Here is a 57,671-nt window from a genome sequence, read left to right as displayed (position 1 = left end):
AAGTTTTTCAGTTCCTTGTTTTGTGAATCCATTATGTAATTTTTTTACAAAAATAGCGGGATATTGGCTTACATTTGTATGCCAATTAATATAAAACATACAGCCCAGATGTTACCCTACAAATCCTTAATTCAAATTGACAGAGCCTCTTCTATACCTCTATACATTCAAATATGTAATTACTTTATATCCTTAATTACTGATGGTACTTTGCAGCCCTCTGAAATGTTACCCAGCACCCGTAATCTTGCTCTTTTGATTGGTGTGGACCGTAATACCATCAAATTAGCATATGAGGAATTAATCAGTCAGGGCTGGACAGAATCTGTAGAGCGGAAAGGAGTATATGTCTTATCCAGTCTGCCTGTTCTTACCCAAAAGAAGACTGATCATGTAAAAAATAAAGAAATAAAGCATGATGCATTTATATGGACCAATAAGTTCAGTCATTCAATTCTTAGCAAGAATTTTCAAAAACCCCAATTAGCAATAGATGATGGATTTCCTGATGTCCGGCTTGCTCCTATAGATGAATTAATGCGTGAGTACAGAAGTATTTCCAGGAAATTTTACGGCCGTAATTTCTTAAAATACGGGAATGCAAAAGGCTCAGAACATTTAAGAGAATCATTATGTAAGTATCTTTCTACTACCAGAGGATTAAATGTTGAAGTTGATGATATGTTGATTACTAAAGGCAGTCAGATGGGAATTTATTTGTCAGCCCAGTTACTTCTTGAACAAGGGGATCTAATAGCAGTAGGTGTATCAAACTACTCTACTGCGGATGAAATTTTTAAACAAACCGGAGCTAAGCTTCTCAGAATTCCAGTCGATGAGTATGGGATGGATCCAGATTATCTGGAACAAATACTTAAGAAAAAAAAGATAAAAGCAGTCTATTTAGTTCCCCATCATCACAGCCCAACTACAGTTACACTAAGTATGGAGCGCAGATTAAAATTTCTGAAGCTTGCTAAGGAAAATAAATTTGCAATTATTGAAGATGATTATGACTTTGATTTTCATTATACCAATAAACCGTTTTTACCCCTGGCCAGTATAGACCATAATGAAAATGTAATTTACTTAGGATCCATCACTAAAACCTTTGCCCCTGCTCTAAGAATAGGTTTTATGACAGGACCTTCCAATTTTATTCACTCAGCCACTGCTCTAAGGGAACTTATAGACAGACAGGGAGATACCATCTTAGAAGAAGCTTTTGCCTTGTTATTTAATCAGGGAGAGATGAATCGGTATTATAGAAAAGCGCTAAAGATTTACAAACAGCGCAGAGATATGTTTTGCGAATTGTTAAAGATCCATTTTTCCAACGAAATAGAATTTAAAGTTCCTGAAGGAGGGCTCGCAGTATGGTCTGTTTTTGATCATAATATCGATCTCATAAAACTGGCAGAAAATACCTTAAAAAAAGGACTTTATATTGACAACGGTTTGTTTTATAAGAATGAATTATTTTCTACCAATGGACTTAGACTGGGGTTTGCATCACTAGATGAAAAAGAGATGTCTGAAGCAGTTTCTATCTTAAAAAAAACGATCCGGTGATTGAATCTGGGCTGTATAGTATTATGAATCTGGTATGCTTAGTTGTTTCCGATGTGTTTTAATTTTACCAAAAAATAAGACATGCAAAATACTTATGAAATTAAACCTATTGAGTCAAATTCAGAAATTCAACAGTGTTTAGAAGTTGCTCTGGTCCTAAGACCTCATTTAAATAAAGACAGATGGTCTGATATTATAGCTGAAATGGTTTCGAATGAAAAATATACTTTAATGGGCATTTTTGATCATGAGAAAGTGATTGCTTTTATTGGATATCGTATCATGACTACCCTGCACAGTGGAAACATGATTTACATTGATGATTTATGTACCTTGGAAAGTTATAGAGGCAAAGGGCTTGCCAGCCAGTTATTATCACACGTCAGAACAGTAGCAGAGTATAAAAACATGGATTCCATCACTTTAGACACGGGTTTTGATAATCATACCGCCCAAAAATTATACTTTAAAAATGGCTTTAAACTTTCAGCGGTGCATTTACATTCCTATTTAAAATAATTTCTGCCCGCCATACATTGTGGCTGTTATTAAGACAGTAATACATTATACGAACTAAAAATTTGAAATATGAAAAAAAGAATTGATTTATCCAGTGTATCTTCTGCTGTTTATAAAAGAATTATGGCATTAGATAATTCCATCCAAAATTCGGAATTAGACAAAACTCATCTTGAGCTAATAAAGATCAGAGCTTCCCAAATAAATGGATGTGCTTACTGCCTCAATTTACATACTCGTGATGCCATTAATCAGGGAGAAACGGCCCAACGTATTTTCCTGTTAAATGCATGGAGAGAAACAGATTTATTCTCAGAAGAAGAACGTACTATTTTAGCAATGACGGAAGAAATAACACTGATCAGTAAAAATGGATTATCTCAGGATACTTATGAAAAGGCAGCCCAGTTGTTTCGAGAAGAATACATTGGCCTGATTATGATGGCTATTATTACCATTAATGCATGGAACAGAGTCGCAATCAGTACTCATAAACCTTTAGATTAATTCAGGCAGTAAATTAAATATCCAAAAAATGATAATACACATGTGCTAATTTTCAAAAAACAAAAGTAAACGGAATAATTGGAGGGTATCTTTTGGGAAAAATACGTTTATGTCATACTCCTTTTCTTTTGGGCTTGTTTATAGGTGTAAATGCCATTTTCCACCTGAGAAACTGCCCTTAATATAAAGCCAGGCTGTAGTCTCTTTGTCTTTATTTTTCACTTTTAAATTCTTGATTTTTCATAATAAGTTGATTAACTTTTAACTTATTTCAGGATGGGACATTTATATAAATTTTGAAATCAAAACACCTTATCTCTAGAATCAAAATATTCATATATACTTTCTATTCGCAATAAATCTTCTTTAAAAAAATTCAAAAAATCATCTGTTGGGGCTACCAGACAGGAATAAGCTATCTTCTTATCATTTTCCTTATTATTCACATCACTTAACTTATTGGTTACAAGAAGCATACTACTTAATACAGAATTTACTCTGGTAGTTCGATATTCAATTCCTGTAAATTCAAGATTTTCTGGATTTTTTTGTTTTAGTTTTCCAACTGGTGGAGAGAAAAATACTTTTTTATTAAATAATCTGTATTTTTCGATTTATATCGATTAAAAATACCATCCCTGCAAAGAATCTTTGCAGGGATGGTATTTACTCACCCCAACGATTAAATCCGGGGTTTCCGGTATCTTCCCGGGGACAGGTATCGTTTGTTAACCTTGCTTTCCTGGCCACAACACAGCCACAGGTTTTGCAGGTGCGTTTATCTTCATTTTTCTTTAAGCTGATTTTATACACTAATCGATCTGGGGCTTCTTCTAATTGATCACACGAAGCACAGGCCGCCAGTCGTTTGTTATAAACCTCTTCCGTCACGGTAGAAAAGCCAACCAAACCCCATTTCCACATCGATTTCCCTAACTTTTCAAGCAATTGCAGGTTGGTATAGCCGCTTTGCTTTTCTTCTTGTGGAACAACTGTTTTCGGACTGTATTGGGTCCGTTGGGCGAATAGCATATTCATCAATTCAGGACTTCTACGAGCTAGTAATAAATTCCGTGCATAATCCTCATCCTCAAGTGCAGCATACAACACACCGTCCGGAACAGGTTTCGACGATCCCAAAATTTCGCTAAACCGCACACAAGCCTCGCTAATGTCGGTCATTTCTTTTAGTTCATTCAATTCCATAGATTCAGGTTTTTAGTTAAAATCGCTGCCGGCAAGATTACCGGCAGCGATAGTAATCCTCTCTTTTAGATTTCAAAAGAAATAGATCGTTGTTGTAAATCAATTGTTGATCCGTTAAACGAACGAACATTCGTCGATGCAGTCAACGTATATTTAACACCACGTTTAATTTCGGCAGCAATTTCCACCACAGGAATATTGGTTTTCGCCACAACACTACCGATACGGGCATCCGGATCGAGTGTAAAATCGTGGTAACTGGAAGCCGAAGCCGGATTGACAAGATCGTTAAATTCCAATTGAATAAGTCCCATCGCGTGAATCAGACTACTGCGAACCTGTTCGATCATCATGCTGCGTTGATTTTCATCCGAAACATGAGGGAATAAAAAGTTTAGGTCGGTATTCACTGTAAAGTCCGGAGAAACCTCACCATCAGCAGTCACCACTTTGTTTTGTACCAACAAATGGAATGCGTCTTCCGATGCCGCTTCGTCAATATCCTGATTCACAAAACTAAACGCCCCTACCATTGGCGGAAATGCTTTAACATCTACAACTTTCAATCCACCGGCTGTTGGGCCACCAATTCCATCAGGTGGGAAATCCATTGCTTTACCTGCATCCAGTGCGTCGAAACGCGTATCTACTGTAGGCTGATACGGATCGTTTATATACGCCTGATTTTCGGGCGAAATATATTTAAACAACGAAGTATCCAATTGTTTAATTCCAGGATTGTACATGGTTCCGAAATTGTTCCCGAAATAAACATCCATTAGGAAACCTATACTGTAATAATCGGCCATAGCCACAGAAGTCCAGCCATTAGCCCCAGTCGGGTTCGATTTTTGAAGCGTCGAAATCATATGCGCCAATATAAACGATAATCCTTCCTGTTCCATTCCTTTTAAACGCGTTAAACCACCCGTTAACACCACATATTGCATATCCATCAGCACAAAAGCATATGCATTAGGCATTACGTTTGACTGATCATAATAGAAATTGATTTCCGGGAAAAACCCTTTAAACAAACGCAATACATATTTTATTAGCGAGCTGTTCATTCCAATATCTTCAAAACTCCAACGCGGTGCATTGTTGTACACATCCGCTGCCTGAGCATCGTCCAGATACGCTGCTGCTGTATTCGGAACATTGATCGAACGTTCGCCATGCAGATAGAATTTTTGTGGACGTTGTACTTTTTCTCTTTTTCCGTCGCTTAATGCCGTAATATGCATTACACCATAGTATTCTTTCGATAATTGCGAATACTTTTTCTCGTATTCTTCCGAACCGATTTTAGGCAATTCTTTATGATCTTCCATTGCACCCATATCGATAAGTTGACCCGAATTGGCCTGTAAGGTAAAATCGCCCGAAACAACACCTTCCGACAATAACAAGTGTCCGTCTATAACCCCATCGAAGGCAGCAGCAGTAGAAATATGGTGTACCCCACCTATATATTCTCCGATACTGATTTCGTGAATCGGCACTGCATCGCCCCACTCATTTACCAATTCGTCCACACCCGGAACCAAACGATCACTACGTTTTAATTTTCCGGTACTCATTAAAAACAACTGATCCGGAGTTACAATAATCTGACGATCGTCGTCACCATAGTGCATATATACCATGGCCGACTGATGTCCGTCTGGCCCGGTACCCATACTATACGCCACTTTTCCGGTATTCCATTTCAATGATCCTGTTGCCAGTGATGCCGTTAATACCTCATCTCCCGTTTGAAAATACTCAATCGTTTTGAATCCTGTCGGAACAGCAATTTTGGTACCGTTCGCATAACACGAACAACAACAGAAACACGTTAATGGATAATAATTACTACCTTGATTGGTACAAGCTCGCCCGCGTTTGGTACTATAATCGGATGTATTGTTGATGTTCAAGCAAACACCACTCGGATAAGGATATAGTACATTTTTAGGAACACAATCCGGAATTGGATTTCCGTTCACGTCTTTACAGTTACATAAAGCGTGTGCCTGAGGCGAAAAATCGCCGTAATCCTGACAGTGACGGTCCGGACAAATCAAGGCAAACGGTTTACTAGCGGAAAAACTATCGGATTCCAGATTGTCTTCTGTAACCTGTGCCTTTGGCCCTGTCCAGGTTACCTGATTTACTTCTTTTGCGTTAGGGTCAAGGTTCGCCCTAATTGATGTTACGCATTCTTCCCATGCCATAATTTTTAAGTTTAAAGGTTAATATTTAGTTGATGATAAATTTTATTGTTTTGTAAATACGTTAGACGTATAGTTAATAATAATGAGCAGTCCGCTTAATTTGTTCGGATCCAGTTGTTTCTTATCAGCCGTAAGCAATTCATCCGGCGTATTGGCGATCGTAAATAGAAGTTCTGCTGTTTCTGCCTCAAAAGGCCCGCTAAGAGCAACCGTTCCTACATTATTCGTTATCGGAATGCTCAGATCGCTTTTACCCGTTTGTTTTAAGGTTAAGAAGCTACCTGCCTGTTTATCGGAAACCGTTGTATTATTTTGAGTTTGCACCACCACTGTTACCGATTGTAATGCTACCTTTTTGAGGTTTGGCAGCACAATAGCATCGGTTAAACTAAACGGCATCGATTGCGTTACCGGATTCGGTTGCGGATGCATAAACTGATACCAGTTAGCACTAAAAGCCTGTTGCAATACAATTTGCTTGGCTACCTGATACGGATATGGTGGATTCTGGGATTGCAGCTGATTTTTTACATCGGTGGCAAACTGTCCCATATCTTCGTAAGCCGTATAACTGATTTTTACGATAATGTCGGATATTGAATTAAAATCGAAATGATTGGTTTCCGGCGGCAGGTTTAATTCCCATTCCGAAACAGCACCTGTTCCTTCAAACGGCAGGTACATGCTGTCGTTAAAGTTGAGCACAAACAAACCATTATCGTCCATACCTTTGGAAAGTGCGATTTTCTGGTTTGGAATCCAGTCTACACGTACATTACCCGGATCGGGATTATTAACCGGATCCATAACATATTTAACCGCATTGATTTTAGGTTGCATCACGGTATAATTTTTGGTTTGTCGCAATACCGCATTAATATTTTGGTAAGGTCCTACTACAGCAGGAATTGATACCGAGATAGTTTTGATTTTACGCAGATACTGTCCTGGGAAATCAAAATCGAACAACTGTTCCGAAAGTTTAAAACGAAGTGTTCCTTTTACTCCCGAATGAAGTCCTGTTTTAAATTCCATAAACTGTAACGGATCCAGTTGTAGCAAGGAAATCGTCTTTTCAATTTCGAAAGTACGCGTGTTTTTCAACACATAACTGCGTTCCATTTGTTGTAACGATAATAATAAAGCTTCGCCTGACAATAATCCTTTGTGAAGAGTATCCCAATAATCGAACTGAATAAACTGTTCGGTACTGTTCATCTCATTCTGATAAGCCGATTGTGCTGCCAACGCCATTCCCAGCGTAAGCTGATACGATTGGAAATAAATGGTTGATAATCGGCTGATCATCCACGAATAGAAATCCATATTCGTAAAACGGGTCGTCAGGAATTGTTCATAGGCATTCTCCTGATCAATTGTTTTTTTATGAATCACCAGATTCTGCTGGTTGATCAGTAATTGTGCATTAGCCGAATTAATTTGATCCTGAATTTGAGCCACATCATAGGTCGCCGTTTGCTGTTGCAACTTCCAATCGTCACGTCGTCTGTTATACTGAGCAGTCGTCGCAATAATTCCAGCACTCTGGTTTAAAATAGATGAAGTCGTTTGTGCAATCTGAGCACCCGCACTGATGGCATCTCCAAACTTCATCCCTCCATCGGCAAAACCAAAGATATTCGGCGCTAGATAACCGGCAACCGAAATTCCGTTAATTCCAATCGAAACCGATTCCGGATAAATGGCCGAGCCTTGTAACGAAAGGCTGGCGATTTCAAGAGCACTCAGGTTTTCGTCGTACTGCTGTTGGTAAAACTGTTCACGATTTTGAGCACTTAACAGATTTTGTTGCAAACCGGCAATGTTTTGTTTGGCTTCTTCGATCTCCTGTTCTTTAATCATTGTGTTAAGATTAAGCAGCACATTTTGCTGCGTGGCCTGTAATTTGGCCAGTGCCGAATCGTCTTTACGTTCCAGTGCGTTTAATAAACCGGATCCCAACTGACTTAATGTAGAAGCTATATTTTTTACCCGATCGATAAGATACTCAAAGCGATAAGCCGGAATAGCAGCATTTTGCGTCATAATGCTTAACGGATTACCACCGCTTGCCGCAGCACGTGCCAATAAACCAGGATCAATAGGTGGTTCGAATAATTGCAATGGTTGCGGTATCCCATTAATATTTAAGCTATTATTTATTTTATAAAGTCGGTCGATAACAGTGTCCCAGTATTGTTCGAGCTTGTCATTTTCCGGTACACAGAAATAGGCATCAATATCGTTATACGGTTGGAAACTTAATCCGCTGGAACCACTTCCAACATGATCTTCGAGGGTAATTTTAAACTGCGGTATATTGTCGCCATATTGAGCTACAATGTCGTTAAAATTCGCAGGATCCTCGGCCTGACACGGGCCAAGGTCCTCCGGTTTTGGGCCAAGTAAATTATAAGCGTAGATGTACAACATATTCGCCGTGGTATTACTCTCCCAGGTGTACTGCGAAAAATACCAGTCGCCCCATTTAATCAGGTTATCGATATATTGCATTACAATTGCTTTTTCATAGGCGCCAATACGCAAACGGGCAATAGCATGCGGATCGAACGGATACTGATTGTAAGCTGCAATTTGTTTGGCGTTCGTAATGTTTTCGAGCAACGAAGCTACCGTATGGTTCCGGAAAGGATTAAACTGCCATACGCGGCAAATATCACGCGCTACCTGATGGTTGAGCAATACGTTTTTTACCGATTGAATTTGTACCGGCTGAAGGAAAGAAAGAATCGAATCCAGATTTGTTTTGGCTGTAAATTTACTGCTCACATATCCTTCGCTATCAATCCATTTGTTGTCCAGTAAAACTCGGTAAATACGACTCGAATCGGTAACTCCTATCGTGGCACACACAAAAGAATCTGCCTCTACCAGATACGGAGCCGCCGTTGGGTCGTAAATATATTTGTACCATTTTTCAGCCTGATCAAATACCTGATTTGTCTTTAGTAAATTGGCAATATACATGGGCGCATGGAAAAACAATTCCCAATAATACAATTCATACGCCCCGTTAAAATCGACCTGTCCGCCATCGGGAGCTTCAGGAGCGATAACATATGGCTCTTCAAAACCAAACCTGTTAAAAGGCAATTCCGGATCCACCGGGATCAATTGACTTTCGAGCGACAACAGTTTGTCGACACCACCGGAAAAAATACGGGCACTAAGGTTATGAATAGCTCCCGTGGTAAGACGTATCGCTTTAAAATTATATTCGCACGCATAAGGAGTGGTGTTCAAACTTCGGAAGAATCCGATAGATGACGGATATTCTGCCTGATACAACACCTGTACCACAAAACGTACTTTTTTATCAATATCCGGTTGCCCTTTCAGAATATCGTAAAGCTCACCGGTTAACTCATTAAAATCAATATCCGTCATTAAACGGCCGTTTTTATCAAGATACCCGGCCTGCATAAGCTGATCAAAAATATTTTTAGAACCATTGGTATTAATCCCGGCACTGTCAGAAATAAAATCAGTATTATAAAACAGCGGTTGATTGGTTAATATATCCATAACCAAATCGACCTTATCGGTTTTATTCGGTTGTCCTTGCAGCATCTCATTGAGCGCCTTATTCAGATCGTTAATTGTTGTACCGCGTTCCAGTTGTCCGTCAGCTGTAAAATACCCGTAATCAATCAGATTATTATAAATCTGGCTGGATCCACTGGCATCGATACCGGCGCCCGAGGAAAGGAACGATGTTTCCAAAAACATGGTGTCGGCATTAAACAACAAATCGGAAATAAATACCGGATCTTTATCCGGATCTTCCATTAAAAACGCTTCTTTGTCGCCATAAAAAACAAAGGTTCCTACGGCGTTTTTAATCGTAAACAATCCATAATTTTTATTCCGTACATTTTGGGATAACCAGCGGGAACCACTGGCCCTGTTTACGACTCCCATTACAAACTGTGTCTTTTTAAGCTGACCAGAATCGCCATCAAAAATGCTCATCACATCGGTGCGCATTTCCGCATAATCAGAACGTCCCAGCATACCGTTATTATCGATATAACCATAATCAACCAACGTATTATAAACCGTTTTAGAACCGGCCGCATTAATACCGGCATCGGTCGAAATAAAAGAACTGTCCGTTAAAGAAGTCTGTGGTGTTGGAATGGCCGGAGTAATAATCTGTCCCGCAATATCATTATCGTAAATCGTACGGGAAGTACTAATCAGGTTCATTTGTCCCGATGTCGCGTCGATTTGTGGAGTAAACAGCTTGTTACTCTTATCACTGTCTTTTTCGAAAAACAGGATTTCGTCGGGGTTTACCAAATAACTGCTATCCAGACTATCGTTTAAAACAATTGGCTTAAACAACGGCAACTGCCCTTTATAACCCAGGTTATAGACATAATTATAGTTTTGCCCTGTTTCAAACAATTGATTTTCAAAAACCTGAACTGCCGGATTGGAATCATTCGGTGGATTATTGACCGGTTGCGGATATTGCACCGTAGTATCAATCATTGGGCCGAAGGCAATCACTAATTGTTCAAATCGATTACCGCCATTGGCAATTTCCCAGAAACTATCCTGCTGTATTTTGAGCGGATATACTTTATTCCACCAAAGACTATTGGGATCGAAGAAATTGTCTGGAAAAAGTTTATTATTTGCAGTTCTATAAACACTTGGACTAACATCGATAATATAGTCTTTTACCAGTGATTGTGCCGGTACCCATTGATTCTGGAAATTATAAAACGTATAGTTTATCGAGGCCTTCACAATATTTTCGGTAGTGGTATTCGGTGTTTTATCGATCGCAACACTTTGTTCTACCCAAAATAGGAACAGCTTATTAAAGGCATAAACCGGTGTAATTTGTACGGCATTAATGGCCAGATCAATTTTAATCCATTGCGACCAGGTACCTTCGCTCTCCCTTGTGATATAGTAATAGGTATACGGATTGGTAGCGGTGCGCGCAAACAAAAACAAGGTCGGCTGATTATCGCGGGTATCGTCAGAAACCCTACAATAATAGGCATCTACATAAACCAGTTTTGCCAGTTCTGCAAAGCCTTCCAGGTATTTCATATAAGCCGATGTTACATTGCCTTCGGTAATGTCGTTTTGCTTTAGGTCGTTTTCCAGTTGTTTAAACAGATCGGTTTTGGAGCTACGGAAAGCCGGATCGAGATAATTTTCAGGATAGAGGAAAATTTCGCGGTTGGCTTCCCATACCCGATAATTCATCATCCATTCCCACCAAACTTCAGGGATCGGTAAAAGTACCACACCGGCTTCCAGTTTCGAATGACAACGGTTCATATACAACTGAATAGCATTAAGTGCCTCTTTGATATAGGAAATTTGTGCTACATCCGACATATCCACATCAATAAGCAAATAGTCGTGTAAATCGCGTGTATTCTGGATGTAGGCAGTGGCATCGGCCGAGCGCAGGGCAAAGATAGTCGCTCCAATCAGAGCGTCTCTTTGGGCTGATGCGGTTTTACCGCCAATTTGTACGGCCAGCTGATTCCAGTCGCTTCCTACATTATATCGTGCCTGAATCGCGGTTAATAATTTGTTTTCCTGTGCTACGAATTTATCCCAGTCGGCAACACCTTTTCCGGCCAGACTAAGTAACCCCTGAAAAGCATCCAGGTTTAAGCCTGTTTTATTAAGCAATGTAATAACGGCCTGCATGCTGTACAGGCGGTCGACCTGATTGGTATATTTTAAGGCATATAATGCTGTGATTATCGATTTATCCCATCCGGTTGCTTCCGACAAAATGGCTGCGGCAACATCATTTTTGTTGCCGGTAACCGCCGTCATGTAGTCTGAAAACCGATTATTTACATCATTATAGATACCGGTAAAAAACTGGAACTGAAGTAATACAATGCTATTTGCAAACGTTAGTTTTGTGGTATCGGTAATGCCATAAGCCGCTTTACTGACAGCAATGTTATCGAGTAAATCCTGACTGACTCCCGTTTTTTCTACCCATACCAACCAACGTGAAATTAGACTTAATGCTTTTATCGCGTTGGTCGTATCGGGATTCAGGAATATAGTAAGAGGATTGGTAACAGTAAGTGCCAAAACCGATTGCGCCAATGAGGATGGAATACCGAAGAACGCACCAACCTGTTCGTAAAGTTTGATCAATTGATCGTCTTCAGAATCGGATGCCGGAATAAGTATCGGTAGTGTTTTAAGCCATGCTTCACTTTTATCGGGATAGTATAAAATGTTAACGGTTGGCGATGCAACCGCATTTACCGTATAATTGAGATCCTCTAACGTTAATCGGGTCACTGTAGCCAGTGTTTCTTTGTTGTCAATGAGTGCCGTTAGCTCATCAATTGTAAAAACCAGTTGTACTTTTCCCGATAAACTTAAAAAGCTCAGATAATCTTGGATGCTTAATTTAAAATATCCCGCCAGGCGTACATGACGCGACAAGGCCGAAATGGTTGGTACATTTAACACGATGGTTGGTGTACTCGTATATAAAGCCGAAACTAGCAACTGCAAATCGTTTTGCGAAACGCCCAAGGCCGAAGCAACACGAACCGCATTGGCCGGATTGTTTCCGCTGTTGGAAGCATATTCCCAACTTAGTGGTGTATCCAGATAGGTTTTATTAAGCGGATAGGCTACCGTTGCACTATTTTTAGGGTGGTATAAAGTGGTTTGTCCGGTATTAAACACAACGTCAAACGGTGCTGTCGACTGTGCCGGATCGTTCCCCATTCCGTAAGTTTTCAAATCAAACAAATAGGTACTTACCGTAGCGACATCGCTATTCATTCGGGTAACCAGTTGTTCTAATTTTGATACCAGTTGCAATATGCTTTCATTAATTTCCGGTGTTCCGTTATTCAAAGCATGTAAAGCCCAGTCCAGATCATCAAACGACCATTCGCTAAGCAACGTAAGGCGCAAATAGCGATTAATCTGATCCAGAGCCGTTGGCGTCAGGTTATCGATGGTATTTACCGAATCGGTATTCCCCACTACAATCGGTTTGGTTAACCCCTTATTGATAAAGAACTGGGTATTTAGTCCGGCTGTAATTTCGGTACCGGATAAATTTTGGTATAGTAAATCCTGGACTTGCGTTACCAATAAATCGGTTTGTTTAGAAAAGACTTTAAAGCTATTCAGATCGTCCAGTTTCACCACCCCAAAATAGGTTTGTAATTTCGCAGTATCTACCGTTGCCGTTTTAAGTAAATTCCAACCTTCGAGAGTTGTTTGCAATTGTTCGGCAGCCAATTGCGGTCCGGTTAGCTGTTGGCAGGCAAATACCTCGGCCAGTGTTGTTTTTAGTTCCTCGAGATAAATCCGTATGCTGCTTAACGGTTGCAAGAATGGTAAGTTAAACGGATAATACGTCGCGGCAAGCTGCTTGTACAAATCGCTCGTACTCGCAATTTTCCAACTGCTTGACAAACTTTGTTCCAAACGTTCAATGATGATTTGTAAATACGGGACAATTGTATTTGTTTTTTCGCAGGTTAGCGGTATCGTTCCCAAATCGGGACGTCTTACAGCCAATGTACTTGCATGTGGTATTGTAGCAGTATTGGGTTCGGTAATATATTTTTGTACAATACGCATCAGATCGACAAAATAGGCTGCTGGTCCCAGTACCGATTTACATTCCGGGCAATCGCAATAGTTTAGACTTCCAAACAGTTCCTGATAGCCTACCAATCCAGTAAAATACTCGGTTACCTCTTCACTTACAGATGATGTTGATATCGCTTTAGAAAGCGGCGTCGACATATTTAAAATGGCATTGGTAAGATTGGCCACATTATTGGTTACTTCAATTGCTCTCTTGTATACCTCCGATGCTACTTTGGGGCAGCCAAAAGCATCGGTATATTGTTTTACAAATACTTCTCCGCTTTGTCGGGCAATGTCGTGAGCCGAGTTTAATCCATCGAATTTTTCGTATAGAGTGACAACCCCATCAGCGGTTAATTTTTTGCCCGTTTGCGCTTCCGGATGTAAGCGTACCACCCGAGCCACTTGTTTGAGCTGTTCTACCATGTTGGTTGCGGTAGCACGCGATTTGGTTTTGGGTAGCTTTATCGAGGCTAAGGTCTCTTCCATGTGAAGATTGGCCGTTAGCAAATCTACGTCCGGATTTACTTCATAAAATTTATGAATCAGTTGTTTTACTTCCATGAGTAGTAGGTTTACTGTTTTTTAATATCATTATTCACTATCGGTATCGTAATCGTGTACCTGACTGTCAGATAACCCGAAATTTTTATAATATATTCCTGCATAGGTCGTCATACTCAGGTGTTCCTGATAAGGGCTCAACGAAAGAAGTGCCGCTACAGAATCCCAATAAGCACCTGGGTGCTGACCATAGGATGTGGTAGCAATACTATGAATCTGGAAAAACAGACTACAAGCCAGACAAGGTCGACGTGTACCACCGATATAATTGAATTGTTTTCCGGCTTCCACAATTTTGGTTTCGGCATGTTGTTCTTCATGCCCTTTAACAAATTCCAGTTTATAATCTTGATACGCTCCGTTGATCTCGGTTTCCAGTTTACCCAGATGTCGGGCTACACGTCCTGAGTAGTTTTTTTTATCCGGAACGGTAAAATTTTTAAGGGTGTCTGACAATAATTTACTGAGTTCATTTTGCTTTTTGTTGCTGGCTACATAAATCGTTTTTTCAGTATGATTGATTGCTGCCTGCACTTCGGTAAACTCCTCGTTCTGAGCTAAAAGAGCCGTGGATAAATGGCGAACCAGCAATCGTTCGGGGCTCATCCCTTTATTGGGAGCGACAATCTCCTTGGTTACTCCGGTAAATAAATTGGACTGATGGACACGTTTGGCTAATTTCATTTTGCTACCATGCTGGGAAGTTATTTTCTCTTTCACCCCTTGACTTTCTTCTTTACGAATCTTTTTGGTGACATTCAGTAATCTGGCTTTTTTAGGTGACGTTGCACCATCCGATTCATCATCTGCATCGGTTCCCGGGCTGTCGCTTAATGCAGAAGCCTTTTTTTTCTTTGTTTTTTTTGCGGCTCCTCCCTTACCACTTGCACTTAGTCCGTCAGCATCTTTCATGCTAACCGGATTACCGATACAAAAAGCATATAAATTGAGACCATCGACGCCACCGGCCGGATCGGGTTTATTCCAGCGCATCAGCCAGGGAACATAGTAGCGGTGCCCATAGTAATATAATCCGGTAGTATCGTCCCGTTCTTTTCCTGAATAACGGTAATTTTTAAGACTCACTTCCTGCTGATTCGGACCTGCAATAATAGACGTTCCGCCATATGGGAAATATTCTTCGTAACTAATAAGCAGCGCCTGATCGTCGACTTCAACCGCTACGGAATCCAGTTTGGTACAAAGCTGCCATCGGAATGAGCGGTCGCCGGTTTGTTTCTCCTTCTTATTGTCGTCGAGCTTCCAGTAATGCATAATCAATAAACAGGTTTCGCCATCCATAATGCGTAAGGTTTCGCGTTCCAGGGTGGTGGTCGTTGTATTATTGGTAACCGTTTGCTGTTGTTTTAAGGCATAGTTACCAAAGTATACCGTACTTTCTATCATGTTTACAGTACCGCCGTTTGCCATTCTTTCGCTCACTTTTCGGGTACGTTGTTCTGCACTGTCGTATACATAATAATCGGCATCATCTTCTTCTTCCGGGCGGGTAATAATAGCGGCGCGCACCAGATTTTCGCAACAGTTATAATCCAGCGCCACGGGTTTATTGATCATAATCTGACGCAAATTCCCGGAGTCGTCGTACGTAATACCGGTTAAATGATTGGAATTCACCTCAACCGGTAAATCGCGGGTCCAGGAGGCTGATTTGGCAATATGTTTTAACTGAGTTAGGTTTCCGGAATTATCGTAGGTATAGATTTCACTATAGTTTTCCAGTTTATCATAATCAGAAGGTGCAACCGAAAATTTACTTTGTTTAAAGTCGTTGTTCACCACGTTATTCTGATAGGTGTTGGCTAATATTCCGGGATGCTGATAGCCGTTTGCCGCCAACAAACGGTATAAAATATCGTAGGTATAATCCGATAGCGGCACCACCTTCTGATTGTTATAAAAAATAGTATCCCTACTTAAATCCCGTAATCTTGTAATATTACCCACAGGATCGTATACATAGGTTATGTTTTGCAACAGCGGATTTTCGCCCATAGTTACCAATCGGGTATTTTTAAGGGTGATCAATCGCTGTGTAGTCGCTTCGTAAGTACAAACCGTTGATGAATTGTTGGCAAAAACAATCCGGTTTCGTTGGTTTGAGGCGTTATATTCAATTCGTTGGATAACCGGTTTTGACTTTCCGTCCGGTAATTTCAGATCGATCGTTTCCAGTAAGCCCGATTTCGAATAGCCGCGTTGTGTTACAGTACCATCGGTTGTTGTTTCGGTTAGTAAATCGCCTACAGCATTATAGATTTGTTCGAGTGATAAAGTCTTGGGATCTAAAGGAACCTTTGCCGGATCGTTCCAATCGATAGCATCTTTATAAACGGTAGTCATCCGGCGGCTTTTCGAAATTGATTGTCCGGTAAGTGCATATCTGTTAAACGTTAAAATTCCCGATAAATCTTTTTGTTCGTACAATTTTCCGCGGAGGTTTAACGAGGCGGCATCCTGAATTTCTTCGCCATAAGTACACACCTCTACTAAAGGATATTGATCGACCGGAACAATCGGGTCGCCATCAACATATCGCTTAACCCGTAGAGTTTTCTGACGTTGTAAACGATCATAAGTAATGCGTTGGTTATACATTCTTGGTGTCCACGACCAACATAACAACCCCATGATATTGTTAAAATGAAACTCCATTCCGGCATCTGCACTTTCGGTGATCAGCGCACTTGTTTCGTTCATCTGATAGGTGTTGCGCTGATTAATATAATCTGTACCCGTAGTCGCATTCGTGTAATACAAGCGTGGATCTATTTGTATTAGCACCCGGCTTTGTATATCGGTTTCCGAGTAAGATGTTAATACACCTTGCAACAAGATAAGGGTAATCTGTTCTTTTATACCATTGAATTTCGGAGCCAACTGCAATTCAAATCCGAGTTGATAGGGTGTAAAAATTGCGGTAAGCCATCCTTCGGCAGTAATATAACCGGCAGTAACCAAAGCCTGTAAAATCTCGGCACTTGTACTGCCGGACCCGGTGGCAATGGTGTCGAATGTAGCAGCAGTAACTTTTCCCAGATTATTTGTCTGAAGCAAAAACTGCGTTCCGGTATTGTCGAAAACCTCAGTTGTGGGTGTATTATAACATTTGGCCGCCTTATCTAAAGCATTTTTTTCGTCCTGTTGTTCCTGAGTCGGATTGGCCGGATAATTAGCCATAAACGTTTTATAATAATCCGAATCCAATACCGTATCGTTTGCATCGTATGTTTTCTGTTCCCAGGCGGTAAAAGTGATCTGTGAAAAAAAACCTTTCGGATCGTCGGTACGAATTAACCGACCGAGAGAGTCATAATGCATTACCGAAGGAGGAGGCATATTCCCTTCATCAATCAATGTCTGCTGATTTTCGTAATCGGAAGTTTCACTAAAAAAAGGCAGGTATTGTTGTGCTACTAGTCCTTTATTATTGTATACGGTTCGGCCGGACGTATTCCAGCGTTCTTCGACCTCAACCAGTTTATTGTCGACATAAGCCAATCCCGGATCCACTAATTCTTTTTGTTCGATAATCCGGCCAAAACCATCTGAAAATTCAATCCGGATGCGACATTCTGAATTTTCAGCACCTTTATGAATAAAATTGGTTGCCGATAAAGATATAGCCGCCAACGGTTGTTTACGATCGGTCCAGTTGTACTCGTCGTAGAAAAAGTAAGTCAAGGCGCCTTGCATATAGTAGTCCTGTTGGTCTAAAACCGATTGTATTGTGATCGGTGCTCCATCCGGTGCTGTTGTTCGTGTTTGATATGCTGCCGGAAAACCGCCGTACGGATACAGGAGCATGCTGCCTTCCAAATCACCATTTTTAATTCCGAATAGAGATGAAACACGCACCTGTCCTAACGGGTCGTAAAGTACCTGCGACACATTACCATTAATATCCACCAACTGTTTGGGTGTACAGGTATGATAATCTAGTGTGAGTAGCTGTGTGTTTTTGATGTCGTTATCGGGATCAATATATTCTATTAATTCCACCACCTGAATGTTATACGGTGCATCGTAGCCGATCTTCCCGCAAACCGACAATTCTGAATCGGCTGCAACAAAAGGGTTGATCACTTCATTAGGCAAGAAAAACAACTCCGGTGTATCGGCTTTAAAATAAGTTTGTACCGTTCCGTTGTTCCACCAATAGCCCGTTTCTTTATCGAAAATAAATCCGGCATTGGTAACAACATCATTCGTTAATTTCCCCTTATAGGCTAAATCGATATAATTTTGGGTAAATTGTGCTGTGGCAGTATACGCCTGTAATCCCCGTGAGGCAATTGTGAGTAATGGTAAAAAATTATCTTGTGTTTCATTCCAGAAATAATTTCGGGTCCAGGAAAGCTGCAAGGCTGCAACTGTTTCTCCGGGTGATACTCCATAAGGAATGATATTTTGTAGTGCCTCTTCTATGAGGTGATTACAGTAATCGAAATCCATGTATTCCTTACCCGTTTCCAGGGCAAAGCCCGACAATTGAAACGCCTGCTCCTGGCCTACGATTCCCATCCAATACATTTCGTTTTCGTCAGCACTGATCACATCAGTCGTTGTAAAAGTCGCCAAGAGTTGTTGCTGTTCTGGATATAACGAAACGCTGTTAGTTAATGGTGTACGACGCGGCAGATAAATGACACATGCGCGTTTTACTGTACCACTTTGAGGATCTACTTCAAGTGTAAATTGTTGTTCTACCCGCGGATCGTTTGCGTTGCGTTCGTAATGATAAGCAATATGTTCCCGTGGATCGACGCGGAAAATAGCATGCTCTTCATCGGATGCCGCCTGAATCAAAGCCACCGCATAATTAGCTTGTTCTACCGCATAAGGCACACTCGATTCGGGTTGATCATCTAATCCGTAAACTTCCGTCCGGATACGGCTTCCGTTTAAGGCTACAAAAGCTTCCCGAAACGTTTTGCCATTGGCAGTATAAATATCGGTAGCAAACACATTGTCCGGAAAATAGTAGGCATTAGCATCGCCCTTAAAGAAATCTGCCCGGTATTGCTCCTGTAATGCGTCATAACTTTCAAACACTCCTGTATTAAACCATTTTTTGGTGTATACCGGAGGGACAAACAATTCTTTATTGATCTCGTTTACTGGGAACTCTTGGTTCTGAACGGTCGCGGTAAACGCTTCGTAGGTTTGTGTATCCCATGATTCTACAAAACCAAATCCGCGGAAACTTCTTTCCACAGGATCATAATATCCGTCATGATAACCAAACTCCTGAACGTAGCAAGATTGCGAAACAGTATCCGTCTGCGTAATGCGGTCGATAACCTGAACCGGAAAAAACAAACGGGTTTTCCAGGGTTTTCCGGCTTGTTCGTCTTCCAGATAAAAGCGCACCGAACTGGAATAATGCAAAGCCATTCGGCTACCGGTATTGTTATTGGTTTCGGTAAGCAAATATGGTTTTAATGTTACCATAGCGATATCCTGCGGATCGACTCCCGAAAAATTCAGGTAATAATGCCTTGGCGTATCGGTTAGTTTCGAAAAAACCAGGCAACTCGTTCCTGTTCCCAGTATATCAACAAAATGAATGCTATCTAACGGATCGAACGATTCCGGTAAAGTAATAGTAATGGCCTCCGAAAAACTATTTCCGCTTTTATTGAGAAATAGCTGAACCGTATTCCCTAATGCATATACAATATCCATAGTACCGGTTCCATTCAGATCGGCAAAATAGAATCGGGAAGCATCAAAACCGGCTTCAAAATATGGCGCATTTATTAATTGGATACGTTGCCCAAACCGACCGTATCCTAAGTTAGGCCAACAATAAACCGTTCCGTTTGCCACGGCAACCCGATGCTGTAATCCATCACCAAACAAATCGGCAAAAGTGACCGATGTTTTTCCGGAATTCTGACTTTGTAACGGGAACCCTTCCGGTGTTGGTACTTGTTGCGGTTCGCCATATCCAAAGTTTCCCAATCCGGGATAAACCGTCAGATAATCGTCTGAAGCCACTAAAAAATCCGATTTACCATTCCCACTCAAATCCACCGATTCCGTTCCGGCCAATGCGCTTGGATATTGTTCAAAAGGTTGGAACGGTTCCCAGCCCTGTCCGGTATTGGTATAATATCCGGGTGGACTGCTTACCATCAGGTCTTTAATTCCATTCCCCTGTAAATCGGTAATGACCCCCGAATCACCTACTGCAAAATCCGGTACGAGTTCCGGTTCTGAATAATGGCCACTTCCTTTCGGATTGTAATAAAACGATCCTCTATCGCGGGTATATAAAATGCCGGGTAAACCGGCGCCATTTAAATCAACCGGAAGGAAATCGCCTGTATCAAGTTTTCCGGGAATAGTCCCATTATCAGCAACAGTTAATGTACTAAACGTTGCAGTTGGTGCCACATCAAATACAGAAAAAGTAAGCTCCAGATCCGGTTTTGCTAATAATTCGTAACTGCTGTCACTTTGAATTCTGCATCCGGTAATGGTTACCTTTTTCAGGCAGGAAATCACTGCGGTCTGATCCGGTACCTTACTATAATCCGTTGTATCATAATAGGCAAGTTGCAAACGGTTTACCAGAAAAGGATTTCCGTTGTTTTCATTTTCAAAATGATGAAACAACAGTATATTTTGGCACCTGCGATAAGTGCGCAATTCGAAACCACTTCTAAACGAAGAAAACGGATCCGGTCGGCATGCCCACGGACGTACCTCAGCATAGGGGTTGGCCGCAGTTGTTGTTAAATTATCCAGTTCATGCGATCCGTAGTCAAAAATAACTTCGAAGGCAAATTTTTCTTCTTTTGAAGTATTGTAATAATTGCCGTAAAAAATACGGTCAATATAATTTCGTGTAAAGGCGCCTCGGTTTAAAATTCCGGTTTCCTGATCGTTTTCCCGTTGGTATCGAAACTGAACTTTATTTCCTTTGGGATCGGTTATCGAAACGATTTGCCAACTAAAAATCCGGGCCGCATCATCGGGATCGGCAACACGCGCCTCAGGAACGGATCCATATTCCGATACCGTATTATTGGTTGCAAATGTACGCCAGAAGCTCTCTCCAGTGGTTTGGTTTTTATGATATTCGATACGGGAATAATCATCTTCCACACGTGGAAAATAAATACAAATACTCCATATATCACCTTGTTGATCGGTTTCAGTGCGGGTCGCATTTTCTCTAGGTACCAGTTCTTTTCCGGAATAGAGAAAAATATCGGTTCCGTCATATTTGGGGATTCCCTTTTCGGTTCGGATTGTAAATTCAGGGATTTCGACATTCCATCCTACACCAAAGATACTGTTACCCGATCCGGAATTGTAGGCCAACGAAAGGGACGGTGCTAACCCGCGGCCAGCCGTTATGGGAACCGGGATTGTATAGGCTGCGGTTCCTGAAAATGAATTGGGCTGAAATGTTTCACCTATTCCTTTTATTGCTCCTCCTCCACCGGGCAGAGAAGTACCAGAGATCGATACTTTTTCCATAGCTATCATTTTGACTGATTGCAATTAAAACACGTTTAAATGCAGAACGACTTAAAACAAATAGAACCCAAACAAAAAGTTTACATTTTTTTCCTTGTGATCAAGTAATTTAGACCAGTATATTGGGTTACAAACAAAATAATTTCATCAACAATTATATACCTTAAAGATATGTACAAAAAAAAGCATTAAATAGAGTGTAAATACCTAATTTATAATTACGTACAAATACCTATTTGCGAAAAAACCTCTCTAGCAACTGATATTAATTGAAATAGAAAACAATAGATACTTTCGGCAATAAAGGAACATTAGTATCTGAATTGGTTTTCTGGCGTTAGGTCATAATCCATGGTTCACCATCTCTGAACAGTTTTCGGCTTCCCTATTTTCTATGGTGTAGTTTTATAGTTTTCTCTCTTTAGCAATATATAAGCTCCATGGGTTCCGGAACGGAGAGAGTATAGTCATAAGAATTATTTTCTACTGCTTCTTTCCATTGACCTTCTGCCAAGAAACAAGCGTGATTCATGATGTCCTGAATATCAGGTCGCTGAGGGCCTGGGTTAGATATCCATTACCTAAGTTTCTAGATGATACAAAATTTCCCCTAGTTATTAGTTTATTTTTATGGATTAATATTATGGGATAAAAATAATAGGTTCAAAACAATATAAATTAAGCCTAATACCTAATTTATGATACCGTTTTTTTACATATAATCAATAATTAATACAAAATAAACATAAATCTCTTATAGCTATTTCTCACCGATCAAATAAACATCCTCTCTTCATTGTTCATTTATTTTCAAAAAAATATCGCCAACTGAATACAGTTAGCGATTTATTTAGTAGATTAATTAAGTCTTTTAATACAGTTCTTTTTTAAGATAAATTCAGCGAGAAATTTATGCTACTTATCTTTAAATGAATACTCATCATACACTGTGGTTATAAGCTGTTCAGAATTGATATTCCGTGAAAAAATGGGATAATGAAATTGATCCAGTTTATTAAGAATACGTATAAGTTCCATCTTTTCGCTATGATTAAGATTTCCTGCAACAATATTAGTAGCTTGGCGGATCTTATCCATTTGCTTTTCCAGAATCATCAGTCCCCTTTCTGAAATACGGATTAATTTACTGCGTTTGTCTGTATCAGAATCCATCTGCTCAATAAGTCCCTGACGTAACAGCCTTGCTATGATAAGCATACCTACCGGTTTATCCTGAATATTTTTCTTGATCAGAGCCATCTTGCTCATCTCTCCAAAAGCTTTCAGATTAATTAAATAAATAAAGTCTTCCTGAGTAGAAAATTCAGAATCTGAAATGGCAGACTTTGAGTAGGTTTTCGCATACCGGTTAAGATGAACAAGCAATGTATTTATTGCGCTTTCCGGAGTTCTCCCATTCTCCTTACCCTCCCAATAAGGTTCTTCAGAATGAGCTACTTCCCTGGCATTCTCCTTATCAGAAATCCATGCTTTAAACCCCTGAATGGTTCCCGGGTACACATCAGGACAAGTACGGGCTTCCGTTTCAAAATCCTGCAGCAGGTCTATGAAGTCTTTAATAAGCGTATAATTCATTCGTTTCAAATCGTCTACAAAAATACCTAATTTCTTAAAGAATAATGCCAATATATACTCAAAACTATACTAAATAGAATTGATTAAGCTGCTCTTCACACAGAGTCCGGATAACTTCAATCCAACGGTCTTCATCATTCAGGCAGGAAATATAGGTGAATTTTTCACCACCTGATTCCAGGAATGATTCTTTTCCTTCAACGGAAATCTCTTCCAGCGTCTCAAGACAGTCTGAGACAAATGCCGGACAAACAATGGCAAGATTTTTAATTCCTTTACCGGGTATTGTTTCTAATGTATGATCTGTATAAGGTTCTATCCACTTATCTTTTCCTAATCTGGACTGAAAAGAAACAATGACTTTATCTTTTGGTAATCCAAGTTTTCTGATCACCCGCTCAGTAGTATTAAAACACTGGTGACGGTAACAAAATGAATGACTGGGATGGGTATCTTTATAACAACAGTCATTCATATTACATGTCTTTGTCTTATCTGTTTTGTAAATATGCCGCTCAGGAACTCCATGATAAGAGAACAGCAAAGCATCAAATTTTTCCGGAAGTTTCTCACGGATACTTTCTGCAAGACAATCCGTATAGAGATCCCGGTTATAAAAAGGCTGGATATAATTGATCCTGACATGAGGAAATTTTTTCTTTCTGATTTCTTCCGCTTTTTCAATAACCGTTTCTGTAGTACTCATTGCGTATTGTGGATAAAGAGGAAACAATACAATTTCTGTAATTCCTTTTTCAACAAGATTCCTGATGCCTGTTTCAATGCTTGGTTCCGCGTATCTCATTCCGATCTCAACCGGTATATCAACAAGTTTTTGCAGCTTTTGCTGTATCTTTTTCGTTATGACAATGAGAGGAGACCCTTCGTCTGTCCATACCGTTTTATAAGCTTCCGCTGATTTTGCAGGTCTGGTTTTTAAAATAATTCCCTGAACCAAAAGTGCCCGGAAAATCCACCGATAATCAATTACCTTCTCATCCATCAGGAATTCATCCAGATATTCTTTTACATCTTCTACCGCGGTTGATCTTGGAGAACCAAGATTGATTAATAAAATTCCTTTGTTAGCCAATTTTTTTTATTTTGTTTGTTATTCTGCCAATGCCTCTTTATAAACTTTCAATGCCCGTTCTCTGGCTTTTGTATGCTCTACAATGGGGTTTTCGTTATAATCTTCAGGAAGCCACTTCCTGATATACTGAGTATCTTTATCAAACTTTTTAGTCTGTTCATAGGGATTGAATATCCTGAAATAAGGTGCTGCATCACATCCACATCCTGCAGCCCACTGCCAGTTCCCGTTATTAGCTGCCAGATCATAGTCTAAGAGTTTTTCTGCAAAATAGGTTTCTCCCCACCGCCAGTCAATGAGAAGATGTTTAGTAAGAAAACTGGCTGTAATCATTCTTACCCTATTGTGCATAAACCCGGTTTCATTGAGTTCTCTCATGCCAGCATCCACAATTGGATATCCTGTTTTACCTTCACACCATGCCTTAAATTCTTTTTCATCATTTCTCCAGGAAATATTCTCATATTTCTTTTTAAAACAATGGTGTACAACACTTGGATAATGATACAGAATCTGCATAAAAAACTCTCTCCAGATGAGTTCATTAAGCCATACTTCATTATGTTTAACAGCATATTGTACACATTTCCTGATGGAAATTGTTCCAAAGCGAAGCGCAATCCCGAGATGACTAGTACGATCCATTGCAGGGAAGTCTCTGTAATCTCCATAAGTATCTATGATATCCTTCTCCAATTTAGGCTCTACAAACTCTATATCCGTTTTTTCAAATCCAATTTCTTTTAATGAAATAACACCTGAAGCTCCGTCATAATCTGCAAAGAACTCCCAATTTGTTGTAACGGATTCTACATTTCCCAAATTGTCTTTCCATTTCTTTGAGTAAGGAGTGAAAACAGTATATGGAGAAAGGTCATTTTTAAGGATGTTATTTTTTTCAAATATGACCTGATCTTTAAAGTTCCTAAATTGAATATGATATTTTGACAATAGTTCAGCCACCTGTCGATCACGCTGTATGGCTTGTGGCTCATAGTCCCTGTTACTAAATACAGTATCAACAGTAAAATCTTCTGCTATTTTTTTAAAAATGTCTATTGGATCTCCATGATAAACATGAAGTCCACTGTTATGCTTTTTCAATCTGCTATGAATACGTTGTAAAGCCTGGTGAATATAATCTACCCTTCTGTCTTTTTTATCCTGAAGCTGATTCAGTATATCTGTATCAAAAATAAAAATGGGAACAACATTTTTCCCGGCATTAAGGGCATGATGAAGCCCTATATTATCATCCAGCCTAAGGTCTCTCCTGAACCAAAAAACATTCACTCTATTCATGACCTCTCTTTTAAAAATATAAATATTCGTTAATCAAAATGAATACAAATATACTATTTAAAACAAAATAAAGAACATTAATAAACCAAATTAACTTGAAATAAAAACAATTTAGTGTATTAATATTCTTTATTCAATAAGAGGATAAAATTCAATACAAGAGTTAAAGCATTTTAAAGTATGTGATCAACAAACTAAACATCAAACAGTTATCCTTCTGTATAAGTCTCACTGCTTTGAACCCATTCCATATCTAATCAATTATATCCAAAACATTAGAGATGACCAATACTACTTTTAAGCGTTCCGACTTTTTTCTAATTTATCAATAAGTAAATCGCTATAGGACAACTTTTCTACCTGGTATAGATGAATATTAAAATAATCATAATAGAAATCACATTGCTTTTTCAATTCCTCTAAGTTGAACTTTTCTGTTTCATCTATTGCTTCTACCTCAATAAAGGTTCCAAGATCTTCAACTGTGTCAAAATGAAACTTTACATTATCTATTCCGTATATTTTTCTTTTTTTATCAACAATTACTTTTACTCCCATTTGATTGGAAAGGATCTGTTTTAAAGTATCATTCATACTGTGTTTATAGAGAAGAACATCAGACTTTTTACTTCCCTCAGTATTTTCACGGTGATAATCGATCAGCTTACTTTCTTTTCCTTTAATTTCACGTAATTTCAATCTTCCCTTTGGAGCATTAAAGTAAGTGTCTATCTGATGTTCTGTCCCAAAGTCAATAGGATTTAGTTTAAGAATCTGATCCTGATATTTTTCAAGCTCTTCCACTTTTGCTTTAAATTCAAAATTCTTTATTTTCATATTGTCACAATATTCATTTTAAACGGAGTTTCATATTCAAGAAAAAACATATTATCCTTCCTCGTAGAAATAAGTTTTGTAATGTCAAGCAGCTACAAGAATCCGACTCCATTAGAAGGATACCGTTCCGTAAGCTGCCATTGTCCATTCATCCTTTGTCAAACGGCTTATATGTTCCTTACGAACCTCATCTATAAATATACTTTGGCTGGTCTCTTCAATATGATGATGTCTAAATCCACATTTCTCTTGTGCCGTTTGAGATTTCACATTACCATCATAATATCCGCTCCAGATATTCACCAATCTTAGATCTTCAAAACCAAAACGTACTACCTCGCGAATTGCTTCCGGCACTATCCCTTTTCCCCAAAATGGTACTCCAATCCAATAGGAAATCTCAGCTTCTGCTTCTGTTATTGGGAAATTACTTTTTTCTCCTATAATCAGGCTAATCATTCCAATGGCAGTATCGTCTTCTTTGAGTGTAATGGCAAATACTCCATCTTGTGCAAATATGGTATTGATTATTTCTTTGCTTTGATCAACACTTGCATGGGGTGGCCAACCAGCTATTGGTCCTACTCTTTCATCTTTAGCATAATGATATAAATCTGCAGCATCTGCTTCCCTGAATGGACGTAAAAACAATCTTTCTGTTTCTAAAATCATAACATTATCTTTTTAAATTATTACAACGCAAAGATAAAAGGGACTTCACAAAAGTACATTGACTAAATTTGCGCATAATAGGTACTTTTGAAAACAAATAAGAAGGATATAAAGAAAAAAATGATAGATTTAAGGTACTAATTAAAACTTACTAATGCTTCGTTATTCACAAAATATTACCCAGGGAAAAGGTCTTATCATCATTGGAGAAACCAATCTAAGCAAAGGTTTTGGTTATCCTCTGCAACTTACTTACACCAACCTGATTATCTGTATTGAAGGCAGTGCTTTGCTGAATGTAAATTTTAAAAACTATCTATTAAAGCCAAATGATATATTGGTTTTATCAGAAGATGATGTAAGTATCGTAAAACGAATATCAAATGATTTCAGATCCTTTTATTGTCTCATTGATAAAGCTATGGCCGAAGAAGTGGCATATCATTTACCCAATGAGCTTTTCCTATTTCTGCATCAGTATCCACTGTGCAAAACTCCGGAATTAGAAGCTGATATGCTGAAAATGTGGATAACACAGCTTCAATATATTAAGAAAACATGTACTACCCACGGGCATATAATATTGCGCAACCACCTACAAAACCTTTTTCTTAGAATAGCAGAAGAAATGCCGGTGGCAGAAATAAAAAAAATGCATCCCTATAGCCAAAAAGAAGTATTATGCTGGAAATTTTGGGAGTTAGTAGGTAAATATGGTACTGAAAAACGTAATGTAGCTTTTTATGCTGATCAATTAAATATAACTCCATTCTACTTATCCCAAATAACCAAAAACTTCTTCAACGATTCTCCAAAAGGATTAATTGACAGACAAGTAATCCTGGAGATAAAGGCACTTTTGAAAACGACAGATCTGGCAATCAAAGAAATTGCAGACCGCCTCGATTTTAAAGATACCTCTTATATGGCTCGTTATTTCAAAAAACTAACAGGTGTTACCTTAACACAGTATCGAAAATGATTACTTTGGAATAAAAAAATAATGCCTTTCTAAATCTCAGGCTCCATACAACCCAATATCTAAATATAGCAACACCCAATCAGATGTATGATTGGGTGTTCATAATGCTATGAAAAAGAAGCTCTCAAACTTATTACCTGAGAAACGATATAAAGCATTATCTTAAGACAATGTCAAAATGAGCAGACAAAGAAGTTCTTATCCGATTCTGAATGGTATTGATCTCCTCATTGTTCAGGGTTCGTTCATTTGAGCGGTATGTAATTCTGTAAGACAGGGATGTCATGTTGTCTTTGGTAAATTTATCCTGTAAACGGACATCTTCAATCAGGTCATCTCCTTCTTCTCTTGCAATCTCGCAGAAGTTATTATAGTCTGACCAGATTCCCTCAAAGTTTTCCTTATATTCATTAACCCAGAATGATATGTCTTTATAGACAGGAGGATATTTTGAATATTCCCGGAATTCCACCAAGCCATTTGTAAACTGGGAAAGAAAACGAGGGTCATGGGTCCAAAGATATCGGATATCCGGAATATTACAATAAGAAAGCAGCAAGCGATCAAGTCCCAGACCAAATGCCCAGCCAGTTCCATCTATGTTACAATTCTGAAGAATTTTGGAGTGAATGACTCCTGCTCCAAGAACCTCCATCCACTCATCATTTTGGTATACTTCTATTTGCAGTGATGGTTCTGTGAACGGGAAATGATCATCCAGAAACCTATATTCCTTTCCGGGATACAGATACTGAATCAGTTTTTCCAATGTAAGCCTTAGATCCGCTAATGCATCTGCACCTTTGGGCATAATTTTGACGCCTTCCATTTGGTGAAAGACCGGATAATGAGTCTTATCTATGGTATCCTTTCGATAGACATCTCCGGTTACAATAAATTGTCTGTTACCGGCACGCAGCAATGCATTCTGATGTGCTGATGTCTGAGTTCTCAATACATTATTGTCATCAGTATAATAAGTGTCATTAGTAGATCTGGCTGGATGGTCCAAAGGAATCAGCAGGTCATCAAAATTGTCACGGATACTTACTACTTCATTTAAGTCGTCGAATATGGTAAAGTCTTTGAAGAAATGCTGTATTTTTTGTTTTAACTGAGTAATAGGATGTTTTGAATCGTTATGCAGTTTTCTTCCGCGTTTTTCATTGATTGTTTTTGATATATTATTCATATCGAAAATAATGGTATAGTATCTGCAAAAATAATGTTGCAGAGGTATGGTTTAAAAAATATATAAAAGTCTGATTTTGTTTTGAATATCCGTACGCAACGGATATATAGAATTATCTCGGCCCTTGGGGGCCAAAAAAGAAGAAGAAAAATAATATGTTGATTCTGGAAATCATCTTTGACACGAAGTTATTAAAAAAAACTAATAAATCCTAACCGGGCAATACGCCTGTTTAAAAAAATGGTTAATGATAGCTTTCAACTCCAATAGGAAACCCATGTATCATGAAATATAACTTAGAATGAATTGTTTATCAATACAAATTCAAGAATCACGTATAAGTATGGTAAAATTACCCCAAGATTTCCGAACTTTGTCTACAATTAAAATGTACAGAACCCCTAATGGAAGAATTTGAATTACCCGTAACCTATAAAGGCAAAGAGCAGCTATTTAATGTAAAACTGGCAACATTCACTTATGGTTATAAATTCTATGTAGATGTGGATGGTAACGAAATTGTTTTTGAACGCGACGATGAAGGCAATATGCGGGCTATGGTACAGGATACCTCATCAGAATCAAAGGTAGAAAAAGGGCTTATTGAGGCAATTATGGAAGTATTTAATGCTCTTTAACCTAAACAGGCTCTAACCGATATGCTTTAAGGCTTTTCCCTTTATGCCTTTTGAAAAACTTATTGATATGGCTTTCATCAGCAAAGCCAAACTCATCAGCAATCTCATGAACTCTTTTATCACTGAAACGTAACCGATGTTCTATCAGGCGAATTTTATAAGAAGAAATATATTGTTGGATAGATTCATTACACTGTCTACGGAAATAGCTTCCAAGATAGGTTGGAGATAATCCGAACTCATTGGCAATAGCCTCTACTTTTAATCGTTTTGGCTCACATATATTTTCCTGAATATAATCCAGCATCTGAAGAAGGCGGACATCTGCATTGGATGAGATATTCTGTGGTTTAACAATAGCTATATTTCTTGCTGCGATTACAATGATAGCATTCACAAGATGGCGGGTAAGATCTTCGTTGTATATTGACTCATGTTCTACAGCCTGCTGCAAATTCTGTATGAGCAGACCCATCATTTTTTTATCCTCATTATTCACGAGTACCGAGCCTGACAAATGAGAAGCGTAATACAAAAGACATTCAATGTGATCGATGCTTTTCCACTGATATTCTTTGATATAGCTTTCCCCAAAACGGATCACCATAAATTCACAGATTCCATTCAGATCAAATCCATGACAGTCATTGGGGGTAATTAAAAACAGGTCTCCCGTAGAAAAAGCAATTTTATTCTCGTTGACGATATGATTCCCAATACCGGAAATGACATACACCAGTTCAAAAAAATTGAATTGCCTGTCCTTTAACGGGCATTGATCTATCTTTTCATAAAAAACCTCAAGGGATTGGTGTATATTTTCTCTTGCCATAGTACAAAGATACCTAAATAAGCATTAAATATACCTATTTTTGCCCATTTTATCAGTCTATTTTTGCGACACAAAATAGAACTGTAATGCAGAAAAAAATAGATCCTGAGCTTTTAAAAGCCATTATTGACAGCCCATTTAGCAAAATTGATTATGACTATTTACTGGCCAATCATCCGGTAAAGATACGGGAAGAAGAAATGAAGATCATGACAGTGGAAGAACCATTGCCTGTTCCTCTATCTCTTTCTGTAGAGAACATCTATATTCCCTCTTCTGAACGTCAAAGAGACATCAGGTTGAGAGTTTACAGGCCAAAGGGAAAACAGAACTTACCGATACTGCTCTATTTCCATGGTGGTGCTTTTATATATGGAATGCCGGAACAGTATGATTTTATATTCTATCGGCTGGCAGTGGATATTGATGCGGTTATTGTCTCTGCAGGTTACCGGTTAGCCCCGGAACATCCCTTCCCTGCTGCTATGGAAGATGGTTATGATGCTTTACTATGGCTGTCTGAATCTGCTGACCGTATTGGTGGAAATAAAAACAGGATCATAATAGGCGGAAGCAGTGCCGGAGCAACCATTGCAGCTTCAGTAACACAGTATGCAAGAGATAAGGAAAAAGTAAATATTCAGCATCAATATCTGCTCTATCCACCTACGGACCATCTCCTGAAAACCACATCAATGAATGAATTAGCCAATGCTCCTATGCAGACTAAAAAAGCTGCTTACTGGATGTGGAAACATTATCTTCAGCATCAGATGATTGAACCGCCTCAATATTCTGTTCCGCTGCAGGAGAAGAAATTTGACAATCTTCCGGATGCTACCATTATTGTATGCGAATTGGATCCGCTAAAAGATGAAGGAAAGGAATATGCTCAAAAATTACAGCACGCAGGAGCTTCAGTGCATCTATTGGAAATTAAAGGTGCTGTACATGCTTTTGATTTCTTCCCTTGTAACATCTCTGAAGATTTTTACCTACAGCAAGTCAAATTATTTAAACTTATTTTAATTCAGAAATTATGAAAAAAATTGTTGTTATTAACGGCCATCCGGCTCAGGACAGCTTTAACTCTGTTATTGCAGAGTCCTATATCCACTCTGCTGTAGCTTCCGGTGCTGAGGTACGGTATATTGCCATTGGAAAGCTTAATTTTAATCCTAACCTTCAATTCGGGTATCAACAGAGAATGGAACTGGAGCCTGATCTTGTAAAAGCGCTGGAAGATATTCAGTGGAGTGACCATCAGGTATGGATACATCCTGTTTGGTGGCTGGGGATGCCTGCCATAATGAAAGGCTTCTTTGACAGGGCATTTCTTCCGGGAATTACTTTTAAAAGTGATAAAAAAGGGAACAGCGAAGGATTACTCAATGCAAGATCAGCAAGAATTATTACCACAGCGGGTGATTTGTCCCTCCAGGTTTATGAGAATGAATACCAGTCAAGTGGACTTATCCAGCTAAAGAAGGGGATTTTAGAATACTGTGGAGTTTCATCCATTAATAACCATTTTATAGGTCCACTGTATGAATTAACAGAAAAAGACAGAAAAGAATGGCTGGATACCATCACAGGATTGGCCCTCGCCGATTCTTTATAAAATTTTAGGTGACTGTACCGGTTGTATATATTTATCCAATTTTAATATACTTCCAGTTCTTTAGTTCCCTTTGGACGATAGAGATAAAGGGTAATGTAAGTAGTTGTTACATTATCCTTACCTTTTCTTTTAAAACCTCCCCAAAGCGCTGATTTTTCATTATTAATTTTCTGTAGGCATACGATTTTGCCATCGCCATAAAAAGTCATTTTATAATCCTCAATCGGCTTTATATCAAAAAATGTAATATCAGTATTTGTTCTGAATACATACTCATTCCACCTGTTCTTTATTTCATCCGGCAATAAGAACAGCTGTTTAGCCACTCTTTTTTCTCTATTATAATAAATATTAGCCAGCGTACTCCACGAACCCTTCATATAGATATCTCTTACCTTATTGTATTTAGCAACTGCCTCCTGTTCAATAGCCTGTAATTTATCTTTATCAGTAGTCAGTAGGACCTCTGCATTTTCCAGAGTTTCTATATGGTAAGGAATATCCGCAAAAAAGGTGAATGCGTCTTCAAATGTATTGCTATTGATGCGTTTCTTTTTAGATGTTGAATATTTTCTCACTTCGTCCTCTTCAGAGTTCCCACTCTTATTCTTTAGTGATTTTACAATCTTCACCTGAATTTCTGAATTAGGAGAAAGCTCCGTATTTAAAATATTTTTATCCTGATTAAATCCCGGTGTCATTTTAATGATGATTTTTTGATTTCCTTTTTTAGTAATCCATTCATTCAGCGGAAAATAAGACCCTGACAGACTACTGCCGGAAGTGTCATTATGCTTTATAACGGGAATATCATTAATTAAGATTTCAAAAGAACAGTTACTGGTAGAGATATAGGCCCCATAATGAGGTTCGTTATCAGAATATCTGATTTCCTGTGAGGTTACAGAAATATTTTGGTGGGATACCACAGGTTCAGTCTTTTTCTCAGCTTTAGCCAGCAAAGATAATATCAAACCTAATAAAATATATTTTTTCATAATTCTTATCTTATAATTTGTAAGGCTTTAGCCCCTTTTGGAATGTATAGCAGCATATCAATGAAAGAGGTTCTGCTCATTCCATTTTTATCTGTTATTGTATACCTAAGCAGAGATTCTCCCTTATGACTTCCCTCTTTAGGCTCTAATCTCACCATTTTATTATTAGCATAGAGTTTCATTATATAATTTTCAATGGGATAAATACTCTGCGAAGAAACGTCTGTCCCTGAAGTTACAGACTTGCCTTTTCTTCCTTTTACAGTTTGAAATTTAGTCATAATATCCTTAGGGAAATACTCTGCCTGATACCATTCGCTGTCTGCATTCAGAAATTGGGTATTCAGGTAATCATAATCTTTTTCTTTGAGAGCAGAAGCAATGGTATTGTAAAAATTGACCACTTTTAATTCCAGATCCTTCTGATCCAGTTGGGACAGATCTTCTCCATTTTCCCAGCCCTGAAGAATGTAAGGAACAGAAGCCTCAAAGTTTAAACTGGTTTTATACTCCGCTAATTTAGAAAAATCAGCACTCTGTTCATTATTTTTAAAGACTAATATCTCTTTAGGCTCTATCAGAGATTTATCTTTATTCCATCCTGTTTTTTCAATTTTTAAAATAAAATTCTCTCCATTTTCAAGGGAGTGCTTCTGAATTCCATCCTTATCATATCCTGGATAAAGCTCTATTTCAATTTTCTGTTTTCCTGCCTTTAGAATAGACGGATTAATATTTATCCTTGCCGTCACCGGAGTTTTATCGTAATTTGAATAAACAGGACAGCCGTTAATTATGATTTTAAAATTAAAAAACGACTGGATATCTATTTGGTAGAGCGGCTCATTTTTAAACTTAATAACCTTCTCTGATAAATATTCCAGTCTCTGTCCGGTTGACATAGTTACTTTTTTATCCTGGCTGCTGCAGAATGTTGAGAAAAGTAAACAGAAAAATAATAAGTTTAAACGCATAAGTTTTCAGAATAATTGATTCAGTCTCTGCAATCAAGAATAATCATTTTCCTGATCTGATAAAAATAAGGTATTTTTTTATACTGGTATACCCTGCTGCCTTTTATCAATTATATAATTCACGAGCAAGGGTAAATTGAATAAAAAGTATTTTCTTTGCAAAAAATTATATCCATGAAAAAAATATTACTGCTGGCCATCCCTTTTTATCTATTCTCATCCTGTAGTTCTGACACGGATGAACCTACTACTAAATCAAAAAAAATTATTGAAGTAAAACAAGATGGTAAGCCCTATTATCAATTTTCCTATAACAATGCTGGTAGTATTTCCGAAATCACAAACTACAACAATGGAACTTTAGCCAATACTACAAGAGTAGAATACACAAATGGTCTGGAAACGAAAAGAAGCGTCTATAATTCACAGAATGTACTATTTAATTATTATACATTTACCTATAGCGGCAGGCTTGTTACTGAGCGATCAAGCTACACCAGAAACCCATCAACAGGACAGGATATCTTAATGCAGGTGGTACATTATACTAATGATGCTTCCAAACCTTCCCATAATTTAACAGGTTCACAATATTATAACGGAACTGGAAATCTAATTGGAAAAAGTGAAATTACATACACCGATAGCCGCGGAAGCAACATAACGAATGTTTATAATGCAACAGGAGAAAAAACCAATGTCACTACCACGGTAAAAGATAACGCGGTTGCCTGGGATAAAGTTTTAGATCCTTTTGTATATCAGCATGAGCATAATTCGCAATCTGTATTGGATGATAATATCTTTAACGGGTCTAAAACCGGATTTACGGTAGAATTTACTTATGATAAAGATAACTATCCTCTCTCAGCCAAGTATTCGCATTCCAATGGGATAAAATATATGTATACATTCACTTGGGAATAAAATGTTATACCTATAAAAAATATGCCACCTACATACAATTTTACACTAATTACTTTTTCAATTTTTTGACTTCCTCTAATATTGTATTATAAGCTTCTGAAATAGAAATCTTATTACAGTAGGTATAAAGGACGAAAATAACAATACTAAGGCAAAATGTTTTCTTTAATACTGTTGAAGAATTGACCAATAAAATTAACGATTATGTTGTCAATGATCTAAACTTAAATAATGTAGAAATTTACATTGATGAGTATAATGAAGTTTTTTCTAATGAAGAGAAAAAAAGGCTAACTGATAAAGGCTATCATTTTGAATAAATACAGTTGATTCTTTATCTTCAATATATATATTGCATATAGTCTTCCATTGGGAGACTATTTTTAATTATCAGACTATTTATATAAAACTGAAGAGAATATTTCCGATATGGTAATTTTAATCATGAGCAAATCCACTAAAATCTTATTCATCAGTACCAATATCAGCACATACAAATGAGTGTGTTAAAATCTTATTTGTAACAATGATACTGTCTTTTTTAAATAAAACACCCTGCATACCTGTTCCACATATATTATCACTACTTTCTGCTCCAAATGTTTTTCTATCATCTTTTGTTGCCATGTTTCCAAGAATAACTAAAGTATGCTTTACTCCTACATCCGGATAAGAGAAGTTTTCAACTTTATTCTTTTCCCATCTTAAAAAATAGCATGGAGGGTTGATTTTTATATCACCGGATAATTTATATTCTTTAGTATTAATCTTTAATTTTGCTTTTCCATTGTCATTTATTAATTCCAATAATACTCCGTCAATATTAGTTGTATCAGTTACTATTATTGTATTTTTTTTAGTATTTGATTGAGTGTATTCTTTTTCTTGATTTTTTTTACAGGAAAAAGATATTAATGATAATGTTATTATAAAACAAATATTTTTCATAGTAGTTAAATTAAAGCCCAAAACCAAATTTCTGTACCTCTCCCTAAATAATCGAAAGCATCTCCACCTTTTAAAGACATTCCATTCCAAACATCTATGTGATCTGTACCTTCAGACCATCCATCTTTAATAAAAATGATCCCCTTCCCATTTTTGAAAGATTTGTGGTCCATTTTGGGATATTTTTTTCTTTCAAGCTTTAGTCGATTTCCAAATATTTCAGGATGCAGATGCATCCAATCAGCGAGTTCCTGAGCTCTTAATATGTGTCTAAATCCATCTTCATGTTTCTCCCAGCATCTTACTTTTTTAAAGGACATTAAATCAAACATTAGAGATTAAATTTATTATGTTAATTAATTTAAAATAAGCGTTTATCGACTACCTTATTTTCAGGCATTGTAAAAAATCCATGTCGTTTAAATTTTTCAATGTTTTCGTTTTCTGTATTTTCCATTTTAGATTAATTTTAAGTTATACTACTTAAAAAGAGGACATTGAATCCTCTTTCCTTTTTTATTAGAATCGTTATAAGATAGTTATATTAGAAAAATAATTTAGTGTAACATTGTATGTATTTTAACCTTTAATTTCTTAAGTTATTCAAAAACAACATAATTTACTTTGTCTACTCCTGTATTGCCTGTTTTCTCATGATAAGCATATAGAGTAAGTTCATAATTTCCTGGAGTACTGATGATATGATTGCCTTCAAATAAGTTGGTAGAAACCCATGACATATCAATGTTTTTAACCAGTTTTCCATCTTTTTTAAGAATTCCTTTCACTTCGATTTCATCAGAATTCCAAACTCCGCCTTTTTCGATAACGCATCCACACATCATAACAATATTCGCCTGAAACAAAAACGGTTTGTCTTTAATTGTATTCAATGCGATATACTGGTGAGTTCTTGGTTTTAAAATATCAATAATATATCCGGGAATCTCAAGAATGATTCCTTCGCCCAGAATATTCTTTCCGGGAATCAGCCATAATTCTGTACTTACCACAGCCTGTGCCTGTCTGCTGTTCAGTGGAGAAATAACTTCAACCGTCACAAAGGTAGGCTCATCAATATCAACTGTTGCTACAAAACCACCTGTCTGATCATCAGTAATTGAAGCTCCTCTCACTTTAGGAGTTTTCATAATCAGATCCGTATTGCCGGTACTTCCTGCTGTATTGCCTTCTGCTAAAATCTTTTGGTTTAGCTTATTCCTGACAATAATATGAGCACCTCCCAATGAACTTCCGATAAATTTAGCATCTTTTGCTTTTGCTCTTACTATCACCTTAGTTTCTGTGCCCCAAACCATAAGATTGGAAAAAAGTAATGCTGTAGCGAGAAAAAATGTTTTCATGATTGTATTGTTTTTAAGTATTCCTGTTTGAACCGATGATGGAAAGATTCATTCTTCAATTCCTGATCTATGGTATCGAGGTAAGAAAGAATAGATAAATCTTCTGAAAGTAATTTTAAAATGGCCTTTTCACAGCTGTCCCAGATCTTTTCCAATTGAGGAAGTATTTCTATTGCCTTAGGGGATAAAGAAACCATTTGTTTACGCTGATCTGTACTGTCTTTTTTAATCATCAGATATCCTTTTTCAGCCATTTTCTTTACAATGATGACCACAGACGGATGAGAATATCCCAATGGTTCTGCAATATCCGTAATGGAAACTTCTTCTTTTTTTTGCAGTAACATAAACACCAGGTACCAATTAGGTTCTACATCTACTCCAAACTCTTTATAGAATTTTCTGACATCATGAGACATCCGGTCACTGATCCTTTTCAACCTGCTGTCTAATGCCTTATATCCCAATTCTTTAATAAAGTCAAAATCCATTTTAAAAATCTTTGGTGTAAATATATAAAATACATAGCGAACTATATAGTTCGCTATATTAATTTATTAAAATTTTCATAACCCTAAATAAATCAATGTTTTAAAAAAATAAAAACAGTTCTGATGCTACTTTTTTATTTATTTTTCTTCCTAAATTCCCCTGGAGTAATCCCTCTGTATTTTTTAAAAAGTTTCGAGAGATGGCTTTCATCACTAAACTGAAGTTCATAAGCAATCTCACTGAGCCTTATACTGCTGTATTTCAGATAAGTTTCAACCAGCTTAAGCCGATAATCCAGTACATAGTCCTGATAGGAAACTCCGGTCTGTTGCTTAAAATATTCCCCGAAATAATTCCCCGAAATTCCAAAATGCTCTGCTATAGTCTGAATTCCTGTCTTATCTCTATCTTTGATATTCTGCTGGATATAAGTAATGATTTTCATAATAGAAAAAGCCTTCTTGTTCTTCTGCAGATCTGAAGTTTCACTCTGAATTATATTTCTGGCAATAAGATTAAGCAGGATCGAAATACAGTTACGGATGATGAGGTAATCCTCTACCCTGTTTCTAAATTCATTTGCAATCTGCTGAATAATCACTTTAGCAAAATCTTCATCATTTTTATTACGGAATACACATCCGGCACGGGCATGATAGTTATTACTGATGTATTGCAGCTTGTACAGGTTTTCACAGCTTTCAATACGGTCTGCTTCGAGGCGGATCTTATCAATAAATTCAATGGGGCATTCGATCGTAATCAAATCAGCATTCTCGCTTTCAAAACGATAGGATTCCTGTTGAGGAATAATAACAAGTTTACCTTCTGTGAAATCAATATAACGTTCATCATACAGGAGTTTTCCGGCTCCCTGTACAATGTATACAAATGATAAAAAAGATATGGTCTTAAAGGTTATTTCTCCTTTAAGCTTTATTTCTTTCACTTCAATATCTTCAAGATGTAATCCTTTCATGAGTTCGCACTATACTTTCCTCCAAAAGTACAATTTTCACAGAACAAAAGGAGGTTAATTTTGCATAAAAAAATATGAACACTTATCCGAAGCGATGGCAGGCACTCAATTTTCTGATCGCCGGAGCTTTTCTTTCACCCTTGGATTATTTTATTGTCAATATGGCATTACCTTCTATAAAAGAAGCTTTCAAAGCAAGTGAACATCAGTTACAGATGGTTATTGCCATATACGGACTCACCTATGGAGCTTTAGTAGTATGCGGAGGACGGCTTGGTGACCTCTATGGGCGTAAAAAAATTTTTATATTGGGATTGTATACCTTTTTATTTTCTTCGCTGGCGTGTGCATTTTCTCCTACAGTAACATGGCTTATTGCAGCAAGATTATTTCAGGGAATTGGAGCTTCGTTGCTGGCTCCTCAGGTTTTAGCTTCTATCAAAGTTTTATTCAGCAGCCAGGAACAACCAAAAGCTGTGAGTCTCTTCAGTTCTGTATTTGGCTTGGCCTCTGTAATTGGACAGTTGCTTGGTGGATTGCTCCTCAGCATGCATTGGGGAAACTTTTCCTGGGAAATGGTATTTCTTGTTAATGTCCCTATTACCATTATCTGTATTGTGGGAATTCATTTTACTATGGACAACAGCCGAAAGGAATCCGATTCTGGAATTGATTTTAAAGGCTCATTACTCCTTATTTTTGCTCTTCTCCTATTGATTTGTCCTCTTATCTTCGGGCAGAAGTATCATTGGCCATGGTGGATATTTACTGTTATGATATCAGGGGTATCATTATTAATCATTTTCTTTAGATATGAAACGTATCTATTGAAAAACAATCGCCCTGTGCTTATAGACCCAACATTATTACAGCATACACCTTTCGCTTTGAGCCTTTTGATTCTCTTTTTTTACAATTTCACTTCAGGACTGTTCATTTGTTACCCTTATTATCTGCAGGAGTTTCTACACCAAAGCTCCATGCAGACAGGATTGGCCATTATTCCTTATGGAGTTGCTTTTTTTCTGGCCCCATTAATAGTATCCAAAATAAAACAATCAACGTATACAATGATATACATCGGGCTCGGGTTACTAATAGGAGGATTTACTTGTACTGCAGTATACTTTTATTTTCAGCAGCAGCCTTCTTTCATCAGTTATATGACCTTATTTATAGCAGGACTAGGTCATGGAACGATCATGCCGGTAATGATGCAGACTGCTATTACTTTCACAACCAAAGAAAAGGCAGGACAGGCTTCAGGTTTGATCAGCATTGGAATACAGGTAGGCAGTGTAGTCGGAGGAGCTGCGATCGGAACCATATTTTTTAATCTGATTGACCTCCTGGGATTTCCAAAGGCTTTTGCAATAGCTATTTTTATGATCGGCGCTGTACAGATGATAGGAATACTTACCAACATCAGATTACGTAAATATGTTAACTCTTGATTTTCATCAACAACAAAAAATAGCTTTAAATTTAAATCTTATGAACAACAAAGAAAAAATTACCGAAGAATTAAAAGACTTCTGTGAAAATATTGAAAAATGGTTCCAGGGTAATGAAAAGGATCAGAATGCATTACTTAAAAGAATACTTTCCGGGTTTTCTCCTGACTTCAAAATGATTAATGGGGATGGAAATACAGCTACTTTATCCATGTTTTCAGAGTGGCTTCCTACCGTGTTTGGAAAGTTCCCGGACCGCAGTGTGCGGATTGAAAATATAGAAATTAATCATTCTGAGCATCATGGTCTGGCCACTTATACAGAAATTCAGATGACAGAAGGAGTAGCCAACACCAGAAAGTCCTCGGCTGTTTTCCTTTTAACTGAAGAAAGAGCACTGTGGGTTCATCTAGTAGAAAATTGGATATAAAAAATAAACGGTCTGTATTTCACAGACCGTTTGTTATAATATACAGTTTAATTCTTTTTCCTGAATACCTCCATTTTACCAGCCATAATGCTCAGTAAGATTCCAAAACAGGCAAAAAGCCCGTAAGAATACCTGAGATCAAAACCTTCCGCAATATATCCGATCAATGGCGGCCCTATCAGAAAGCCTAAAAATGAAATACTGGATACAAAGGACAGCGCAATACTCGGTGCCACAGTATTCACCTGGCCAATGGTACTGTAAACCGACGGTACACTTAAAGAGGCTCCAAGCCCGATAATCATAAATGCAATGATACAAATCCATAGTTCCGGAAGGAAAACACTCAGGAAAAGACCACAGCTCATTAAAATCCCACAAAACTGCAGAACAGTTCTTTTTCCGAGTTTTTCAATAATCCGGTTTCCAACAAACCGCCCCAAAGTCATCATTAAGATAAAACTTGTATATCCCAATATAACAAGGTTTTCCGGTGCCTTTACAATCGTTTGAAAATAAACACCACTCCAGTCAAACATAGCTCCTTCAATGGCCATACTTAAAAAACCAATGATTCCTAACCCAACCAATGTAGGATTTACAGATTTAAAAATAGATCTCGTCTGTGGTTCCGCTTTATGGATAATATTGGTGAGATTGTTTCTGCTATACAGCCAGATCAGAGAGACGAGGATAAAAGTCAGCACAAAATGATGAAAAGTTTCTATATGCAGATTAATGGTAATCAGGCCTACAACTGCCCCTATCAATCCGGCAAAACACCATGCTCCATGATAAGAAGACAATAACGTTCTCTTTGTAATTGATTCTATTTCAATAGCCTGTGTATTGATTGCTATATTACACAGATTCCCGGTAACGCCGAAAAAAAACAGAACAGTGGCCAACACCCAGTAAGAAGGAGAAAGACCGATCAGCAAAAGAAAACCCGGATACAGTAAAAAAAGACTTTTAATGATTTTACTGCTTCCGTATTGACTGATCAGCTTTCCGGATAACATCATGGTGGAAAGCTGCCCTATCGGCATCAGAAGCAAAAGAGTTCCCAGCTCTGCTTCATTGATGGAAAGAGCGTCTTTAATAATAGGAATCCGGCTTGCCCAAGACGAGAAAACAAGTCCGTGGGCAAAGAAAAGTAAAAAACAGGCAGCAGGCATTTTCGCATTGAGAGATTCTCGGTCTTGCATTATAACAGTGTTTGATTAAAATTTCCGTTTGCGAAGTTAGGAACACTCATCCAATAAAATATATTCCATTTTTGATATTTTATATTCCATTTTAAACAACGCTTTTAAAAAGAAAAATTAACTGCTTACATTTGATCACCGGAATGCACTGACGAAATTACTAACCATTCTGAGAAGTCATCCAACAATATTATGATAGAGATCAAGCCCAATTTTGAAGGATTATATATTCAAAAATATACCCTAAACAGCCTCTCTGAATTTCACAGAAAAGCAGAAAATCTTAATAAACTGCTGCTTTGTTTTGTATCAAAAGGGACGCTGGATTTTCAGATCAATACACTTCCTTTTCATGTAAAAGCCAATTCCATCCTCATGTTACTTCCTGACACAGACCTTAAAAACAGTTCAGGGAGTAATGAGCTTGAATTATCTGTGTTTTTTATTTCCTTGGATTTCATAAGCAGTTATAGTTTTCTGACTGTACTTCTGGCTAGTGATGAGATCAAATTCAATCCGGTAATGTCTATAGAAAACCCTGCAGGAAAACTAATCTGGTCTACTGTAAAACTCATTCAGGACTATCATGCTAAAACAAAAGAAGAAAGTACCGTAGAATCTGTACAATATCTGCTCTATGCCCTTCTCGAGCTCGTTTCAAAGCTCTATTTACCTGTGATAAAAAATAACAGCCTTTTGCAGACCCGAAGTCAGGACATTATAGAACACTTTTTTGAATTGCTGGATAAACATGGATATCTGGAAAGAAGTGTATTATTTTATTCTGATCAGCTGCATCTTTCTCCTCAGTATTTAAGCAGCTTAATAAAAAAAGAAACCGGAAAGCCTATCAAACAATGGATAAGCTACAGAGTGATAAAACAAGCTCAGGAATTACTCAAAACAACCCCTCTGTCCATTAAAGAAATCAGCAACCAGTTACAATTTGTAGATTCTTCCCTATTCTGCCGGTATTTTAGACGCTGTACAGGAATTACAGCCAACACCTACAGAGAAAATTATAAGATAAAGAAATAAAAGTAAGAAAGCCATTCAATAAAATAGTAAAGTGACGCGCTTATTATTTGTACTTTAGCACCCTTAAAAACGAATTATGCCAGGGAAAACATGGTTATTATCTACAGCATGTCTGCTGTTTATTCATTGTAAAAAAGAGAATGTTTCCAAACCGTCTGTTGAACAGGACACCATAACACAACAAAAAAGAGAAGTGGTGATCTCCAAACCTGAGGATGATTCTCAGATGGAGAAGGTAAAATCATTTCTGAAATGGTATAGAGATAATGAAGATAACCTATATAGCTTCAATACGATAAAAGGAGGACCTCAGGGCGAAAATGAAACTCAGGTTAATTATTATGTAGATTTTAATCAGGCAGAAAAAGAGTTGACCTTTCTGAAAAGCAGTGGTTTATTCTCTCAAAAATTCCTATCTGTTTACAAACAAAACTATGTACAAGGAGAAGAGTATTTCAAGAAGAACCCTACTAATGATGGGCCTCCGCACGGTTTTGATTATGACTACTTTTTCAGAACCCAGGATGATTATCAATCCGATTTACAAAATATTGAAGCCATACAATTCACTGTACAACAAATCAGTCCTGAACAATACGCTGTAAAATTTCACCTGAAAAACTGCGGTATGACTTATCAGTATACCCTTACCAAAGGCAATGGTGATCAATGGCTGATAGATTCCATTGAAAATATCAGCTGATGATTTTATTTATTTCAATTTAAAAACCAAACGAATATAGGCTTTTCATTAAATTAGCTTACCAAAAAAATATTTTATGAAGGAGCAATGGATATCCCATCCAATCATTTTAGAAGGCACAACTATTGAACTGATTCCTCTGGAAAAAGAACATTTTGAAGAATTGTATGCCGCTGCTGCAGATAAAGATCTTGGACATTGATTCCCACGAATGCTTCAGATAAAACAATATTCTATCAAAACTATGAATTCTCATTGTCAGAAAGAGAAAACGGAAACCAATACCCTTTCGTCATAAGACATAAGGAAACCCAACAACTGATAGGCTCCACAAGATTTTTTGAAATATATCCGTCAGATAAAAAATTAGAAATCGGCTGGACCTGGATCACAAAAGATTTTTGGGGAACAACGGTTAATTTAGAATGCAAATTGCTGTTGCTTACCTACTGTTTTGAAATATTAAAGACCAATCGGGTACAGTTGAAAACTAAAGATAATAATTTCAGATCAAGAAAAGCAATCGAAAAAATCGGAGGGGTATTTGAAGGTATTTTACGGAAAGATAAAATTCAAAATGACGGCAGTACCCGAAATGCAGCCTATTACAGTATTTTGGACAACGAATGGAAGGCCGCAAAACAGAAAATTGAAGCTCAAATCAGAGAAAAAGAAACTTCCGTAAAGCTCTAAAGTCAATATTCTGATAAACAGCAGTATATAAAAATCAGACGTAAAAGTATCTGACTTTACGTCTGATTTTATTTAAATGATTAATTTACTTTTTGATTATTTTCTTTGAAACCACATTTCCATTCTTCAATTCTCCCTGAAGAATATAAACCCCTTTGGAAAGCTTTGAAACATCAATATTTTCAGAATTTTCCACAGCTAAAACTCTCTTACCATCCAAAGAAGTTATCGTTACCTTTCTAATATCTTCTTTAGAAGCTATAGTAATAAAATCAGAACTTGGATTCGGATAGATGGCAAACTCTTCTGCTCTTCTGTCCAGCTCAGCAGTTGACAATACCGTAGGATCAAGATAAGACACCGACTTTGAAATATTTGTATTTCCATTCAGAACAAAAGTATTGATGGCAAAACTAAACACCATACCGTCTGTCTGGCTCACCCATTGATAGGATTCGTTGGTATAAGTAGCGGTAATGGGTGTAGGTGAACCGGCAAAAGTCTGCGTTCCCGTTCTCATTCTTTTTATTCTCAGCACATTAGCACAGGTTCCTTTCGGGGTAATTACTGTACCATAGCCGTCTACACTCACACTCACCTGTCCCGTTTCATTGGTATTTCCAATTGCTGCGGAAACACTGTTAAATTCATAGGTATCATCAAACTGTTGCAGATAAGTAATCGGAAATTTATACTCAGTCAGAGGATTAATATAAGTGACTGTAACATCTCCTAATGCAGGTCCGGAATAAGAACCCAACGTTGTTGCCTCAGTATCTGTCATAGAACTAAAGTCATGCGTATCAACAGTAGTCATTGTTGCAATCCTGTTAGCACCGGGAAATCTGAAACAGTTCGATTGGCCAGGACATGCTCTTACAGTATATACAACAGGATTAGTTCCCGTATACATTGAAAAATCCCAGGTAATATTAGCTCCTGACGAGCCTGCTGTAATAGAAGTACTGCTTACATCTTCTGATTTGAGATTAACTGTGCTGTTAATTCGGTCAACTCCAGCTCTTGTTACTGATGGCTGGGCGTAGGACATTATTCCTATGAAAAGGAATAAAACAAAGTTTAACTTTTTCATATTATATTGATTTATGGTTAGTTACACACACATATTTCCCACTATAAAGATAAATAAAATTTATTTTTTGTAAATCATATATCTACATAAAACATTTTGTATCCTACCAACTGCACACAACAAAAAATCCCCAGCCGCTCTGGCTGGGAATGTTATACTTAATTAAATAGCTGTCTGTAACTTAAAGGAGTCTGATCCGTTTTCTTTTTAAATAATTTATTAAAAGACTGTGGATGCTCAAATCCTAAGGCATAAGCTACTTCTGATACTGAAAAACTTGTTGAAGTAAGGTATTCCTTGGCTTTCTCAATCAGTTTTTCATGAATATGCTGCTGAGCATTCTGCCCTGTAAGGTTTCTTAACATATCGCTGAGGTAATGTGGTGAGAGATGAAGTTCAGAAGCTAAAAATTCTACAGTAGGAAGCCCTTTGGTCAATGTCTTTTCTTGATTAAAGTACATTTCCAGTATAGCATCCATTTTAGTCAATAGATCATTATTTACAGCCTTCCGAGTAATAAACTGTCTTTTATAAAAACGATTACTGTAATTCAGAAGTACTTCAATATAAGAAACTATAACGTCCTGGCTTACTTCATCAATAGCTGTATTCAGTTCATTTTTAATGCTATCCAGCAATCCCGTTATGATATTCTTTTCCTGATCAGAGAGGTGCAGCGCTTCATGAGTATCATATGAAAAGAATCCGAAACTCTTAATATTTCTGGCCAAAGGATAGTTTCGCAGAAAATCAGGATGTACCAATAACGTATATCCACAATATTCTGTATTTTCATCCGTAGAAAGGATCTGTCCTGGAGCTGTAAACATCATTCCACCTTCATTGAAGTCATAATATCCCTGCCCATACCCCATTTTTCCTACTTTCGAATATTTATAAGATACTTTATAAAAATTAAGAACAAAACTTCTGCTCAGCAGCTCCTTATTAATGGTCATCTTAGTATTATCTACAAGACTTACCAGCGGATGCAACGGCTTAGGAAGCTGTAAAAGGCTGTGCAGTTCCGAAATGGATGATATTTTCTGTGGAATATGCTCTCTTTTTTCCATGATATAAATTTACAAATTATTTAGACTGAAAAACAGCAATCCTACCATAATACTGTTGTGTAACAGATTATAAAAACTGTTTTCCCAATTGATCTCTGAATGCTTCAGCACCCAGCTCCAGACGTTGTGCATATAATGCGTTTGCATCGTCACCTGCAACATATCTCAACTGCTTTTTACCATCTGTTGCAGCCTCGTAGACCACTTCAGCAATTTGTTCCGGTGTAGAGGCAGCCTCCATCATCCCTTCCATTTTGGAATATAGGGAATCTATGATTTCTTCATAAGCAGGACTTGATGCAGAGTCTAGGGAACGGCTTACAAAATCAGTTTTAATTCCACCTGGAGAAACCGTTTTAATGTCTATTCCAAATGTATTCAGTTCAAAAGCCATACTTTCGCTCCAGCCCTCCAATGCCCATTTTGTAGCATGATAAATTGAATTCAAAGGGAAAGTAATCAATCCTCCAATAGAAGTGGTAGAAATGAACATTCCATTCTTTTTCTCTCTGAAATAGGGAATGAATTCCTGAGTAACACGGATAGTACCCAGTAAATTCGTATTCAACTGTCTTACAATCTGTTCATCAGCCAGAGCTTCCAAAGGTCCCATAAGACCATAACCTGCATTATTAAAAACAACATCTACCTCTCCTGATTCCAGGGCTTGTTTCACCGTCATTCTTATCTGTTCCGGATGGGTGATATCTAACGGAAGTATCGTCACATTATTAAGAGAAGCAAGATCTGAAGCCGCTTCAGGGTTTCTCATTGTAGCAATCACTCTCCATCCTCTTTGTTGAAATAACTGTGCAGTCGCTTTACCTAATCCTGTAGAAGCTCCTGTTATAAAAATTGTTTTCATTTTTTCTTGTTTAAAATTACAGGACAAAGTTCAGAATCAAAGAAAATATAAGAGTTGCCAAAACGGATTAAACTGTAGCCAAAATGAATTTTTAAACTTCCTTTCGTTTTCTTGTTTTTTTGTAAGTTTGTTCCCATTAATTTTTATGGCAGAATATATTCTTGAAAACATCAATCTCAGTACACTTTCCGTATATGACTTATTAAAACATACCACAGAAAGTGCATTTGTCGGGATCACAGGTTTTCATGAAATTTATCCTGTTACCATTGAAAATAACACCGGAATTTTCACAAAAAATTCTTCGCTACAGGATTTCCCAGTGGTTTCCATAAGCAGAATTGGCAATTCACTACTTTGCAGCTGCACCTGTGATAACTCTAAGGCTCAGCTGTGTTCACATCAGGCAGAAATTATCCACTGCATTCTGGAAGAGAAAAAGTACAGGATTTTCTTTGATGATATACTCCGTAAAAATACATTACTCCCCAGAGCTAAAGGGTATGGTTTAGAAAATGAACCTGACCTTGATCAATATTTTGAACTGCAGATCTCAGATGGTAAACTTGAAATTTCTCCAAAGATCAGGGAAATGCTTCCCATGGATGAGCTGATGTTCCAAAGAGACCTTCTGCCTCAACTTCCATCTAAATTAGATGAGCTGGCTATTTCAGAAACAGGTAAAAAGCAGATATTGGTTATCGGTAAACACCGTTACTACAATCATCTTGTATTTTCCCTTATGGAAGCAGAAATCACACAAACCGGCAAAATTAAAAATCCTGTAACTCCGGTAGATGCTATGCAATTAATATGGAAAGCCGAGAAACCTCAGGATATAAAGTTCTATACCGCTATTTCTTCATTTCAGAACAATTACAATGAAGACTATAATTCCGCTGAACTGGAGGCTTTAAAACTTATTGTAAAGAATCCTCTTGATCTGGATATATATTTTCACGATCGTGAAATCGCAGAAACAATCTCCGCAAAATCCCTGACCTCTATTAAACTTAATACTTTAGATGCTGAGATCCAACTCTCTGTATTTAAGAAAGATCCATTTTATGAAATTACCGGAGAATTACTCTTTAATGATTCTTCGGTCCCATTTAAAAATGTAATGATCAGGAATGAGTATTTCATCTATAACAACCAGACATTCAACTTAGTAGATAACGCTGATATGCTCAGGGTTATCAGATTTTTCAAAGCAAATAATGAGATTTTGCTCATTCATTCTTCAAAATATGAAGGGTTTATGCAGGGAATCCTATCTACGCTTGAAGAACGTATCCATATAAATTACAGCTACATACAGACCGCAACGAAAGTACAGCTTAAAGAAAAGAATTTCGGAACAGAAAAAATTATTTACCTTCGCCAGCAGGAAAATTATATTGGGATTACCCCAGTGATGAAGTATGGAGAGGTGGAGGTTCCTGTGTATTCCAGAAAACAGATTTTTGATACTGATCAAAACGGAAATCTGTTCAAAATAGAAAGAAACGATGCCGCAGAAGCATGTTTCACTTCTTTGGTGATGCAGCAGCATCCTGACTTTGAAGAGCAAATGGATGGCTATCAGTATTTCTATCTGCACCGGGATAAATTCCTTGATGACAATTGGTTTCTGAATGCATTTGAAACATGGAGAAATGAAGGTGTCATTATTTTAGGCTTTAATGAATTAAGAAATAACAAACTGAATCCTCATCGTGCAAAGATCAATATTCAGATCACCAGCGGACTGGATTGGTTTAATGCTAAGCTAAAAGTAGGCTTTGGACAGAAAGAAGCCACCTTGAAACAACTACACCGAACAATCCGCAATAAAAGTAAATTTGTTCAACTGGATGATGGCAGCCTTGGTATTCTTCCTGAAGAATGGATGGATAAAATTGCAGCTTACTTCCAGGCTGGAGAAATAGATGAAGAACTCCTAAAAATCCCCAAAATCAATTTTACCGAAGTCTCTTCTCTTTTTGAAAAAGAAATACTGAGTACTGAAGTACAGGATGAGATTTCCACCTATTCCACCCAGTTTTCAACGGTTAAGAATATTCCCCAGGTCAGTATCCCCACTGAATTAAGAGCTGAGCTAAGAGATTATCAGCATGATGGACTCAATTGGCTCAATTTCCTTGATAGTTTTAATTTCGGAGGATGTCTCGCCGATGATATGGGACTCGGAAAAACCCTTCAGATCATTGCTTTTATTCTCTCTCAGAGAGAAAAAAGAGGAAAAACCACCAATCTCGTTGTGGTTCCTACTTCCCTGCTTTTCAACTGGCAGGAAGAGATCAGCAGGTTTGCTCCTTCCATCAAAGTATTGTTACATTATGGTCCCGACAGGCAAAAATCAATCAATCATTTTTCAGATTATGAAGTTGTACTTACCAGCTACGGAATGTTGCTTTCTGATATCCGTTTCCTGAAAACATTCAGTTTCAATTATGTTTTCCTTGATGAGTCACAAACCATTAAAAACCCTAATTCCGAGAGATATAAAGCAGCCCGGTTGCTCCAATCCAGAAACAGAATTGTACTCACCGGAACTCCGGTTGAAAACAGCACCTTTGACCTTTACAGCCAGCTTTCCTTTGCCTGCCCCGGATTATTGGGAAGCAAACATTACTTTAAAGATATCTATGCTATTCCTATTGATAAATTTGAATACAGCAAACGGGCCCTGGAGCTTCAGAACAAAATAAAACCATTTATTCTCCGCAGAACAAAAAAACAGGTGGCCAAAGAACTTCCGGAGAAAACGGAAACAGTTATTTATTGCGAAATGAATGCTGAACAGCGCAGAATTTATGATGCATATGAAAAAGAACTCCGTGAATTCATTGCTGCTAATGATGACGATGATCTCAACAAAAACAGTATACACGTTCTTACAGGCCTTACAAGGCTCAGACAAATCTGTAACTCTCCTGTACTGATTAAAGAAGGGTATTCCGGAGAGCATGCCGTAAAAATTGAAATTCTGATGGAACAGATCCTTGGAAAATCAAGAGACCACAAGATTCTTGTATTCTCTCAATTCGTAGGAATGCTTGATTTATTAAAGCCTGAACTGGAACGGCATGGAATTCCTTTTGAATATCTTACCGGACAAACCAAAGACAGAGGTAAAAAAGTGACTAATTTTCAGGAAAATGAAGATGTGCGTGTATTTTTGATAAGTCTAAAAGCCGGGGGTGTCGGACTTAATCTTACCCAGGCTGACTATATTTACCTGATTGATCCATGGTGGAATCCTGCTACTGAGAATCAGGCTATAGACCGAAGTTACCGTATAGGACAGACTAAAAACGTCATTGCTGTCCGTATGATCTGCTCCAATACAGTGGAAGAGAAAATCCTCGCCCTTCAGAAAAAGAAGAAGCTATTGGCTGAAAATCTTCTTAAGACTGATGGAACTAAATTTCAGGGGCTATCAAAACAGGACCTGCTGGATATTCTGGATCAGAAATAAAGGATTGGGATTACTGGTTGAAGAATCTTTAGGACCTAGCTAGAGCTATTATACAAGTAACATTCCCAATTCATTTCCGGGAGGAATATCCTGTTGTTTGTGCCTGATTAATTTAAAATCGGTAAAATCCCCGCAGACACAACACACATCCATTTAATTTTCAAACACATACAATAAAAAAACAAAACCGACAGATAGAATCTGCCGGTAAAAAACAAAAATTGATATGGATATGATTAGATATGTGTTTTACTTTTTTATAACCTTTTCGGTGATTATTTTTTTATTTTTTGTCTGAATTTTAATCAGGTAAGTTCCCGGAATAAAGCCGTTCATATTTACCGTATCAGAATTTCCTTCTGAAATTTTCTGGCCTGCAACAGTATAAATCTCATACTTCTCCAGTCCTTCTTTTACTCTGATGGTTATATTTTCATGGGTAGGATTCGGATATATTTTTATTTCAATGGATTTGTCTTTAGCAACTTCAGCAGTGGAAAGACTTTCCGGCTTAATATTGATGGTATAATCTTCCACCTGACCGATAACCCATCCTGAAGGACACGGCAGATTTTCCAGTGTTCCCATCCATGAGTTGGATTCATATGCTTTTACCAGTCTGAAACGTGTATTTCCCAATAATGCATTAGCTGGAATAGTGATTGTTTCGGATGTAATTCCTGATTCATGACCTGAAACCGGATTTGAAGCATCCAAATATCCCAGATTAAATTTTTCATCAGCATCAAACTGATTATTATGATTAAAATCAATATAAGCATAAGCAGAAACCGTTGTCTGACCATGAGTTCCACCTGTTACGGTTATCGGATACGCATTTCCACGGCTGGCATTAAAAATAGTTCCCGTAAAGTCTTCAATAACACTTGAATTTCCGTCAATCTGGCTTTCATTTGTTATTCCTGCGAATTCCACCTTGCTTATTTCACTTACGGTAAGACTTGTTATCCCCTCAGCCCCGCAATAAGGAAATGGAAAAGAAGTATTATTTCCGGAAATATTCACTGTATAATCTTCGGTCTGACCAGCTCTTAATCCTGAATCACAGGCAGAATGAATAGAGTTTTCAGCATTGGGATCTGAATAGGCCAATACATTTGTATTTTTAAGGACTCTCATTCTTTTACTTCCACCAGATGCGTTGGCCGGAACCGTAATCGTGTTATCAATTGTGAAAGCATTTGCCGGATTAGCGGCTTCCAGCCTTCCTATATAAAAGCCTTCACCGGCATCATCAAAGTTTCCATTCCCATTAAAGTCGATATAAACCATTACATCACTAGGAAATGTACTGGAAGGACCTTTTACTGATATCGGATAGGTATTTCCTGCCACCAGATCAGTTACGAGTGAAGTAAAATCTTCATATTCCTGTACAGTGGATGAATTGGTGGTTGAATTATTGTTGATGTTACCAAAAGTAACATTGCTGATCATATTACTGCCTGCATCATATTGAAATGTTGGAGTGCAATACTGGGCATCCATCAGCCCACATAAAATGACAGCAGAAAGAGTAGTTATTTTTTTCATAGAGTTCTTAATTTTTGATGAGACAAATTTATATTTATTTAGAATCAATAAAAATAAGAACATGATGATATTTATCAGTTTACTGATATTTAGCTTTGAATTATTTTAAAACAAACAATAAAATTTAAATTAATTATATAATTATCAATATCTTAATTCATTATCGAGATGAAATAATTTCTCTGGCCTTCTGCTTAAATTCCTCATATTTTTCAGAATAAGCTTTTAATTTCCTATTAAAATCAGGATGATTACGCTTAATTTTCCCCTCACCTTTACCAAGTAAACTTACATATCCCTGATCTGTATAATCCTTATTGGCAAACAAAGGCCATGAAGTTTCATTTACAAAGCCTTTTATAATTTCTGGTTTTGCAACTTCTAAAAAAGCGTATTCTCTGCTATCTAAGGTTTCTCTTGGTATTCTTATCTCTAAAAGCTTTTCCAGTCTTAAAAGAGATGTAAAGGCTGGAAAAGAAGCCTTAAGAGTAACATACATAACACTGAGAATTTCAAGTTTGGGAAGATCTTCTAAAAAGGAGAAGCTTTCTATAGGCTGCTTCCAGTCTAAAGTACCATCAATATGAAGGTATTTCAGGTTCTTAATTCCTCTTAACCCATCAAAACCGGAGACCTTTCTCAGATTTTCAAGATGAAGTGCTTTCAGCTCCGAAAGTTTTTGCAGTGGAGAAAGGTCTGAAAAGCCTGAGACATATTCCAAAGACACTTCTTCTAAGTTTCCCAAAGTACTGATAAAGCCAATGTCTTTAGTACGGAATGATTTTATTCTTAACCTTTTAAGACTCTTTATCTCACTGATAGCTTGAGCCTGATCAGGAGTAGGTTGATCCAGGGTTATTTCTTCAAGATTGGGACAATCAAAGATGAGCTTCCAGTTTTGATGGTGCTTGCCTACTGTTAAAACTTTAACTGATTTTATATCTGTCATTTCTTTGTCTACAGAATAAGATGCAGAATGATGGGTTGGAATTATTTTCCAATAATGATCTATATTGCCTAATAATCCTTCAGATTCCTGTTCCATAACTTCATATTTCTTTATTGGAATAAATTCTTTTAGCGGTCTTTTATCCTATAAAATTATGTTTTTTAATTCAAATTCTCAATAAGAACCGCAGATGCGCCGCCACCGCCATTACAAATCGCTGCAATTCCATATTTTCCGCCTTCCTGGCGCAGTACATTCACTAATGTTGCCATTATTCTCGCTCCTGATGCCCCAATCGGATGTCCTAGTGCCACTGCTCCACCATATACATTTACCCGGCCCAGATCATATTCCAGAATCTGCTGATTGGATAAAATCACTGAGGAATACGCTTCATTGATTTCAAAATAATCAATATCAGCTAAGCTAAGCCCGGTATTTTTCAAAATCTTATGAATAGCAACAGAGGGAGATGTTGTAAACCATTCAGGAGATTGGGCAGCATCTGCATAGGCTATAATCTTTGCCAGTGGTTTGAGATGATACTGCTGTACAGCTTCCGAAGAGCCCAACAAAATGGCAGCGGCACCATCATTCAGATTGCTTGAATTGGCTGCTGTGAGCATACCGTCATTTTCAAACGCAGGCTTCAAGAGAGAAATTTTTTCAGGAATAAGTTTATCAATATCTTCATCCCGATCTATAATTATGGTCCCTTTCTTATTTTCAGCAGATATCCTGATCAGTTCCGAATTGAACTTGTTAGCCGACGCTGCTTCCTGAGCTCTTTTATAAGACAGTAATGCATAATCATCCAGCTGTTGTCTTGTTAATCCATATTTTTTCACTCCCAATTCCGCAGCACTTCCCATATGAAAATCATGATATACATCCCATAACCCGTCTTTAATCAGCCCATCTGTAAGGGTGGCATCTCCTAGTTTCTTCCCATGACGGAGATAATGGTAATGAGGCACATTGCTCATACTTTCCATTCCTCCCGTTATCACAAGATTTTCCATTCCGAGCTGGATTTGTTGTGCTCCGATCATCGTGGCCTTCATTCCGGAAGCACATACTTTATTTACAGTGGTAGCATCTTTATCTACCGGAATTTTTGAAAAAATGGCGGCCTGCCTCGCTGGTGACTGCCCCACCCCTGCACTCAATACGTTTCCCATGTATACACTGTCTATATTTTCTGGAGAAATCAATACACTTTCATAGGTTTTCTGTATAACTATCGCTCCCAACTGAGGGGCAGTAAAACCAGATAAACTTCCCATAAAACCTCCGATAGGAGTTCTTTTTGCTGCAATGATAAATACTTCTTTCATAGTTTTGTTTATTAAAATAAATACCAATCGGTATATTTATATTTAAAAAAATTCCGCTCTTATATTCAAACGGATTTAATTACAAATATAATAAAATATACCAATCGGTATATTGATAAGGTAAAAAAATCTTATCCAAAAATAGATAAGACAAAGTATTGAACTATTCTCTGCTGAGCTGATCAAGTTTTTTCAGTAAGGTAGGAATTCTGAAAGCGCCATGCATCTGCTCTACATCAAGTGTAATCTGATCCACATCAACTCCTTTGGCAGTTACAAAAAGTGGTGTTTTACTATCTCCACGAAATACACTTCTTCTTTGAGAATCTGGAGTGGTAAACTCATTCTTGGCAACTCCCACTATAGGAACCTTACCCTGCAGAACTTCATAGAGATGCCCTCCTAAACCAATTTTACCTTTATCATCAAGAGTGACATATCCGTCCACAATAATGATATCTTCTTCTTTTAAAACTATTTTACTTAATAAACTCAGAATACAAGGCAATTCCCTCTTGTAAAAGGCTCCGCTTTCATATTCTGAAGTAATAGGCGTCTGCTCTGTAAAGATTTCCACTTCACGATCGGATTTCCAGCCTTCAAATGCAATACATACAGTATTGGCATAGTCTTCATAATAATAGGTATCAAATGCGTAAATCATTTTGTTCTAATTGTGCTGACAAGATACATTAACTATTGATGGCAAACAAAAAGTATGTACAAGTAATGAATGCAGAATTCTCAGGATTAAAAAAATTCACCAAAATGCCATAATATCCCTGAGGGATCATGTACAAAGCATTCTTTTCCCCAATCCATAGTTTTTACAGGAATAATTCTTACATTTTCATATTTATCCTGAAGCCCTAAGGCAAGAAGTTCTTTCCAGAATTCTTCTGTATCAGCAACTTCCATAAAAATCATCGTATTATCAATCCAGTCTTTTGCATAATAGTCCTGAAGATAAAACCCTGTTTCTTCTCTTATAAACAATGACAGCTTAGGCTCAAGGATTACTTCTTCAAATCCCAGATCTCTGTAAAAATTTCTGCTGACCCCGAAGTTCTTCGCTCCGATAAAAGGTCTGATGGATTTCAATTGTCTCATACTATTTATTTTTCCAACTCTTGAGGGTCATTTCAAACTTGATTTCTTTTTCCCCGTGTATTCCGATTTCTTCCCAGCCTGATTTTCGGTAGAAAGTTTCTGCTCTTGTCTGCGGTGAAGTTCCAAGCCAAATGTTCTCTTTTGTATGTTCAAAATACCAATCAAGCATTGTATTGTGAAGTTTTCTTCCAATGCCTTTGTTTTCAAAATCAGGATGTACAAATAATGCCCAGATATTATGTTCTTTCAGATCAACAATAGAAAATCCTACAATTTTGTCGTTTACTTCACTCACCCAGCCTTTTCCTCTTTCAAACATAAACAGTTCACAATCTCTGTCTGTAACCAAACCTGGATCTGATAAGGTATTTTCTTTCACAGAGTTTCTAACGATCTGAATTTGCGAAATATCTTCTGGTCTGGCTTCACGGATGATCATATTCATAATAAATTAAATTGAGTTCAGCATAAAACAAAGGTGCAAAAAACATGTTAATCCATTTGATTTCCAAGAAAATAACTAGTCTTAAAAATCTGAATCCATGAAATCCTGCACCTCTGCATATATCATTATCTTCCAGCTTACACTGGTTATCTTTATTTTTTATCTACCACAATCCTTTCTGCTCTGTTGGCAATATCCCATGCAGTGGTAAATACAAGCTGAGTTCTTTTTTCCAACAGATTATAGTCGATCTTGTCTGGGTCATCTGTTGGTTTGTGATAGTCTTCATGAATTCCGTCAAAGAAAAACGCTACAGGAACATTGTTTTTAGCGAAATTATAATGATCTGAACGGTAGTATAACTGTTGAGGATCATTAAGATCGTCATATTTATAGTTCAGCTCAAGATTATTGGTTCTTTTATTAGCAGCTTCGTTAATTACTTTAAGCTGGGAACTTAGCATATCAGAGCCTATTACATAGACATACTGTTTTCCTCTGTTATCCGGATCATCACGCCCGATCATATCAATATTAAGATCCACAACCGTATTAGCCAATGGGAAGACAGGATTGTCTGTATAATATTCCGAACCGAATAATCCATGTTCTTCTCCTGTTACATGAAGAAATAAAACAGATCTTTTAGGTCCATTACCCGCTTTTTTAGCTTCCTGGAAAGCTTTAGCCATTTCCATAACGGCAACGGTTCCGCTTCCGTCATCATCAGCACCATTATATACTACGCCATTTTTTGTTCCTACATGGTCATAATGTGCAGAAACCACTACAATTTCTTCAGGCTTTTCGCTTCCTTCGATAAAGGCCAGGATATTTTCAGAATCCGGAAGGTTACCTCCGCCTCTTTTCTTCATAAACTCTGAAGGAACTTTCTGATAATAAGAACCTAAGACTTTAGGATGAGAAACGCCTAGGCTTTTATAGTAGTTAACAATATACTCCCCCGCTTTTTTCTGTCCTTTACTTCCTGTATCACGGCCTTCCATATCGTCAGCAGCAATAACGTATAAGTTTTTCTTTA

45 protein-coding genes (2 of these 45 cut by a window edge) are annotated in these 57,671 nt (G+C 37.6%); 15 read left to right on the top strand and 30 right to left on the bottom strand.

The genetic code is table 11. The features are described 5' to 3' along the window. On the bottom strand, positions 1 to 32 hold the beginning of the coding sequence (locus tag WH267_RS16080) for an FMN-dependent NADH-azoreductase (protein WP_340009685.1). Its footprint begins 631 nt before the window's first position; the window shows 32 of its 663 coding nt (coding positions 1-32); the start codon lies at positions 30 to 32; the stop codon falls past the left edge of the window. A gap of 76 nt (positions 33 to 108) precedes the next feature. On the opposite strand from WH267_RS16080, the gene pdxR reads away from it, so the two are divergent. From pdxR to WH267_RS16065, 3 genes are all read left to right on the top strand, one after another. After that, positions 109 to 1,572 (top strand): MocR-like pyridoxine biosynthesis transcription factor PdxR, encoded by a 1,464-nt coding sequence (gene pdxR, locus WH267_RS16075; protein WP_340009683.1) that lies wholly within the window; start codon positions 109 to 111, stop codon positions 1,570 to 1,572. Between the two features lie 81 nt (positions 1,573 to 1,653). Further along, a complete protein-coding gene (locus WH267_RS16070; protein WP_340009681.1) occupies positions 1,654 to 2,091 on the top strand; it encodes a GNAT family N-acetyltransferase in 438 nt (145 codons plus the stop codon). A 69-nt stretch (positions 2,092 to 2,160) separates the two neighbouring features. After that, positions 2,161 to 2,598, top strand: a complete 438-nt coding sequence (locus WH267_RS16065; protein WP_340009679.1) for a carboxymuconolactone decarboxylase family protein — start codon at positions 2,161 to 2,163, stop codon at positions 2,596 to 2,598. A 666-nt stretch (positions 2,599 to 3,264) separates the two neighbouring features. On the opposite strand, the gene WH267_RS16060 is transcribed toward WH267_RS16065, so the two are convergent. From WH267_RS16060 to WH267_RS16020, 9 genes are all read right to left on the bottom strand, one after another. Then, positions 3,265 to 3,804 (bottom strand): hypothetical protein, encoded by a 540-nt coding sequence (locus WH267_RS16060; RefSeq protein ID WP_340009677.1) that lies wholly within the window; start codon positions 3,802 to 3,804, stop codon positions 3,265 to 3,267. A gap of 65 nt (positions 3,805 to 3,869) precedes the next feature. Beyond that, positions 3,870 to 6,023 carry a hypothetical protein gene (locus WH267_RS16055; RefSeq protein WP_340009675.1) on the bottom strand — a complete coding sequence of 718 codons (2,154 nt, stop codon included), beginning with the start codon at positions 6,021 to 6,023 and terminating at the stop codon, positions 3,870 to 3,872. 42 nt (positions 6,024 to 6,065) lie between these two features. Then, the gene (locus WH267_RS16050; protein WP_340009673.1) at positions 6,066 to 14,231 is read right to left on the bottom strand and encodes a Tc toxin subunit A-related protein; all 8,166 of its coding nucleotides are present in this window, start codon (positions 14,229 to 14,231) and stop codon (positions 6,066 to 6,068) included. 30 nt (positions 14,232 to 14,261) lie between these two features. Next, entirely contained in the window at positions 14,262 to 21,746 is a 7,485-nt protein-coding gene (locus WH267_RS16045) for a SpvB/TcaC N-terminal domain-containing protein (RefSeq protein WP_340009671.1), read from the bottom strand. Between the two features lie 915 nt (positions 21,747 to 22,661). Further along, complete coding sequence (locus tag WH267_RS16040) at positions 22,662 to 23,342, bottom strand: MarR family winged helix-turn-helix transcriptional regulator (RefSeq protein ID WP_340009669.1); 681 nt, start codon at positions 23,340 to 23,342, stop codon at positions 22,662 to 22,664. 64 nt (positions 23,343 to 23,406) lie between these two features. Next, positions 23,407 to 24,435 (bottom strand): ferrochelatase, encoded by a 1,029-nt coding sequence (hemH, locus tag WH267_RS16035; protein WP_340009667.1) that lies wholly within the window; start codon positions 24,433 to 24,435, stop codon positions 23,407 to 23,409. A gap of 18 nt (positions 24,436 to 24,453) precedes the next feature. Next, a complete protein-coding gene (locus WH267_RS16030) occupies positions 24,454 to 25,737 on the bottom strand; it encodes a cryptochrome/photolyase family protein (protein WP_340009665.1) in 1,284 nt (427 codons plus the stop codon). Between the two features lie 297 nt (positions 25,738 to 26,034). Continuing rightward, positions 26,035 to 26,574, bottom strand: a complete 540-nt coding sequence (locus tag WH267_RS16025; RefSeq protein WP_340009663.1) for a class IV adenylate cyclase — start codon at positions 26,572 to 26,574, stop codon at positions 26,035 to 26,037. Between the two features lie 111 nt (positions 26,575 to 26,685). Further along, a complete protein-coding gene (locus tag WH267_RS16020; protein ID WP_115968861.1) occupies positions 26,686 to 27,246 on the bottom strand; it encodes a GNAT family N-acetyltransferase in 561 nt (186 codons plus the stop codon). 154 nt (positions 27,247 to 27,400) lie between these two features. Between WH267_RS16020 and WH267_RS16015 the strand changes: the two genes are divergently transcribed. After that, on the top strand, positions 27,401 to 28,228 hold the full coding sequence (locus WH267_RS16015; RefSeq protein WP_340009660.1) for a helix-turn-helix domain-containing protein: 828 nt from the start codon (positions 27,401 to 27,403) through the stop codon (positions 28,226 to 28,228). Between the two features lie 157 nt (positions 28,229 to 28,385). Here WH267_RS16015 and srmL read toward each other — a convergent pair whose 3' ends face one another. After that, a complete protein-coding gene (gene srmL, locus WH267_RS16010; protein ID WP_340009658.1) occupies positions 28,386 to 29,420 on the bottom strand; it encodes a PheS-related mystery ligase SrmL in 1,035 nt (344 codons plus the stop codon). Positions 29,421 to 29,824: 404 nt separating this feature from the next. Between srmL and WH267_RS16005 the strand changes: the two genes are divergently transcribed. Beyond that, the gene (locus tag WH267_RS16005) at positions 29,825 to 30,058 is read left to right on the top strand and encodes a hypothetical protein (protein WP_340009656.1); all 234 of its coding nucleotides are present in this window, start codon (positions 29,825 to 29,827) and stop codon (positions 30,056 to 30,058) included. Position 30,059: 1 nt separating this feature from the next. On the opposite strand, the gene WH267_RS16000 is transcribed toward WH267_RS16005, so the two are convergent. After that, a complete protein-coding gene (locus WH267_RS16000; RefSeq protein ID WP_340009654.1) occupies positions 30,060 to 30,890 on the bottom strand; it encodes an AraC family transcriptional regulator in 831 nt (276 codons plus the stop codon). Between the two features lie 86 nt (positions 30,891 to 30,976). Between WH267_RS16000 and WH267_RS15995 the strand changes: the two genes are divergently transcribed. Both WH267_RS15995 and WH267_RS15990 read left to right on the top strand, forming a co-directional pair. Further along, positions 30,977 to 31,933, top strand: coding sequence for an alpha/beta hydrolase (locus WH267_RS15995; RefSeq protein WP_340009652.1), 957 nt, complete (start codon positions 30,977 to 30,979; stop codon positions 31,931 to 31,933). Next, complete coding sequence (locus tag WH267_RS15990) at positions 31,930 to 32,511, top strand: NAD(P)H-dependent oxidoreductase (RefSeq protein WP_340009650.1); 582 nt, start codon at positions 31,930 to 31,932, stop codon at positions 32,509 to 32,511. Before WH267_RS15995 ends, WH267_RS15990 begins: the two co-directional genes overlap by 4 nt. 41 nt (positions 32,512 to 32,552) lie before the next feature. Here WH267_RS15990 and WH267_RS15985 read toward each other — a convergent pair whose 3' ends face one another. After that, positions 32,553 to 33,509, bottom strand: coding sequence for a hypothetical protein (locus WH267_RS15985; RefSeq protein WP_340009648.1), 957 nt, complete (start codon positions 33,507 to 33,509; stop codon positions 32,553 to 32,555). A gap of 5 nt (positions 33,510 to 33,514) precedes the next feature. Beyond that, entirely contained in the window at positions 33,515 to 34,411 is an 897-nt protein-coding gene (locus tag WH267_RS15980; RefSeq protein ID WP_340009646.1) for a hypothetical protein, read from the bottom strand. A gap of 246 nt (positions 34,412 to 34,657) precedes the next feature. Here WH267_RS15980 and WH267_RS15975 point away from each other — a divergent pair, with 246 nt between their 5' ends. Next, positions 34,658 to 35,410, top strand: coding sequence for a hypothetical protein (locus WH267_RS15975; RefSeq protein WP_340009644.1), 753 nt, complete (start codon positions 34,658 to 34,660; stop codon positions 35,408 to 35,410). A gap of 465 nt (positions 35,411 to 35,875) precedes the next feature. Here the strand turns inward: WH267_RS15975 and WH267_RS15970 are convergent, their stop codons facing one another. The 5 genes from WH267_RS15970 to WH267_RS15950 form a co-directional block, all read right to left on the bottom strand. Further along, the gene (locus tag WH267_RS15970) at positions 35,876 to 36,358 is read right to left on the bottom strand and encodes a hypothetical protein (protein ID WP_340009642.1); all 483 of its coding nucleotides are present in this window, start codon (positions 36,356 to 36,358) and stop codon (positions 35,876 to 35,878) included. Between the two features lie 5 nt (positions 36,359 to 36,363). Further along, positions 36,364 to 36,690 (bottom strand): T6SS effector amidase Tae4 family protein, encoded by a 327-nt coding sequence (locus tag WH267_RS15965; RefSeq protein WP_340009641.1) that lies wholly within the window; start codon positions 36,688 to 36,690, stop codon positions 36,364 to 36,366. Between the two features lie 267 nt (positions 36,691 to 36,957). Continuing rightward, positions 36,958 to 37,722, bottom strand: coding sequence for a hypothetical protein (locus WH267_RS15960; RefSeq protein WP_340009639.1), 765 nt, complete (start codon positions 37,720 to 37,722; stop codon positions 36,958 to 36,960). Beyond that, positions 37,719 to 38,213 carry a MarR family winged helix-turn-helix transcriptional regulator gene (locus WH267_RS15955; protein WP_115968873.1) on the bottom strand — a complete coding sequence of 165 codons (495 nt, stop codon included), beginning with the start codon at positions 38,211 to 38,213 and terminating at the stop codon, positions 37,719 to 37,721. The genes WH267_RS15960 and WH267_RS15955 overlap by 4 nt, the downstream gene beginning before the upstream one ends. A 134-nt stretch (positions 38,214 to 38,347) precedes the next feature. Further along, positions 38,348 to 39,193: an AraC family transcriptional regulator gene (locus tag WH267_RS15950; RefSeq protein WP_340009636.1), complete on the bottom strand. Its 846-nt coding sequence runs from the start codon at positions 39,191 to 39,193 to the stop codon at positions 38,348 to 38,350. 74 nt (positions 39,194 to 39,267) lie between these two features. Between WH267_RS15950 and WH267_RS15945 the strand changes: the two genes are divergently transcribed. Both WH267_RS15945 and WH267_RS15940 read left to right on the top strand, forming a co-directional pair. Further along, the gene (locus tag WH267_RS15945) at positions 39,268 to 40,647 is read left to right on the top strand and encodes an MFS transporter (protein WP_340009634.1); all 1,380 of its coding nucleotides are present in this window, start codon (positions 39,268 to 39,270) and stop codon (positions 40,645 to 40,647) included. Positions 40,648 to 40,687: 40 nt separating this feature from the next. Further along, the gene (locus tag WH267_RS15940; RefSeq protein ID WP_340009632.1) at positions 40,688 to 41,077 is read left to right on the top strand and encodes a hypothetical protein; all 390 of its coding nucleotides are present in this window, start codon (positions 40,688 to 40,690) and stop codon (positions 41,075 to 41,077) included. Positions 41,078 to 41,124: 47 nt separating this feature from the next. On the opposite strand, the gene WH267_RS15935 is transcribed toward WH267_RS15940, so the two are convergent. Then, positions 41,125 to 42,285, bottom strand: coding sequence for an MFS transporter (locus WH267_RS15935; protein WP_340009630.1), 1,161 nt, complete (start codon positions 42,283 to 42,285; stop codon positions 41,125 to 41,127). Positions 42,286 to 42,477: 192 nt separating this feature from the next. Here WH267_RS15935 and WH267_RS15930 point away from each other — a divergent pair, with 192 nt between their 5' ends. The 4 genes from WH267_RS15930 (at position 42,478) to WH267_RS15915 (ending at position 44,719) form a co-directional block, all read left to right on the top strand. Beyond that, on the top strand, positions 42,478 to 43,323 hold the full coding sequence (locus WH267_RS15930) for a helix-turn-helix domain-containing protein (RefSeq protein WP_340009628.1): 846 nt from the start codon (positions 42,478 to 42,480) through the stop codon (positions 43,321 to 43,323). A gap of 76 nt (positions 43,324 to 43,399) precedes the next feature. Further along, complete coding sequence (locus WH267_RS15925; RefSeq protein WP_340009626.1) at positions 43,400 to 44,026, top strand: hypothetical protein; 627 nt, start codon at positions 43,400 to 43,402, stop codon at positions 44,024 to 44,026. Positions 44,027 to 44,102: 76 nt separating this feature from the next. Further along, entirely contained in the window at positions 44,103 to 44,228 is a 126-nt protein-coding gene (locus tag WH267_RS15920) for a hypothetical protein (protein WP_340009625.1), read from the top strand. Further along, on the top strand, positions 44,225 to 44,719 hold the full coding sequence (locus WH267_RS15915; protein WP_340009623.1) for a GNAT family N-acetyltransferase: 495 nt from the start codon (positions 44,225 to 44,227) through the stop codon (positions 44,717 to 44,719). The genes WH267_RS15920 and WH267_RS15915 overlap by 4 nt, the downstream gene beginning before the upstream one ends. 85 nt (positions 44,720 to 44,804) lie before the next feature. On the opposite strand, the gene WH267_RS15910 is transcribed toward WH267_RS15915, so the two are convergent. From WH267_RS15910 to WH267_RS15900, 3 genes are all read right to left on the bottom strand, one after another. Continuing rightward, the gene (locus WH267_RS15910) at positions 44,805 to 45,812 is read right to left on the bottom strand and encodes a T9SS type A sorting domain-containing protein (protein WP_340009621.1); all 1,008 of its coding nucleotides are present in this window, start codon (positions 45,810 to 45,812) and stop codon (positions 44,805 to 44,807) included. 158 nt (positions 45,813 to 45,970) lie between these two features. Beyond that, complete coding sequence (locus WH267_RS15905) at positions 45,971 to 46,885, bottom strand: helix-turn-helix domain-containing protein (RefSeq protein WP_115968881.1); 915 nt, start codon at positions 46,883 to 46,885, stop codon at positions 45,971 to 45,973. Between the two features lie 67 nt (positions 46,886 to 46,952). After that, positions 46,953 to 47,750 (bottom strand): SDR family oxidoreductase, encoded by a 798-nt coding sequence (locus tag WH267_RS15900; RefSeq protein ID WP_340009618.1) that lies wholly within the window; start codon positions 47,748 to 47,750, stop codon positions 46,953 to 46,955. A gap of 145 nt (positions 47,751 to 47,895) precedes the next feature. On the opposite strand from WH267_RS15900, the gene WH267_RS15895 reads away from it, so the two are divergent. After that, complete coding sequence (locus WH267_RS15895; protein ID WP_340009617.1) at positions 47,896 to 51,234, top strand: DEAD/DEAH box helicase; 3,339 nt, start codon at positions 47,896 to 47,898, stop codon at positions 51,232 to 51,234. A gap of 249 nt (positions 51,235 to 51,483) precedes the next feature. On the opposite strand, the gene WH267_RS15890 is transcribed toward WH267_RS15895, so the two are convergent. From WH267_RS15890 to WH267_RS15860, 7 genes are all read right to left on the bottom strand, one after another. After that, complete coding sequence (locus WH267_RS15890; protein WP_340009616.1) at positions 51,484 to 52,788, bottom strand: T9SS type A sorting domain-containing protein; 1,305 nt, start codon at positions 52,786 to 52,788, stop codon at positions 51,484 to 51,486. Positions 52,789 to 52,948: 160 nt separating this feature from the next. Further along, on the bottom strand, positions 52,949 to 53,833 hold the full coding sequence (locus WH267_RS15885; protein WP_340009614.1) for a leucine-rich repeat domain-containing protein: 885 nt from the start codon (positions 53,831 to 53,833) through the stop codon (positions 52,949 to 52,951). Positions 53,834 to 53,898: 65 nt separating this feature from the next. After that, positions 53,899 to 55,074, bottom strand: coding sequence for an acetyl-CoA C-acyltransferase (locus WH267_RS15880; protein ID WP_340009612.1), 1,176 nt, complete (start codon positions 55,072 to 55,074; stop codon positions 53,899 to 53,901). 163 nt (positions 55,075 to 55,237) lie between these two features. Continuing rightward, positions 55,238 to 55,738: an endonuclease V gene (locus tag WH267_RS15875; protein ID WP_340009610.1), complete on the bottom strand. Its 501-nt coding sequence runs from the start codon at positions 55,736 to 55,738 to the stop codon at positions 55,238 to 55,240. A gap of 86 nt (positions 55,739 to 55,824) precedes the next feature. Further along, positions 55,825 to 56,184 (bottom strand): glyoxalase, encoded by a 360-nt coding sequence (locus WH267_RS15870; protein WP_115968888.1) that lies wholly within the window; start codon positions 56,182 to 56,184, stop codon positions 55,825 to 55,827. A 1-nt stretch (position 56,185) separates the two neighbouring features. Next, the gene (locus tag WH267_RS15865; RefSeq protein WP_340009606.1) at positions 56,186 to 56,629 is read right to left on the bottom strand and encodes a GNAT family N-acetyltransferase; all 444 of its coding nucleotides are present in this window, start codon (positions 56,627 to 56,629) and stop codon (positions 56,186 to 56,188) included. Positions 56,630 to 56,781: 152 nt separating this feature from the next. Then, a protein-coding gene (locus tag WH267_RS15860) for a M28 family metallopeptidase (protein WP_340009604.1) crosses the window boundary here: on the bottom strand, positions 56,782 to 57,671 show its 3' portion. Its footprint extends 151 nt past the window's final position; only the last 890 of its 1,041 coding nucleotides appear in the window; its start codon lies beyond the right edge, outside the window; its stop codon occupies positions 56,782 to 56,784.

Source organism: Chryseobacterium sp. MYb328 (assembly GCF_037572595.1).
Lineage (GTDB): Bacteria > Bacteroidota > Bacteroidia > Flavobacteriales > Weeksellaceae > Chryseobacterium > Chryseobacterium pennae.
The sequence above is the reverse complement of the archived record's forward strand: the minus strand, read 5'-3'. Positions and strand labels throughout refer to the sequence as shown.

Bases quoted from the DNA above. Each gene is read 5' to 3' on its own strand.
- pdxR (WP_340009683.1), top strand. From the start codon at position 109: ATGTTACCCTACAAATCCTTAATTCAAATTGACAGAGCCTCTTCTATA.
- WH267_RS16070 (WP_340009681.1), top strand. From the start codon at position 1,654: ATGCAAAATACTTATGAAATTAAACCTATTGAGTCAAATTCAGAAATT.
- WH267_RS16065 (WP_340009679.1), top strand. From the start codon at position 2,161: ATGAAAAAAAGAATTGATTTATCCAGTGTATCTTCTGCTGTTTATAAA.
- WH267_RS16060 (WP_340009677.1), bottom strand. From the start codon at position 3,804: ATGGAATTGAATGAACTAAAAGAAATGACCGACATTAGCGAGGCTTGT.
- WH267_RS16055 (WP_340009675.1), bottom strand. From the start codon at position 6,023: ATGGCATGGGAAGAATGCGTAACATCAATTAGGGCGAACCTTGACCCT.
- WH267_RS16050 (WP_340009673.1), bottom strand. From the start codon at position 14,231: ATGGAAGTAAAACAACTGATTCATAAATTTTATGAAGTAAATCCGGAC.
- WH267_RS16045 (WP_340009671.1), bottom strand. From the start codon at position 21,746: ATGGAAAAAGTATCGATCTCTGGTACTTCTCTGCCCGGTGGAGGAGGA.
- WH267_RS16040 (WP_340009669.1), bottom strand. From the start codon at position 23,342: ATGAATTATACGCTTATTAAAGACTTCATAGACCTGCTGCAGGATTTT.
- WH267_RS16030 (WP_340009665.1), bottom strand. From the start codon at position 25,737: ATGAATAGAGTGAATGTTTTTTGGTTCAGGAGAGACCTTAGGCTGGAT.
- WH267_RS16025 (WP_340009663.1), bottom strand. From the start codon at position 26,574: ATGAAAATAAAGAATTTTGAATTTAAAGCAAAAGTGGAAGAGCTTGAA.
- WH267_RS16020 (WP_115968861.1), bottom strand. From the start codon at position 27,246: ATGATTTTAGAAACAGAAAGATTGTTTTTACGTCCATTCAGGGAAGCA.
- WH267_RS16015 (WP_340009660.1), top strand. From the start codon at position 27,401: ATGCTTCGTTATTCACAAAATATTACCCAGGGAAAAGGTCTTATCATC.
- srmL (WP_340009658.1), bottom strand. From the start codon at position 29,420: ATGAATAATATATCAAAAACAATCAATGAAAAACGCGGAAGAAAACTG.
- WH267_RS16005 (WP_340009656.1), top strand. From the start codon at position 29,825: ATGGAAGAATTTGAATTACCCGTAACCTATAAAGGCAAAGAGCAGCTA.
- WH267_RS16000 (WP_340009654.1), bottom strand. From the start codon at position 30,890: ATGGCAAGAGAAAATATACACCAATCCCTTGAGGTTTTTTATGAAAAG.
- WH267_RS15995 (WP_340009652.1), top strand. From the start codon at position 30,977: ATGCAGAAAAAAATAGATCCTGAGCTTTTAAAAGCCATTATTGACAGC.
- WH267_RS15990 (WP_340009650.1), top strand. From the start codon at position 31,930: ATGAAAAAAATTGTTGTTATTAACGGCCATCCGGCTCAGGACAGCTTT.
- WH267_RS15985 (WP_340009648.1), bottom strand. From the start codon at position 33,509: ATGAAAAAATATATTTTATTAGGTTTGATATTATCTTTGCTGGCTAAA.
- WH267_RS15980 (WP_340009646.1), bottom strand. From the start codon at position 34,411: ATGTCAACCGGACAGAGACTGGAATATTTATCAGAGAAGGTTATTAAG.
- WH267_RS15975 (WP_340009644.1), top strand. From the start codon at position 34,658: ATGAAAAAAATATTACTGCTGGCCATCCCTTTTTATCTATTCTCATCC.
- WH267_RS15970 (WP_340009642.1), bottom strand. From the start codon at position 36,358: ATGAAAAATATTTGTTTTATAATAACATTATCATTAATATCTTTTTCC.
- WH267_RS15965 (WP_340009641.1), bottom strand. From the start codon at position 36,690: ATGTTTGATTTAATGTCCTTTAAAAAAGTAAGATGCTGGGAGAAACAT.
- WH267_RS15960 (WP_340009639.1), bottom strand. From the start codon at position 37,722: ATGAAAACATTTTTTCTCGCTACAGCATTACTTTTTTCCAATCTTATG.
- WH267_RS15955 (WP_115968873.1), bottom strand. From the start codon at position 38,213: ATGGATTTTGACTTTATTAAAGAATTGGGATATAAGGCATTAGACAGC.
- WH267_RS15950 (WP_340009636.1), bottom strand. From the start codon at position 39,193: ATGAAAGGATTACATCTTGAAGATATTGAAGTGAAAGAAATAAAGCTT.
- WH267_RS15945 (WP_340009634.1), top strand. From the start codon at position 39,268: ATGAACACTTATCCGAAGCGATGGCAGGCACTCAATTTTCTGATCGCC.
- WH267_RS15940 (WP_340009632.1), top strand. From the start codon at position 40,688: ATGAACAACAAAGAAAAAATTACCGAAGAATTAAAAGACTTCTGTGAA.
- WH267_RS15935 (WP_340009630.1), bottom strand. From the start codon at position 42,285: ATGCAAGACCGAGAATCTCTCAATGCGAAAATGCCTGCTGCCTGTTTT.
- WH267_RS15930 (WP_340009628.1), top strand. From the start codon at position 42,478: ATGATAGAGATCAAGCCCAATTTTGAAGGATTATATATTCAAAAATAT.
- WH267_RS15925 (WP_340009626.1), top strand. From the start codon at position 43,400: ATGCCAGGGAAAACATGGTTATTATCTACAGCATGTCTGCTGTTTATT.
- WH267_RS15920 (WP_340009625.1), top strand. From the start codon at position 44,103: ATGAAGGAGCAATGGATATCCCATCCAATCATTTTAGAAGGCACAACT.
- WH267_RS15910 (WP_340009621.1), bottom strand. From the start codon at position 45,812: ATGAAAAAGTTAAACTTTGTTTTATTCCTTTTCATAGGAATAATGTCC.
- WH267_RS15905 (WP_115968881.1), bottom strand. From the start codon at position 46,885: ATGGAAAAAAGAGAGCATATTCCACAGAAAATATCATCCATTTCGGAA.
- WH267_RS15900 (WP_340009618.1), bottom strand. From the start codon at position 47,750: ATGAAAACAATTTTTATAACAGGAGCTTCTACAGGATTAGGTAAAGCG.
- WH267_RS15895 (WP_340009617.1), top strand. From the start codon at position 47,896: ATGGCAGAATATATTCTTGAAAACATCAATCTCAGTACACTTTCCGTA.
- WH267_RS15890 (WP_340009616.1), bottom strand. From the start codon at position 52,788: ATGAAAAAAATAACTACTCTTTCTGCTGTCATTTTATGTGGGCTGATG.
- WH267_RS15885 (WP_340009614.1), bottom strand. From the start codon at position 53,833: ATGGAACAGGAATCTGAAGGATTATTAGGCAATATAGATCATTATTGG.
- WH267_RS15880 (WP_340009612.1), bottom strand. From the start codon at position 55,074: ATGAAAGAAGTATTTATCATTGCAGCAAAAAGAACTCCTATCGGAGGT.
- WH267_RS15875 (WP_340009610.1), bottom strand. From the start codon at position 55,738: ATGATTTACGCATTTGATACCTATTATTATGAAGACTATGCCAATACT.
- WH267_RS15870 (WP_115968888.1), bottom strand. From the start codon at position 56,184: ATGAGACAATTGAAATCCATCAGACCTTTTATCGGAGCGAAGAACTTC.
- WH267_RS15865 (WP_340009606.1), bottom strand. From the start codon at position 56,629: ATGAATATGATCATCCGTGAAGCCAGACCAGAAGATATTTCGCAAATT.